Genomic DNA, 56,542 nt, shown 5'->3' with positions numbered 1-56,542 from the left:
GGAATGGCGGCAGCGTTCAGGCCGCTGACTGGAACGGCAGCACGCCGAGATAGACCGCCAGAAAATGACAGGCGCTGCCGCCGATCACGAAGATGTGCCAGATGGCGTGGTTAAAGGGGATGCGCTTATTTAGATAGAACACCACACCAAGGGTATAAACTACACCACCTGCCACCACCAGATTCAGTGCTGTGGTGGGTAGTGTGTCCGCCAGCGGTCCGGCGACTACCAGTGCCAGCCAGCCCATGACTAGATAGATAATGACGCGCAGCGCCTTGAGGCGGTGGCCCCAGATAAGCTTTAGTCCAATCCCTGCCACCGCCAGTGACCAGATCACAGCAAAGATTGTCCAGCCCGACCCGGCTCGCAGATTGACTAGTAAAAAGGGTGTGTAGGTCCCGGCGATCAAGAGGTAAATGGCGCAGTGGTCCAGCATCTTGAAGGCCTGTTTCAAGCTGGGCCGACGGAAGCTGTGATACAGGGTGGAGCTGAGGTAGAGCAGGATCAGGCTGGCCCCGAAAATACTGAAACTGACCAGCTTCCAGATATCGCCCTCGGGCACGGCCATCAGAACAAGCAGCACGGTACCGGCAAGGCTGAGGGCTGCACCCAGTGCGTGACTGAGGCTGTTGGCCAGGTCTTCAGCGGGAGTGTAGGTGTCGGTAGTCATGGTCTTTGAGCGCGCGGTTGTTATGTGATGCATGGTGACACAGTCGGACTTTGATGCACAGTCGTGATCGGGCTGTGTAATTGCGCTTCAGTAACGGTTCAGTTTCATCGGGTTAGGGTGCAGGTGAGGCTTAACTGAGGACAAGGCCATGAACTACTCAATTTCCACGGCGACAAGTCAACAACGACAATCTGGCTCGCTGATCACCACCATCGCTTTGGTGCTGGCGCTGACCTTTGGATTTAAACCGGCACAGGCCCACGCCGACTCGGACGAAGCAATCGCTGCGCTGTTGATCGGTGCCTCGCTGCTGTTCGCAGCCCATGAGGTCCATGATGATTACGACGACTATGATGAATACTACGAGTCCTACCACCGTCATTCGCATCGGGAGTATCGGCACAAGAAGCACAAAAAACATAAGCACCGTCACCGCCATGCCCGCGGCCATGGCCACGATGATTGTGACGATGACTGGTACGACGATGATTGAAGAACGTGTTGTCAGCGTTTTTAGGGGAGCATGTGGGCGTAGTTGCGCCCACATGCTACTTTTAGTAGAAGGTTTTCAGGCAGGTGCCTTGGCGCGGCATTTGTACTCGGCGGTGCGAGAATCGATCTCGATCCAGTCGCCTGTATTGCAGAAATCCGGGACGCGAATTTCAGTGCCATTAATCAGGCGAGCCAGTTTCATAACCTTGCCGCTGGTGTCACCTCGGGCCGCATTTTCTGAATAATCGATTTGGCGAACGATGGTTGTTGGCAAATCAACCGAGATGACCCTGCCTTCAAAAAATACGGCGTGGCAGACGTCCGACATGCCTTCTACGATAAACGGCAGTACGGATTCAATGTCTTCTTCGCGGAGTTCGTACTGGTTGTATTCCTCGTCCATAAACACGTACACACCGTCAGCCTTGTAGGAAAACGTTGTGTCTTTCTTGTCGAGGGAAATTACATCGACTTTGTCGTCAAACTTGTAAACCGTTTCGGTAGACGAACCGGTCAGCAGGTTCTTGAGTTTGGTTTTCATGATGGCGCTGTTGCGGCCCGATTTGGTGTACTCCGCCTTCTGTACCAGCCAGGGGTTGCCGTCGATCAGGACGACGTTATTGGGTTTGAGTTCCTGAGCAGTTTTCATGATGCCTCCGGCGGCATACAGTCACGAGATATTTCGCGGCGCGAATATTAGCTGTTTTTTCGCAAAGGTCACTAGTTGCTCAGAAAGTTTTTTTTGGCGGGAAAGGGCATCGCACCAAGCGCGAGAACCGGCCTGAATAGCTGGCCAGTGAGCGAGTAAATTGCGCCAGGCCAATGGCAAGTTTTTACCCCGGTTCCAGGTCTGCCAGAAGGCACGGGCTGCGCTGTCTGCCTCAGGGCTAAAGGCTTGATTGTAAAGGGTTAAAAACGCATCCAGTTTTTCAAGGTGTACGCCGTCATCCTGCGGATAGATATGCCACAGCTTCGGCATCCCCGCCCATTGGGCCCGAACAAAGGAGTCCTCGCCGCGTACGATATTCAGATCACAGCACCAGAGTAATTGATCGTAATCATCTGGGCGGACAAAAGGCAGGATGTGAAGGTGGCACTGCCCGCGTTGGAAATGATCCCCGGCACGAGGTGTGGGTTCGCCGAGCCAATAAGCAATATCCTTTACTACCGGTCCTTCAAGAACCAGAAGGTGAACCCTTGTCGAGTGCTGGCTTAACTCCTCAAGCCAGCTTCCCAGTGCCGGGTTTTCATAACTGAACAGCGAGATCAGAAAGTCATTGGGTCTGATATTGATCCCAAATTGTTTGAGCAAGGCACTCCGGTTCTTATCGCTCTGCTGAAAACGGTCGCGTCGGGAAAGCAGGTCTTGCTCTCGCAATAGGCCGCCGGTTTTGTCGGTAAAGCCGGGGAAGAAAAAGAACTTTTTCAAATTACTGCCGCTGGTTTCTTCGACGGGGGACGGTAACAGGTGGCAACCCTCTACCCAGCTTTCGGCGCTCAGGTATTCCAGGTTCAGCCAGAGTGCCCTGCGGGTGATTGAGGTAAGTTGTGACAGGTAGTTTGCAGGCAGCGTGCAGCCAAAGGCTTCGATCACAACGTCGGTGCCCGATGTTTCAATTCCCGATTCTGTCCAGTGCTGAATCACAATACCGTCTAGGGATTGGCGTTCGACATTTGTGTCCAACTCGGACAGCAACCGCCCCAATACCGCGAGATCATCGATAAACAGCGTAACCTGTTGCCCCTGTTCGCGGACCAACTGTCTGGCTAGTCGCCAGCAGATGCCGGCGTCACCAAAGTTATCGACTACCCGACAGAAGATATCCCAGCGAAGGGAGGGGGAAGTGAGTGAATCAGCCACTGGCGTGACCCGAGCGGAGGAAAAGGGCGGCTATTCTAGCAGGTAAGTTTCCGTCTGCTGAACGGTTTTTACTGCAGCCTCTGATTCCAGCGGCCGCCGTGCTGAGCCTCGCAGTTTTCTTCCGTATCAAAGGATAGCTGGCGACGAATATCCTTAAGGGGAATGTCGATTCTGGCCAGCTCTTCGGCGATGATCCGGGCAAGCGCATCGGTGTCGGCGGCCTTCAGTTCGGCATTGCTCTGGTACACGCACAGTACCGACAGGGATTGTGGGAAACGGTCGTAGTAGACCGTATGCGTCAACCACTGAAAGCCATCGCCGCGTTCCAGAGCACGCTCACAGGCCTCAGTCAGCGCCTCCCGAATGGCCTTGTCCTTTTTCTTGTCGCTCTTTCTGATAACTAAGACCCTTCTGTTTTGTTCAGAGGCAATATTTAGACGCCGGAGTTCGCAAGAACCGGGTCGCCCACATTTTTGGAGTGGTATACAGTAGCTGGAGTTTCTGTATAGACGGGTCGCTATGGTTGCTCTTCGTTCGGTAAAAGTAAACTCCAACCAGATGAATTATCAGCGGGTAGAGAAAGCCATTGAATACCTTCTGATTCACCATCGAGAGCAGCCTTCACTCGATAGGCTCGCTGCTATTGTCAATCTGAGTCCATCGCACTTTCAGCGCTTGTTTACCGACTGGGCCGGTGTCAGCCCGAAAAAATTTATCCAGTACCTGAGTTTGTCACATGCCAAAGCGATACTGGCGCAGCAAGGGGCTTCTGTTATGGAAGCCGCGCACATTGCGGGGCTTTCCGGTAGCGGCCGGCTGCACGATCTATTTGTGTCGATCGAGGGTATGACGCCGGGGGAGTTTGCTCGCGGCGGGGAGCAACTGACGATTGACTACAGCTATGAAGCCAGTCCCTTTGGCTCGCTGCTGGCAGCTGCCACCCCAAGGGGTATCTGCCACTTAATGTTCTTTGACGATAAGGATCAGGCGCTTGAAGAACTGCTAGCCCGTTTCCCGAATGCTCGCTTCCAACAGTTTCGCAGTGCCCATATAAAAAACGCCATAAGCTTTTTTCAGCAGGGTTTGGCGAATCCTTCAGAGATTAAACTCCACCTCAAAGGTACGCCTTTCCAGTTGAAGGTGTGGGAAAGTTTGCTTCGCATCCCCGAAGGGCAGCTCGCCACTTACGGCGCCCTGGCCAGCCAGATCGGTCAGCCCTCGGCATCGCGGGCGGTAGGAACGGCGATAGGCAGCAATCCGGTTGCAGTGATAATCCCTTGCCATCGCGTGATTCAGGCTAGCGGTCATTTTGGTGGGTATCGCTGGGGAGCGCCGCGCAAATCGGCCTTGATCGGCTGGGAAGCAGCGCGGCAAGATCGAGAGGGCTGATCAGGTGATTTTGCGAAGCCGGAATTTGCGGCCTTTCATTTTGCCCTGAGCAATTTGGTTATAGGCCTGATTTGCCCGCTTGCGCGTAACCGCAAGATAGCTGCGGTTGTCGAAGATCTGAATCTTGCCCACGGCGCTGCCTTCAATACCGCCGTCACCGGTCAGGGCGCCGAGAATATCGCCGGGTCGCAGCTTCTGTTTCTTACCCCCGTCGATCTGCAGAGTCACCATGGGCGGTTGCGGTGGCTCCCGCTTTAATACAGATGACGACGGCAGCGGGCGGGCCTCGGCAATTGGATCAACATCTATTTGCAGGGCCGCGACCTTGTGGGCCTCGCGCGCGCTGAACAGCGTTAGCGCGAGCCCCTGACTACCTGCACGGCCGGTGCGACCCACACGGTGGGTGTGTACTTCCGGGTCATGAGCTACCTGATAATTGACCACGACTTCCACGTCATCAATATCCAAACCCCGTGCAGCCACATCCGTAGCCACTAGCACGGTCGCACTCTTGTTGGCAAAACGTGCCAGCATTTCATCCCGTTCGCGCTGTTCCAGATCGCCGTGCAAGGCCAGTACACTAAAGCCCCAGTTCTTAAGCTGTTCCGCCACCGTGCGGACTTCCTGTTTGGTGTTGCAAAACACCACCGCCGACTGGGGTTGGTATTCCAGCAATAATAGTCGAAGTGCGGCACGGCGTTCGTCATTGCTTTCAATCTGATAGAAGTTTTCGGGAATGCTCTGTGCATCGTGGCCGGTGTCGACGGTAATCATCGTCGGCTCGGTCAGAACTCGGCTGGCCATGGCCTGAATCGCATCGGGGTAGGTGGCGCTGAATAATAGATTCTGACGCTTTTTCGGTAGCTGGGCGATGATCTTGTCGAGGGTTTCCTCAAAGCCCATATCGAGCATGCGGTCTGCTTCGTCTAATACAAAACAATTGATGTCGCGGGTTTTCAGGGAGCCCTTGCGCAGATGTTCTTCCACCCGGCCCGGTGTGCCCACAATAATATGGGCGCCGTGTTCCAGCGATCCCAGCTGCGGGCCGAAAGCCGTGCCACCGCAGAGTGTGAGCACCTTGATATTGTGGATGCCGCGCGCCAGTCGGCGAATTTCCACCGCCACCTGATCTGCCAGCTCCCGCGTCGGACACAGTACCAGCGACTGCACTCGAAAGCGTTTCACCTCCAGCCGGTTCAGCAGGCCCAAACCGAAGGCTGCAGTTTTTCCAGAACCTGTTTTGGCGCGGGCGATCACGTCCTTGCCCGCTAGGACAGGCGGCAGGCTTTGAGCCTGAATAGGTGTCATCGAGGTATAGCCAAGAGTGCTCAGATTTTCGAGCAGGTCGGCGTGCAGGGGTAGATTGCTGAAGCTGGAGGCTGACACGGGCTGGTCCTTGGTCGCGGGGGCGGCATTCTAGCAGTTTAGCCCAGCCCGTGCTGATTCGAGTTGGTTTTAGTGATCGAGGGCTTGTAATGCCGCTCGCAGAGGCTGAGTGACCGCGGAGCGTGCCGTCAGTTCGATGACATCGCACTGCTGGAAGCCACTAAAGCGTTTCAAGGTGGCCGCGAGTGCGTCCAGCAAGGCATCATCCGTATTCTGCTCAAAGTGTAGCGCTTTTATCTCCAATGTGCGGCTTTTGCGATGGGCCTTGCAATCCATGCGCCCGACGAAGGTATTCCGGTATAACAGCGGCAGGCAGAAATAGCCGTACTGTCGTTTAGCCTCCGGCACGTAGCACTCAATCTGATAGTCAAAATCAAACAGTGCCTTCAGGCGGTCGCGCTGTATAACCGCGTTATCAAACGGAGAAAGTATTTGTAGCTCGGAGCGAGTACGCGCCGACTTGTGGTCAAGCGCATCATGTGCAGCAAAGAAAATTTCTCCCGACGGGGGTCTCAGCTCGTCAAGGCTCCCCTCCGTCAGGCGTGCTGCTACCAGTGATTTCATTGCTGTTCGCAAGGCTGTATCCCGGCGCAGGTAGGTTAGGCCTTTCAGTGTGACGAGGCCGTGGCAGGCCAGTTGCTGATTCAGTAGGTGTTCTGCGAAGGCTTCCGGTGTCGGGTTTCGAGTATCGATACCTTCAGGCAGCACTCTCTCGGACAGGTCGTAGACTTTCTCAAAACCCTCGCGGCTGGCGACCATTAGATCGCCCTGCATATAAAGTTGTTCCAGCGCTTTTTTCGCGGGTTTCCAATCCCACCAGCCCGCACGTTTGCCGCTTGCCTGTTCCAGATCGCGAGAGCGTAAAGGGCCGTCGCTGCGAATCCGGGCGAGGACTTCGCGCATCAGTTTTTTGTCGGGTGTTTTAAACCAGTGAACCTGCCCGCTTTTGATGGCGTGTTTATAAGGCAGGGAAAAGCGAAAATCCCGAATCGGCAGAAAAGCCGCTGCGTGGGACCAATACTCAAAAATATGCTGTTCACGAAGCAGCTTGTTAAGCATCTCTGGCTGATAGCCCGGAACGCGTGAATACAAGACATGGTGATGAGCGCGCTCAACCACAGAGATGGTATCAATCTGAATATAGCCGAGGTGTTCAACGGCCTTGCGCGCCCCCTGCAGGCCGCGTCCAAAGGGCTGACTCTGGGTTAACCCCTGACGATTCAGCGCCAGCCTTTGCAGGCGCTGCAGGTCTGTTTTGCTTTTTATGTCGATCATGGCGTGAGTTTACGACCTAATCGACCGGTGCGACATCAGAAGCTGTAGCGAATATCCAGGCCCATCATGCGCGGCTCGCCCCAGCTTTCATTAAAGGTACCGGAAGAATCGGCTACCGCTACAACGCCGATACGATAGCGCTCATCCGCCAGATTTTTCAGCCATAGCGATACCGTGGTGTCGCCCTCAGGATTTTGCCAGGTAAAGCGCGCGTCGAGCAGGGTATAGGCCGGCTGACCTGCGCTTTCGGTCGAGCGTTCGAAAGCGCGATAGGAACCGGGGTCGAAACCGTAAAAAATATCGCTCTTGTAGCTGGCATCCAGGCGGGCGGTGATGGCCCCCCAGTCGGGCGCCCACTGGTACTGTATCCCGAGGGCACCGGATCGCTCGGGAGACACCGGGAAGGTTTCGTCGGTGCGATCCACAACTTTTTCCTGTCCGGTCAGGGCTGCTGCCAGATCCAGCTCGTTAAATTCCAGAAACTCGTAGTCGTTGGCGCTGAAGCTGGCATTGATCTGCAAGGCTGGGCTTGGCAGCCAGAGCATTTCCAGTTCAAACCCGGTAATGCGAGACTGACCGGCGTTGCCAAATACCACGGCGACGTTTTGTGCAGAGTCTGATCCCACCGCGATGAGTTGTTGGTCTTCGTAGTCCATCATGTAGATGGCGCCGTTCAAACGGAGACTTCGCTCAAACGCATCAACCTTAAAGCCAATCTCGTGATTGGTAACAACTTCAGGTTCGATGCGCTGCAAGCCATCAATCCCTCTGGGTTCAAAGAAACCCGATTTAAAACCACGACTCCAGGTTGCGTAGAGCAGGGCACTACTGAAAAAGGAGTCTTGCAGCCAGTCATCCGACAGGTGGTATGACAGCGATACCATAGGCGTGCTCTGTCGAAAGGTTTCTTCGCGCTCGTCTGAGCGAGCGCTGTTGGGGTCGATGGGATAATCGAGCAAAGCATCACCATCGGCGTCAGGGAAAAGCGCCGCAGCAATGCTGACAGGGTCATCCAGCCAGCGCAGTGGGCCCAGGTAGGGGTAAAAGCCGCCCGCTCCTGCTCCGAAGGCGCCCGCACTCCGAGGGGCGCCAAACGCGTTGCTGGCCAGCAATCGACTCTCGATAGCGGCCATGTCGGCTTCAAGGGTATCCAGTTCCGAGTGCCGTTTTTCGTTGGTGAAGCGATAGCCCAGGGTGAGTTCGAGCTGGGCAGTCACGTCGTACGAGACCTGTGCGAACAGCGCCGTGGTCTCGTTCTCCAGTGCGAAATCCGAGATCACGAGTGGTGAGCCGATAAAGCCGACCAGCGGTACCGTTCCGGTGGGCGGTGGTCGAGAGGGTGTCCTACCGGCGGCCAGATCACCCAGTGTGGTGCTGTCGAGACCACGAAACACATTGGACACCGTAAAGTTCTCGCTATTGGTTTCACGCATGCCAAACAGACCTACCGTGTAGCGCAAACTCTGGTCAGCATTGGAGCCATTGAGCTGAAATTCCAGGCTGTAGGAGCGGCGGTCGCTGTCTTCGGTGTTGATGTAGCTGCTCCACAAGGCCGGGCCGCCATCGGGATCACTGGCTTGAATGGGACCTTCCTTTTCGCTGCGAAGCCCAACGATGGTTTTTAATTGCAGGCTCTCGCTAAGCTCCCAAGTGGCCGTGGTGCCGAACAGGTAAGTATCCAGATCCTTTTCCAAACGCGGGTTGGGGCCTTGATTGGCCGTTAAATCCCCCAGTCGGTCGCGGGAGTTGGCGTTACAGTTTTCTTCAAAGGCCCGAAGGTTGGATGGATCAGTGTCCCCTGGATGAGCGACCCACAAGCCCTCGTAATAGAGCGAGTCTTTGGTGGGGATGCTGCAGTTGATGCCGGCAAGGTTTTCCCGGATTTTCCCAACGAAAGTCTGGGTGTCGAGGCTAAATGTGGCCGAGGGCTCCCAGCGGGTCTGAAACAGAAAGGCCTGTCGGTCGTTGCTCGGATTGCCGCGTCCGTTCTGGCCGATATTCTCAAAGTAACCATCGTCTTTGGTCACGTGTACGGCGGTTCGGGTAAAAAAGGTGTCTGAAATTGGCAGATTGAAACCTGCCTTGAAGCGGCGGTGGTTGTAGCTGCCGATGCCGGCTTCCACATAGGCCTCGTAACTGTCATCGGGTTTTCTCAAGCTGACGACCATGGCGCCGCCGGTCGTGTTCTTGCCAAAAAGCGTGCCTTGCGGTCCGCGCAGAACCTGAATGCTGGCAATGTCCACGGTGTCGAGTAACTGGCCATCAGAGCGTGGCAAAAACAGATCGTCGAGATAAACACCGACTGTCGGATCGACCCGGGCAAAACCGGTGCGCTCACCGATGCCGCGAATATAAATCTGGTTGGCCTGCCCCTTGCGGATTTCAAGGCTCGGCACCGATTTGGTTAGTTCGGCGGTGTTGGCGATACCGCGTTCACGCAGGTCTTCACCGCTAATAGCGCTCACCGCAATGGGAATGTCCTGCATGCTCTCGCTGCGCTTGCGCGCCGTGACCAGCACCTCCTCCAGTATGCCGCTTGCGGCCAGTAATTCTGTTGCCGGCAGGCTGAGTGCCGCCATCAGGCTCAGATTGCGAAACGCTTTCTCCATGGGGATGCACCTCTGATGCGTCAGCTTTTATCGTTATGGTTTCATCCTAGAGGGCCTTGTCACCAGGTGGGTGACAAATGCGTAACTTGTGGCACATTGGTACTCCTGTTTAGAATCTTACACACGTGTTACCTTTTTTTGGAAGAGGCTGTATGGGGAAAGAGCAATCACTGCGCATCGCGATCATTGGTGCGGGTCCCGCAGGTATTGCGGCAGGTAAGGAGTTACTCGATAAGGGCTTCTCCGAGTTCACGGTGTTTGATGCTTTGGATGCACCCGGTGGAACCTGGCGCTTGCACAACTATCCGGGTCTGGCCTGCGATGTGTGGGCTCATTCGTATACCTTTTCCTATGCGCCTAACCCGGATTGGTCAGAAACTTTTGTCGGTCACGCTGAAATTCAGGCCTACCTGGCGCGCTGTGCCAGAGAGTTTGGGGTGGAGCCTCACTTGCAGCTGAATACGCGTATTGTGAGCGCCCACTTTCAAGAGGAGGGCGTGTGGGAGCTGACCACGGAGAAGGGTGAGCGTCATCGGTTCGACGCCATAATAAATGCCATGGGGAACCAGCATACCCCCTTGTATCCCAATGTTCCGGGAAGGGATCTATTCAAAGGGGATAGCTGGCACGGCACCCGCTGGAATCACGACGTGGATTTGACGGGTAAACACGTGGTGGTCGTCGGTTCGGCAGCGAGCGCTATTCAAATCGTACCAAACGTGGCGAAAGTCGCTGGGCATCTGACGGTACTGCAGCGTTCTGCCAACTGGATTATGCCGCGCAATAACAAGCCTTACTCGGCCTTTCAGCGTTCCCTGTTTCGTCGATTCCCCGTTCTGCTGACGCTGCTGCGCAAATGGCAGGGTTTGCTGATGGGGCAGGTGGAGTATGCCGTCACCAACGGCCATGCCCGGCAAGGGCAATTCGAGGAGATGGTGAAGAAGTTTATCCGTCGCTCGGTAGACGATCCTGCACTTCAGGAAGCCTTGATTCCTGATACGCCCTATGGCTGTAAACGCGGTCTGGTATCCGACGATTTCTATCCCACTTTGAATCGCGGCAACGTTGACCTGATTGCGGAAGGTTTGAAAGAAGTCACCGCGACCGGAATCGTTACCAGTAGCGGCAAGGTCGTCGATGCCGATGTGATTATCTACTGCACCGGTTATCGGATTCAGGACTTTGATCGTATTGATGTGCGTGGTGTCGATGGCAAAGTCATGGGCGAGGTGATGGCCGCCGATCCTCGCTCTCACAAAGGCATTGCGGTGCCGGACTTCCCCAATTACTTTTTTGCCGTTGGCCCCAACGGGGTTGTGTTGAATGTGTCGTATTTTCTGTCGGTAGAAAAGAATGTTGAAACCATTGTGCGTCTGCTGGGCGAACTGCAACGCAGCGGTCGCAAGGTGGCTGCGGTGAAGCGCGATGTCTTTGAGCGCTACAACGAGTGGATGGCTGATCGCTTTGCCCGGTTTTCCTGGGGCGCGAGCACTTGCAACAGTTACTATCGTGATGCGTCGGGCCATGCTCCCTTTCTGTTTCCCGGAAACTATGCGGAATACCGAAAGATACAGGAGCAAAGTACTCTGGATGACTACCAGTTAAGCTAAAGAACCTAAAATCTACTGCGCGGGGTGTGAGTATGGAAAACAAAACAACCGGTGGTTGTTTATGTGGGCAGTTTCGCTTTGAAACCAGCTCTGAACTGATTGCGCCGCATTTCTGCCACTGTGGGGATTGCCGCAAACTTTACGGCGCGGTCGGTGCCGGGTTTGTGGTGCTGGAAGATCAAACCTCGATGACAGGTGATCTCTCAATCTATGAAACCAACGGTGATTCCGGCAATCGCAAACAGCATCTATTCTGCGGGGTATGTGGCACGCCTGTGGGTGAGCGCGTGGATGCTTACCCCGGAACACTGGTGTTCACGCCCGGCACCCTCGACAACCCCGAAGCCTTTGTGCCCGAGGCTCACTTCTGGGTCAGCAAAAAAGCACCCTGGACGCGTCTGGACGATAGCCTGAGTCAGCTCGATACCCAGCCCGAAGGCTAGAACCCTAGCCCCTCGCCAAAGGGCTGGCTTCGCCAGAAGATATATGCGAATATTAACATATGTGTTAAATCGTATGTGTTGCCGTGACGCCCCTAACTTTTTTTAAATGTCTCTCCGATGATACTCGCCTCAAATCCCTGCTACTGATCAGCGCGGTGGAAGAGGTCTGCGTTTGCGATCTGATGGAGGCGCTGGAGCTGGACCAGCCCAAGATATCCCGCCATCTGGCCGAGCTGCGCAAGTGCGGCATCGTACAGGATGAGCGCCGGGGTAAATGGGTGTACTACCGCATTCATCCCACACTTCCTGAATGGGCACGCGAGGTTCTGACCAGCGCCGCCGAACACAACACCGCCTATTTCAAAACCGCGCTGAAGCGGATCAAACCCCTGTTGCGCGCGCGCTGCTGTTGAGGATCTGTTTTGAAAATCCTGTTTATCTGCACTCACAACCGCTGCCGCAGCATTCTGTCGGAAGCCATCACCAACCAGAATGCTCGGGGTTTGCTTGAGGCAAAAAGTGCCGGCAGTCAGCCGGCGGGCGAAGTGCATCCGCTGTCGCTGCGCTACCTGCAGCAGCGCGGCTACGCCACCGAGGGTTTGCAGAGTCAATCCTGGGACGATTTCGAGGCGTACGCGCCGGATCTGGTGATTACCGTATGCGATTCGGCGGCAGGCGAATCCTGCCCGGTCTACTTCGGCAAAAGCCTGAAAGTGCATTGGGGGCTGGAAGATCCGTCCAAGGTTGACGGTAGTGAGACTGAAAAAGAGCAAGCCTTTATGGCCTGTATTGATGAGATTGAGCGTCGCGTGTCGAAGCTCGCAACACTGGCGGTTGAGCAGCACGATCGGGAATCACTGCGAAACGCCTTGGCAGCACTGGGAGCGCAGTAATGTCCGATATCACTTTGCCCAACATTGAGCCGAAACAACTCAGAACACCTGGTGTTGCTGAGTTTGCCCGCGAGTATTCCAGCCACAAGCCACGCATTCTGTTGCTCTACGGATCACTGCGCGAGCGCTCGTTCAGCCGGATGGTGGTCGAGGAGTGTGCGCGACTGCTGGAAACCTTTGGCGCCGAAACGCGGATTTTTAATCCTGCCGGTTTGCCGCAGCCGGATTCGGGCGAAGAGGATCACCCGAAGGTTCAGGAACTGCGTGAGCTGATGATGTGGTCTGAAGGGCAGGTCTGGTGTTCGCCCGAGCGCCACGGTGCCATGACCGGCATTCTGAAGAGTCAGATTGACTGGGTGCCGCTCAATCTGGGTGGCGTGCGTCCGACGCAGGGTAAAACCCTAGCGGTGATGGAAGTCTCCGGAGGCTCGCAGTCATTCAATGCGGTCAATCAGATGCGTATTCTCGGTCGCTGGATGCGGATGGTGACGATTCCCAATCAGTCATCTGTGGCGAAGGCATTTCTCGAGTTTGATGACAACAACCGGATGAAGCCATCGGCTTACTACAACCGGATTGTCGATGTAATGGAAGAGCTGATGAAGTTCACTTTGCTGCTACGCGATAACAAAGACTATTTTGTTGATCGCTATTCCGAGCGGGTCGAAAGTGCTGAGCAGGTCAGTCAGCGGGTAAATCAGCGGTCGCTTTAAGTTTCGAACAGTCTCGTCATTGCGAACAACGCGAAGCAATCTCGTACAGAATCTGCCTTATTCTGGAGATTGCTTCGTCGTTTCACTCCTCGCAATGACAGATATTTTTTAAAGGTTGTTTTTCATGGGTGTTTTCGAGCGATATCTCTCCATATGGGTCGGGCTGGCGATCCTGGCCGGCATGTTTGCGGGCAGTCTTTTCCCCGGCGTTTTTGAGGTCGTTGCGGGATTGGAGTACGCCCACGTAAATCTGGTGGTGGCGGTTCTGATCTGGCTGATGATCTACCCGATGATGGTGCAGGTAGATTTTTCATCCATCAAAGATGTGGGTAAAAAACCGCGCGGATTGATTCTGACACTGGTGATCAACTGGCTGATCAAGCCCTTTTCAATGGCCTTGCTGGGTTGGCTGTTTTTCAAAGGCCTGTTTGCCGACGGGGTTGATCCTCAGACCGCCAATGAATATATCGCCGGCATGATATTGCTCGGGGTCGCCCCTTGTACCGCCATGGTATTTGTATGGAGTCAGCTGACTAAAGGTGATGCCAATTACACCTTGGTGCAGGTGTCGATTAACGACGTGATCATGATTTTTGCCTTTGCACCGATCGCGGCTTTTCTGCTGGGCGTGTCCGACATCACCGTACCGTGGGATACGCTGTTATTGTCCGTTGTGCTATATGTGGTCGTACCGCTGATCGCTGGAGCGTTTACACGAAAGATGCTTGATCGGTCCGATGATCACTCTCGCCTGAATGCCTTTCTCGCTGCTATGAAACCCTGGTCAGTCATCGGTTTGCTGGCGACGGTTACGCTGCTGTTTGGCTTTCAGTCGGAAACCATTCTCGCCAAGCCGCAGGCTATCGTGCTGATCGCAATCCCTTTGCTGATTCAGACCTACGGCATTTTTATCATCGCCTACTGGATGGCCAAGCGTCTTCGATTGGCCCACAACATTGCCGCCCCGGCCTGCCTGATTGGTACGTCGAACTTTTTTGAGCTGGCTGTGGCGGTTGCTATTTCTCTGTTTGGTTTGCATTCCGGTGCTGCGCTGGCAACCGTGGTCGGTGTATTGGTTGAGGTGCCCGTGATGCTGTCGCTGGTGGCCTTTGCCAACCGGACTCGCCACTGGTTCGACTCAGTTGCTGATTAGTCGGTAGACTCTCTGCAAGGTGTTTGAGCTGGAGATAAACCGTGCGACTTCGCTACCCACTGGTTTCTGCTGAACACGATCAGTTGTTGCTCGAAAACAGCGATGGCTGGCGTGTGGAGATGTACATTCTGCAGAACAACGACGACAGCTATAGTCTGGTAGCCCTGTCGGGTAAATCGGGCGGGGTGGCAGAGCGAACCAAGCTACAGGGGCCCTATTTGTCGCGAGCGCTGGCCCACGCAGCGCTTTCCGCTATTGAGAACGTGCTGCTAAGCCGAAACTTTACAAAAGAAAACGCGGCCCATCCCCAGTGGCGGCTGACCGCCCAGCGCGAAATCAAATCGCTCAGAACGACTCGGCAGCAAAATACACCCGACTGCCGTTTCGACCCCAGAGATGTGTACTAAACAGCGATCGTTTAGCGGGCAGTCAGGTGGACTGCCGGTGCTTTTTAATCAGCTCGTACGCCGCCTGAATTTCCTGTGACTGTTGCTTGCCCATTTCAATCATATCTTCGGGCAGGCCCTGTCCCATCAATTTGTCCGGGTGATACTGGCTCATCAGCTTGCGGTAGGCGCGCTTTAGCTCCTGATCGGTGCAGTTCTCGCTGACACCAGGAGCTTTGTACGCATCCTCTAGCCCTGTCTGACTGGCATAGCCCGGCGCAAAGTGAGTTTGATTCAGGGTGCGATCCAGAATGTGCTGAAATTGCGCCTCGCTAAAGCCAAGTTGGCGGGCGATGGAGCTGACCAGCGCTTGTTCCTGCGTGTCAAAGTCGCCATCGGCCAAGCCAATGACAATCAGAAAAACGATCAGCACTTCCGGCAAATTGGCTGTGTGACCGCAGGTGTTGCGAAATTCCTGAATAATGCCGCTGATATCGTAATCGGGGGCAGCGCCCTGTTTGAACCATTGAATCGCCTGCTTGCGCTGCTCAGAAGACATTTTGAGCTGCTGCATAAAGGCTTCGGTGTGGTCGATCTCAGCCTGGGAGATATGGCCATCGGCCTTGGCGAGTTTCCCTTTCAGGGTGAAGATCGTTTGCAGAAAGACCTGCTGTCGTTGGCCGCGAGTGAAGGGGTTTGCGCCGCCTAAACCGAGCTCACGTACACGGTCGTAGGCACTGCCAATAAAGAAGCCAAGAAACGCGCCGACAAACCCTAAAACGCCGAAGCCGATCAGCGCGCCGATAAATTTAAACATCTGTCCTCTCAGGAGTAATCTAACAATGGAGGACAGTTTACCTCTTTCAGCGTTTTCTTGCGGTGGCGATCAAGCCTCTCTATCAAGCTTCCAGGTGCAGGCAGAGCTATGGCTGTAGTTGCGCGCGTCCGGAGAGACCCGCACGGCGTAAGCTCTGGCCTCATTGCGCTCGGCCCGACGAAAAATGCCGACGGTGAGGCAGATCCCGCCCAAAACCAGCAGGTGGGCGCCCCACACGTAGTGAAAATAGAAAATCGACAGGAATGACAGCGAGAAGACCATACTCCACATCCAGGCCAGCGCCTGCATGATGTAGTGCTGCGAGGCTAAGTCGAGGTGGCGCAAGGGGTTTTTGCTGGAGTCCATAACAACTTCATAGCTTTCAACGAGAAACTTTTTTTTCATTACGTGCTGTCCGTGTTGTGACGTGTCTTGGCTATTACGGGGGTGTTGAAGTGGTGGATCATGAAAGTAAGTCGATAGCGGTTGGGTGAATAGTGATCAGAGGCCTGTTTGGAGTTGATTAGCCACGGCGCTTTCCCTACCCTTCCGACTTTAAGAAATGCACCTCAGAGAGAGCTATGTCCTACGAACTTACTGGCAAAATCAAATTGATTCAGGAAACCCAGACCTTTAACAGCGGTTTCACCAAGCGTGAAATGGTGGTTACAGTGGAAGAGGGTAACTACCCTCAGGACATCAATCTGGAATTTCTGAAAGACAAGATCAGCCTGCTGGATTCATTGTCAGTAGGGCAGACGGTTACGGTGAGTTTTGATATTCGCGGCCGGGAGTACAACGGGCGCTATTTCAATAATCTTGTGGGCTGGCGCATTCAGCCGGAAGGTGGTGTGGTGGCAGACGATGCCTCGTATCAATCGGCACCGCCTGCGGGTCAATTCGATTCACCCTTCGATTCGATGGATGACGATATTCCCTTTTAACAAGGGATTACTGTGGTAGCAGCAACTGGCCAGTGCGGATCCTTTGCGGATGATTGCCCACGGGCACGCTTGCTACCTGCTCACCAGTCTCAAAGTCTATGACGACCACCCGATCCTGCTCGCTGCTGGACACATAACAGTGGCGACCATCTTCACTCTCTGTTGACCAGTAGGGCTTTGACCCCAGAGGCTCCTCAGAGAGGGTGACGACTTTATATTCGAAGCTTTTGCGGTCGACGATCGCAGCATAACCCGACATAGTGGCTGCCACGCAAAGTTTGGTGCCTGCATGATTCAGCGCTAGACCGTGGTGGGCTGAGTTAAGTTGATATTTACGTAGCGGCAGCGCGGCAATTTGCGGCGGCACCGGCAGGTCGATATGACGAGTAATGCGGTGTTCCTTCAGGTCGTATTCAAAAAAGCCATGAAAAAAGGAAATTTGCAGATAGGCGTAGCTCTCGTCGGGCATTACAGCCATGGGGCGGACAGCAGAATCGACCCAATCCATACCATATTCCTCTAGCTTTTCACGCATATCCACCGTCTTGAGAACCTCATAGGTGTTCGCGTCGGCGATGACGAAGCGACGCTCGCCTTTCAGCCAATCCAGCCAGTCTGAGGTAGTGGGTATAAACACGCGGCCGATGGAGGCGTGGTAAATGCGTTGGCCATCTTTCGAGTAGTTGCTTTCGTGAGGCTGATCGCCCGGATAAAAGTTGTCCACGATCTCGCCGGTGGCCGTATCAATAGCGTGAACAACGCCGCCAGTGGAGGCGGAAATCAGAAAGATTTTGCCATCGGGGGAAAGCGCGGCGTGATCAGAGCGGACGCCCTTGACCTTGGTGCGCCAGGCGATCTTTCCGGTCAACACATCCAGCGCAATGGCATCAGCTAGGCTGGGGCGCGAAACGTACAGATAACGTCCGTCTTTGGAGGGGAAGAGGTCGTCTACCAGCTGATCGTTGCCTTCACCAATCATATGACGGATAAAGCGGGCGGCGATGCGTCGATAGAAGCTGTCATTAATTTCGGCAAACCGCTCCTCGATATCGGGGACCAGATTAAAGCGTGCGAGTACCTCGAAGGTTTCTGGGTCAAATACCTCTGCAGTGCCGTCCCAATTGCTACCCACCACAACAGCGTCGTGGAGCTGAGTGGTTGCAGGATCTACCGGCGTATTAGGTGCGAGCTTGGGCCCGACAGGCGCTAGCGGGCGAGAGAGCAGAAAGAGGGTAATGCCAATGGCTATCATCAGGGACAATAAAAGCATTTTTAGCAGGCGCATGATGGGTTCTCTAGGGCCGTTTACGTAGAATTTATTAATAATAACAAAAGCCTATCGAGCGGAGTGTCAACTTGGCGACAGTTGCGGCGTTAAAACGCCCGAATTATTTTGGCGGGTATATTTTCTGCAAAGTCACGGATTAGTGACGAGCGCGTGTCTACAAATGCCGTATTTTTGATAAAGGCAGCTAATATCTTGATAAAAGCGCGGACTAGGACTAGACCTTTAAATTGAGGTTTTCTTTTTATCCTGCGCGCTTCAGACTCGAGAATTTGCCATGAACCCGAAAGCAGCGGTATCTAATACTGCGGAAAAACCTGCCCATTTGCCCGCCTATCTTGCCGCAATTGTTGAATCTTCTTTCGATGCTATCATCGCTAAGTCTTTGGATGGGAACATAATTTACTGGAATACCGGGGCTGAGGCGCTGTTTGGCTATAGCGCTTCGGAAATCGTTGGCAAGAATATTGCCGAGCTCTTTGATGACAATGGGATAAACGAGCACGACACCATTGTCGAACGAATAAGAAGTGGCGAGCGTTTTATTGCCGGCATTGAATCAAAGCGGCGGTGTAAGAACGGACAAACGATCGATGTTTCGTTAACCATATCGCCGATCGAAGAAAACAATCAGCTAATTGGTGTGTCCACCATCGCGCGAGATATTGGCGGTCGCGCGCGGTATTCCCAATATGCCCGTTCTCTGATTGAGGCATCGCTCGATCCCCTGGTAACAATCAATGCCGAAGGTAAGATAACCGACGTCAATAAGGCCACCATTCAGGCTACCGGCATTGGCCGGGAAGAGCTTGTTGGTACTGATTTTTCTGATTATTTTACTGAGCCGGAGAAAGCTCGAGAGGGTTACCAGCAGGTTTTTGAAGAAGGTCAGGTAACTGACTATCCGCTGACGATAAAGCATAAAAACGGCTCGCTAACTGATGTTCTCTACAATGCTTCGGTTTATCTCGACTCGTCCGGGAAAGTGCAGGGTGTCTTTGCGGCTGCCCGTGACGTAACGGATCAAAAACGTGCTTCGGATTATGCGAGGTCGCTGATCGAGGCGTCGTTGGACCCACTCGTCACCATCAGCGGCGAAGGTAAAATCACCGACGTCAATGACGCGACTATTCGTGCTACCGGCTTTGATCGGGATGCTTTGATCGGAACGGATTTCTCGGATTATTTTACGGAGCCGGAAAAGGCTCGAGAAGGCTATCAGCGAGTCTTTGAGCAAGGCCAGGTAATCGATTACCCACTCACAATAAAGCATCGCGATGGTCGTTTGATGGATGTGTTGTATAACGCATCGGTCTATCGCGACTATGCGGGAAAGGTGCTCGGTGTTTTTGCCGCCGCGCGCGATGTTACCGCCCAGAAGCAAGCGTCAGAATATGCGCGATCGCTTATTGAGGCCTCCCTAGACCCGCTGGTTACCATCAGCGCTGAAGGTAAAATCACTGACGTTAACGACGCGACGACTCAGGCGACCGGTTGTTCGCGAGATGCGCTTATCGGAACTGACTTCTCTGACTACTTTACTGAGCCTGAGAATGCGCGGGAAGGCTATCAGCAGGTCTTCGAGCGCGGCCATGTAACAGACTATCCCCTAACGATAAAACATAAAAATGGAACTTTAACCGACGTTTTATATAACGCCTCGGTGTATCGCGATGGGGCCGGTAATGTTCTCGGGGTGTTTGCCGCTGCGCGTGATGTAACCGCCCAGAAGCAGGCATCGGAATATGCGCGCTCTCTGATCGAGGCTTCACTCGATCCACTGGTTACGATCAGTGCAGAAGGTAAGATTACCGACGTTAATCAGGCGACTATCGAAGCCACCGGGATTTCCCGGGATGAGCTGATAGGCACGGATTTCTCGACGTATTTCACCGAGCCAGACAAAGCGCGGGAAGGCTATCAGCGGGTATTTGACGAAGGTAAAGTTACGGATTATCCGCTCACCATAAAACACCGCAACGGCACGCTGCTCGACGTTCTCTACAATGCCTCAGTATACCGTGACTCTGCTGGGCATGTGCTAGGGGTGTTTGCGGCTGCACGTGATGTTACGGCACAAAAGCAAGCGTCGGAATACGCACGATCTCTGATCGAGGCATCACTTGACCCTCTGGTTACCATTAGCGCTACCGGTAAGATAACCGACGTCAATGACGCGACCATTGCCGCAACCGGCCTCGATCGAGATTCGCTCATCGGAACGGACTTTTCTGATTATTTCACCGAGCCTGAAAAGGCGCGGGAAGGCTATCAGCGCGTATTCGAGCAAGGCCAGGTCATTGACTATCCCTTGACCATCAAGCATAGCAACGGTCGGCTTACAGACGTTCTCTATAATGCTTCGGTCTACCGTGATTCTTCCGGTAATGTGCTGGGTGTTTTTGCTGCGGCCCGTGACGTAACGGCACAGAAGCAGGCGTCTGAATACGCCCGGTCATTAATTGAGGCATCGCTTGACCCTCTGGTAACGATTAGCGGCGAAGGTAAGATTACCGACGTTAACGATGCCACGATTCGAGCGACGGGCTATGACCGTGAAACGTTGATTGGAACGGATTTCTCCGATTATTTCACAGAGCCTGAAAAAGCACGCGAAGGTTACCAACGCGTGTTTGAACAAGGCCAAGTCATCGACTATCCGCTCACCATTAAACACCGTGACGGTCGTTTGATGGACGTTCTCTACAATGCATCGGTTTATCGTGATTCCGCGGGGAAAGTGCTGGGTGTCTTCGCGGCTGCGCGCGATGTTACCGCGCAGAAACAGGCGTCAGAATATGCCCGGTCACTGATTGAGGCATCGCTTGACCCTCTGGTAACGATCAGTGCAGAGGGTAAGATAACCGACGTTAACCAGGCAACAATCGAAGCGACGGGTGTGCCTCGTACGGAGCTGATAGGAACCGACTTCTCGATATATTTCACCGAGCCGGACAAAGCCCGCGAAGGTTATCAGCGAGTGTTTGATCAGGGCAAGGTTACCGACTACCCGCTGACAATTCGTCACGCAACCGGAAAACTCATAGAGGTTCTGTATAACGCGTCGGTTTATCGTGATACATCGGGTAATGTGGCCGGTGTATTTGCTGCGGCGCGGGATATTTCTGCGCAGCGTGTCGCGGAACGCGAAGCGGCTGAGAAAGAACAAAAATTATTTCGCTTGGTCGAGCTGGAGCGTTTTCAAAAACTCACGGTTGGGCGTGAGTTAAAGATGATTGAGCAAAAGCAAGAAATAGCGGCGCTTAAGGCTCGGTTAGTCGCATTGGGCGCAGACCCCGATGTCGATTCTTATGATGGAGATGAAAGCTTTGCGTGAAGCTGCACTCATGCCGCAGGCTGAATCTGATGCCTTGTCGGATGAGGCTCTGCAGCTCGCAATGATGAACATCCTTGAGGATGTTGCGAACGACAAGTCGTGGATGGATGACTCGCAAAAAGCGGTTCTGAATATCCTCGAGGATACGGACACTGACCGAAATTTCATGAAAGAGACTCAGCGCGCGATGCTCAATATTCTTGAGGACACGCAGGCTGAGCAAGAAAAGCTGGATCTCCTTCAGCGGGCATTGGTCAATATACTGGAAGATCTGGCGGTAGAAAATGAACGGAAGGAAGATGTAAACCGCCAGCTAAAAGATGCCAAGGACAATTTAGAAAGCAAAGTTAATGAACGCACCCAGGAGCTGAGTGAATCCAATCAGGAATTAGAGTCTTTCTCTTACTCCGTGTCGCACGACCTAAGGGCGCCTCTCCGCGCGATTATTGGCTTTGCCGGTTTGCTTGAAGAAGAGGTCGGTGACCAGCTGGGTGATGAGGCCAGTCGTTTTATCGATATTATCGTCCGTAATGCGACCAAGATGGCGAACCTTATCGACGACATGCTTGAGTTCTCTCGCTTGGGCCGTAAAAGTCTCGAAACCGAAAGGATAGACATGAACTATCTTTTCGAAGTGTCATTTAGGGAACAAATGCAGGATTTCAGCCAAGAAGTGACGTTTCAAATTGTCGATGAACTGCCTCACTGTTATGGCGATAAAGCGATGTTGATACAAATGGTAAATAACCTGCTGCAGAATTCCATTAAGTATTCGTCTAAATCGAACAGCCCGGAAGTTGAAGTGGGAAGCTTAAGCCAAGATGGGCGTGTCGTTTATTACGTAAAAGATAACGGCATTGGATTTGATAATGCTCACAGGGACAAGTTGTTCGGCGTGTTTCAGCGGCTGCATAACGATTCCGAATACCCAGGAACAGGCGTCGGCTTGGCGATTGTCAATCGCATTGTGAAATGTCATGGCGGAGAGATCTGGGCGGACGGAAAAATTGGCAAGGGTGCAACATTCTATTTTACGCTTGGAGTGGCTAAATGAACGCGGCGGATGATCCGGTGGTAGAAGTCCTTTTGGTCGAAGATTTAGATGAGGACGCAGAGCTTACGATACGCGCACTGAAAAGGTGTAAGAGCATTACTTCTATTTTGCGCTTGCCCGATGGGGAGAAGGCGCTAGATTACTTGCTTGGGCGAGGTGAATACGCTGCTCGCAACACGATGAATTATCCGAGAATGATTTTGTTAGATCTGAAACTCCCAAAAGTTGATGGCATCGATATCTTGAAAGCGATCTCGACAAAAGTAGAGTTCAGACATATCCCGGTTGTTGTGATGACGTCATCGCGGGAGACAAAAGATATCGCCAGAGCCTACGAGTTTGGCGCAAATAGTTATGTCGTAAAGCCGGTGGATTTCTCGGTTTTTTCAGATGTCGCATCGAAACTCGGAGAGTATTGGATGTCAATTAATGAAGGTAGTCCGAAAATAGCCGTGCAATCCCCATTGTCTCGCAGTGTAGGTGGCTAGTCTTATGGCATTAATCGAGCCACTCAATATTGTTCTCGTCGAGGACAGCTACGAAGACGCCGTTCTGATTTCCCATATGATTAAAAAGCTCAACTCTGAGCATACAGTGGAGCATATCGGTAAGGTAGATGATGCGATAGAGTGTCTAAAAAAGCCTTTTGATTTGTGTCTGCTTGACTACACACTGGGCGCGTATACTGGGATTGATGTTTTGAGAGCGTTGAGTGGCGCCCCATTGCAAGGGCCTATTGCGTTGCTAACGGGGAATAGGAACCCCAGATTGCGTCGTGACGCGATTGCGAATGGCGCGTGCAGTACACTGTCCAAAGACTACCTGACGCTCGACGAGCTTGCTGCCTGTATCGTAGAAAGTCGAGACAGTTTTTCCTGCCCATCTAGGAAATTAGCTCAGTCTAACCCTCGCTAGAAGGTCAATTCTGTAGGGTCTATTAATGGGCCGAAGCTCTAACAGGATGGGGCGGTGCACGGTGGTCTTCTTTGTCCGAATACATTTCCGCGTCCGCTTGTTTAAGCAGGTCTTCTATCGATTTTCCCTGATCGGGATAGCGTGATACGCCTATTGACGCTTCAACGATCAGTTTTTTACCGTCGCCAATATCGATAGGTTCTGCGATGGTGTTTCTCAATCGCGTCACCTCTGCTTCAACCTGTTCTTTGCTGCTGTCTGGAATATATATAGCAAATTCGTCGCCACCGATACGGGCGAGTACCTCGTTAGCGCGTATCCGGTTGGCAATACGCTTGGAGATAATACATAGAACCAAATCACCCGCCTGGTGGCCGTGAGTGTCGTTAATCGACTTGAAATTATCGATGTCGATATACACAATCGATAAGTTATCCACTCGGCCGCAAACGTTAAAATCATCCAGTGCTCTATCGCATAGCTCTGAAAAATAACGTCGGTTGAAAGCGTCCGTCAGGCTGTCATGGCTGGCAATTCGTCGGAGCTCTTTATCTTTTGAAAACTTCGTCATCGCATAGCGTATGCTTCGATCGAGCAGTGCAGGCGTCAATTCTTGCTTAGGGAGATAGTCGCATACACCGGCCTCCAGTGCTGATTCGTCGAGCCATTGACTCGAGCTGCCGGTCACCATGATGACGGGGCCCGGTAGCAGTGTCCCCTCGACGGTGCGGAGTAGATCAAGGCCGGTCGCACCGCCAAGGTTTTGGTCTAGAAGGCAAATATCGAAAGGGGTGGTTAGTCTTAGCGCTGCATCGCAATAATTGTTCACGATTTCAATCTCATAGCGGACATTTGGGTTTTTCTCAAGCATCCGGGAGATTAACGTAGCATCTTCGTAGCTATCATCAATGATTAGCACATTGCGGCTTGTCTGATCCATGTACACCCTGCCTTTCGTAAATACTTACCAAGTCTATTGCTTTCTTAGCCCGTGATGGTCAAGTTTCAGGGGCCGTTGCCATATTGGCGTATCGCCGGGTGTTTTATCCATAAGTGAAAGCCGAAGCCACATAGTAGGTATCTCGTAAGGGTGATTGTGGTTTTTGAAAGCTCTGTGTCCAAGCCTATGAAACCAGCGCATTGTCTTCGGTAATCACCTAGAGCCGGTTTATCTCGATTGTGTTAAAACATATGAGTCCTTTAATGACTCTTTACGACTATGTCTTATTTCCTTACATTAATGGCGTTTATCGCGCTACTTTCGGTGGCGCTTTCAGCAGTCAATCTTGGCTTTCAACCGCGACGACAAGTGAACGGGGCCTATTTATTTCTGGGCTTAACCACCACTCTGTCGCTGATTGCGACGATTGCGTGGTATAAATCGCCCGGAATTGAAGGGGCCGCTGTAGCGGCCAAGTGGATAACCTTGACGTCAATGGCCCAGGTGTGCGCTTTTGTGTATTTATCCTGGGTGCTGTACCCGCAAACAGATCAGCCTAAAACCATGCGGCCGGTGTCCAAAATGCTAGCTGCTGTTGCGTTTTTTATGTGCGTGGGTGTCCTCGTGTTGCCCTCATATTATTTCGAAAGCCGTATAGCCTTCCAGCACGAAACGCAGCTGTTATTTGAAACGGTCAACATTTACCAGGGCACTGCTTCCAAAACGGGTGTGATTGTTTCTTCAGTTTTCTTCATTCTTTATGCCTGCTGTGGTTGGCGGATAGTGCATTATGGCGGTTCTTGCCCTTTGCCGATGACGCTGGCGTTCAGCATTTGTCTGGGCTTGCAGCTGGTTTACATCGGATTTCGCATGCTATTTGATTTGGGTTGGCTTGATGAACCTCTGCCGGTCAGTGTGGAGAAATCCGCTCTTGGTTTGGTGTTGCTATGCTGTGCGTTTTTAAGCTTTCGTCAAAACTTACAAGAGCGGGCGGTGCGTATGGTCGGCACGCAACAGTCTCCGGTTATAGATTTAAATCTGCCCATTGAATGGGAGCAGGATCTTGGGCGAAATCAAGTTGTCGCTCAACTGTCTGGGGGAAGGGTATATGCTCTGGTTTTGGTGCATGTCAAAGATTACGGCGCCTTTTTCAGTACTTATGGGAAAGACCTGGCTGAGAAAATAGTGACTAAGACGTGTGAGAGTGTCATTAGTTTGTTCTCGCTGCCTGCCAAGCACATCCGTCTCGATTCCTCTTCAGTCTGTATAGCTCTGGAAGTTGATGATTTAGAGGACCTTTCTGTGTTGAAGAATAGCTGGAATGAAGGTCAGATTAATAAGTCGATAGCCCAGTCGTTATACATTAAAAGTCAGAGAGTCGACTACTCGGTAAATATAGGTGTGATTGGCCCGGTAGAAGGAAGGCCGATAGAGGAAGGCCTCTACCTAGCGGAGACTGCTTTGTTGGAGTCGATAGCTCAAGGTAGAAACAGACTGGTTTTTTATGATGCGGCCTTGGCAAATAAAATTGCTTACGAAAAAATGCTGGAAAAGCGTTTGCCTTCGGCCTTGCTCAATAATGAGTTTCGTCTTTACTACCAGCCTAAGGTCAATAGACATGGGCGATGTGTGGGTGCTGAAGCGCTACTACGGTGGCAGCAAGAAGAAGGGCGCATTATCCCGCCGGATGTGTTTATCCCCATTGCCGAGCGTTGTGGGTTTATGCCTGAATTGGGTATTTGGGTAGTAAACGAAGCCATAGCCTTCATTAAGACATTAGATCGTGAGGATTGTAATTTTCCAGCGCGTATCGCGTTAAATGTCTGTGGTCTGCAATTGATGGACGGTGACTTTGTAGAGTATGTAGAGAAGGCGTTGATCGAGGCCAGAATACCAGCGTCAAAACTTGAATTCGAACTTACAGAATCAGCACTTGTAACGGAAGCTGGACGGGCATCTTCACAGTTGCAATATGCTCGTGATCTCGGTGTATCCATTGCTGTTGATGACTTTGGCACCGGGTATTCATCACTGTCCTATTTGCAGTCATTCCCGCTTGATTCCCTGAAGGTTGATAAAAGTTTCGTCGACAAAATGGATACTGAGCGAGGAGAAAAACTGGTTGCTGGTATCGTTGATATTGCGCGGGCCCTGGGGATGTCTGTGGTGGTGGAGGGCGTTGAAACGCGCGAGCAGCTCAATAAGCTGGTTGATATGAACTGCCACCAATTTCAAGGCTATTTATTCAGTAGGCCACTAACTGAACAAGACTTTATCACCTGGCTTAGCAGAAACAGGCCTTTGTCTTTGGTCGGTTAGAGGGGCTAACGCATAGGTCTGATAGAGCTTATGAATTTCCGAGTTAGTGTTGATTAATATTAACTCGGTGAATTTCGAGTAGTTTCAGCGATAATGCTCAATTCGCTAATAATACATTGAGTCCCTCTCGGTGCAGAAGTAGACTGCTGTCGCGAAAAAGAGAGGGCAAGCCATGCAGCAGACGACACGTCAACCAAAGATAGTAGTCATTGGGGGAGGTGCCGGCGGCCTGCCACTGGTTACCCGTCTCGGTCGTCGCCTCGGTAAACGCAGTAAAGCCAGTATTACCTTGGTCGATGGCAGTGGTAGCCATATCTGGAAGCCGCGCTTTCACGAAGTCGCCACCGGCGCCATCGATGCCGACCTGGACGCAGTAAACTACCTCGCCCACGCCCGTCAGAATTATTATCGCTTCGCTCGCGGCTGGTTAAGCGGTGTTGATCGCGAGGCCAAGCAGGTCATTCTTGCCCCCGTGCACGATGATCAAGGTGAAGAAATTCTGCCCGAGCGTCGGCTCGAGTACGACTATCTGGTGCTGGCTATCGGCAGCCTTGGGAATGACTTTAATACCGCCGGTGTTCGTGATCACTGTCTGTTTCTGGACAGCCGAAAACAGGCGGATCTCTTCCATGAACGCTTTCTTAACCACTGCGACCGCGCGAATTTCACCGATACGCCGGTTTCCGTCGCCATCGTCGGCGGCGGCGCGACGGGTGTTGAACTCGCCGCAGAAATACACCACGCCATTGCGGTCCTCAAGCTCTACGGTCACGAGCAGCTGGACCGCAGCAAACTGCATGTGCACCTGATCGAGGCGGCGCCGCGCTTATTGCCGGCACTTCAGGAAAAGCTGGCAAAGTCTGCTGAGGACGAGTTGAAAAAGCTTGGTGTACAGGTTCATACCGATACCCTGGTTGAGCGCGCCGAAGAAGAGGCTTTTATTACCAAGGATGGCCAGCGGATTGAGGCGCAGTTGCTGGTCTGGGCGGCGGGTATCAAGGCGCCAGAGATACTGGGCACGCTGGCTTTGAAGACCAATCGTATTAATCAGCTGACCGTCACTGACACCTTGCTCACAGAGGATAATGCAATCTTTGCGATTGGCGACTGCTGTGCCTGCGATATGGGTGAGGGCAAAAATGTACCACCGCGCGCCCAGTCGGCTCAGCAAATGGCTTTACACACTGCCGCGAATATAGAGCGCCTATTGCGCGGTGAGAGTCCAATACCTTTTGAATATAAAGATCACGGTTCGCTGGTATCGCTGTCCAAGTATTCGGCGCTCGGTAACCTGATGGGCAATCTGCGCGGCGGCTCGATCTTTGTCGAGGGTTGGCTTGCCCGTTTTATGTATATCGGTCTCTACCGTTTTCATCAGGCGGCGTTGTACGGCTGGATGCGAACGCTTATGCTCTTGCTGGCCGGTCGTTTCAATCGCCTGTTGCGACCCCGTTTGAAACTCCACTGAAATAATCTGTCAGAACAACATCAGGAGCAGCCCGGGCATGCAAATTTTCGAACCGCTGTCGCTACCAAACGGCACGACAGTCCCCAATCGCATCGCCAAAGCCGCGATGGAAGAGAATATGGCTGACGCCGAGATGGGGCCATCGCAACCTCTGATGCAGCTGTATCAGGCCTGGGCAGATGGCGGCGCCGGACTGCTTATCAGCGGTAATGTGATGATTGATCCGCGGGCCATGACCGGCCCCGGCGGCGTGGTGTTGGAAGACGAGCGTCAGCTCGACAAGTTTAAGCGCTGGGCCGAGATAGGCCGCTCTAAAGGGGCGCAATTCTGGATGCAGATCAATCATCCGGGACGGCAGATGCAGAACAATCTGGGGCAGGAAACCTGGGCGCCGTCGGCGGTGCCGATCGACTTGGGCAATCTTTCCAAGCGTTTTGATGCCCCCAAAGCCATGTCGGAAGAAAAGATTCAGGATGTTATTCAGCGGTTTATTCGCACGGCGCAGCTGGCTGAAAAGTCGGGTTTTACGGGTGTGCAGATTCATGCGGCGCACGGTTATTTGCTCAGCCAGTTTCTGTCGCCACTGACCAATCGCCGAGAGGATCAGTGGGGAGGCTCTCTGGAAAACCGGGCCCGTTTACTGCTCGAAGTAGTGAAAGGTGTTCGCGCCGTCGTGTCGGCGGAGTTCTCGGTGTCGGTCAAAATCAATTCGGCGGATTTCCAGCGAGGCGGGTTCAGCCCCGACGAAGCTCGTCAGGTTGTGCAGCTGCTGAATGCGCTGTCTGTGGATATGGTCGAGATATCAGGCGGCAGTTACGAAGCACCGGCCATGCACGGCCGCACCCGTGATGACAGTACGATTGCGCGGGAGGCTTACTTTCTGGAATTTGCCAAAGAGATTCAGGCGACGGCTAACATGCCTATCATGGTGACCGGCGGTATCCGCCGCGCCCCCATTGCAGAGCAGGCTATCGAGAGCGGCATCGATATGGTGGGTATCGCCACGGCGCTGGCGATTAATCCTCGCCTTCCCAACGATTGGCGCAAGGGCGAAGACAGTGCACCGATGATCGAGGTCGCAGATTGGAAAAACAAAACCCTAGCCTCGCTTGCTTATATGGCAACTGTGAAATACCAGCTCACCAAGCTCAGCAAAAACAATCAGCCCAATCCTAGCGTATCTCCGCTGTGGGCACTATTGAGTGGGCAGGTGAAAATCGCGCTGCAGAGCCGGCGCTACCGTCGATTGATGGCGGGCTAGGCTTTATCGCAAGGCATTAGTTGTCAATCTCGTAATTTGCCTCGCATCGGCTTTTCTGTATCGTGAAGGGCTTCTGAGTCAGATTGCAGATATCGCTATGAATTCCAATAACAAAGCGCATCCGTTCAAAGTCAAACTGGGTTTTTCGAGCGCCGCTGATGTGGTGCGGGACGGAAGGCAAGGTCTGCGAATACCTACCCGCTATGGTGTTGATGGTAGCGGCGGTGCGACCGAAACCCATTGGTGTGATGCCACGGATCTCGCCGAAGATCGCTCAAAAATCCCCGGCCTTTCGGCCGGCTTTGATCAAATTGACCTTTCGGGGCGAGAAAATCTTCAGGACGTATTGGCTAAAGTGCGAGAGGCTGGAGAGCTCAGCGATGAGCACGCGCGCCTTGTTCGCTCAGAGATTCAGGGCAAGCGTTTCAGGCTCAGCGATGGTCGGCGCCTGAGAGTGCTTTTTGTTGCGCCCGAAGGTTTTATCATGCGCCGTTCAGGCCCCAATGGTTTGGATGTGTCGTCCGGGCAAGCGATGACCGAGCGCAATGGTCACAAGGCTGCGGATCAGGTGCACGGTGATCAAAACGTGTATGGCACCCCGCTGAAGCAGATGCTCAAAGGTGCGGCGCCCTGGTTATTCCGGCACAACACGTTGGGTCGCCGCAATCGGCTCTCTCCTGTGTGTTTGTTGAATCTCTGGCTGCCACTACAGCAATGTACCCAACCCCTAACCCTCGCCGATCGCCGCACCGTTGATGTTGCAACCCAGCAACTGCATTACGCCCTGCCCACTGGTGATTTTCTCGACCGAAATGAAGATCAGGCTTTAAATGATATCTGGTTGTTTCTGCACGATAGGCAACAACATTGGTACTGCGATTCTGCAATGAACAGCGAGCGAGCCTATGTGTTCGAGACGCTGGGTGCGCCCCACGGTGCCGCGACGCTGCCGGGGGAAGATATTGCCGAGTCTTGCTATCTGGCACTTGAGAAACTAGAGCTGCAGATTAAAGCCGGTGAAGACGTAGAGCCTATTACCCCTTTGCCTGACTTGCCCCCGGAAACTCCCTCGAGCCTGCGCAGCGTGCTCGAAGAGGCCGACCTGCTGTTTAGCAAAGCAGGCGGGCAAGCCTCCGACCTGATCGTTGAGCACGCTCGCGCGCTCCGCCAGCGTCTTACTCGACAATCTCTGGAGATGAGGTTGGTCGCTTTGGTTTATTGATCGCCTTGGCTTGTATCACGTACCGATGCGCCAGTTCGGAATGCTGTTGCGCGGTACGTGGGGCAGCACCTGTTCTTCAAATAATTTCAGCATTTTCCAGCCACGCTCGGGCGCTGCCCCGCCAAATAAGGGCGTTAGATAAAGTGAACTGTGATCGCCGAGCTCGTTAACCAATGCGATCGTTTGTTCTGGCGTCAGCACCTGATAGGCCCCGCTGCTGCGAACCGTCTCTGCGGTCATGCCGCCAGCATAGGGCCCCATGGGTTTACCATAGGCTTCGGCGGTCCACTCTGCATAGGAGTTCAGTACGTGCAGAATGTGGGGCGCGAGCCATTCCCAGTCGGCGTCCGGGTCTTCTGAAACCCACAATAGTGTCGGGCCCTGCTTCGGATACGCACCCGGGTCGGTTTTGCTCAGTTTCAGGCACTCATCGCGGTAGGGCTGCCAAACCTTCTCGTTAAACAGCGGCACAATAAAACCGTCGGCGTGTTCGGCGGCTGCGCGGGCAACCTTGGGAGCGGTGCCGCCGAGTAGTACCGGGATGGGTTTATTCGGTGTGGGTGAAATCCGACAGGGGCGCCCCTGATACTCAAAGGCCTCGCCGGTCCAGGCCTGCTTCAGTGTGTGTAGGGTTTGCATCGTATCGTTGAAGCGGTTTTTCAGCTCGCGGCCGTACATGGCAAATTCGGAGGGGCGATAGCCAAAGCCCAGCCCCAGTTCGACGCGCCCTTGGCTTAGTATCTGCAGTACCGAAAGATCTTCAGCGAGGCGGACCGGATCATAGCAGGCAGCGAGCAAAACGGCGGTGCGCAAGCGAATCTGTTGGGTGCGCGCGGCAAATGCAGCGGCGAGTGTTAGTGGAGACGGGTTATAGCCATCGCTGGAGCCATGGTGTTCGCCCAGCCCGATCACGTCAAAACCGGCTTCGTCCGCCCACTGCGCCATGTCGAGCGCAGCGGAATACAGCGTTTCGGCGGGCGCCCCAATCTCCGGCGCCCGCATATCAAAAATCACTACCAGTTCCACAGGATCGCCTCGCTATAAGGATACGTTATTGGTCGCCCATGATTTTCTTGGCGGCGGCCGTCATGACGGAAACCGCCCGGTTCCTGCCCATCAAGCCCAATAGCCTGCTGCCTACCCGAAGTTTGCGGGAAATAATGCGTGTCGGCTGTTTGCCGATATAGCGCAGTGCTTCTTCGGCGACCTGCTCGGGTGGCGTGGCCCCCTTGGGACTTTCGTCCAGTGATTTTAGTTTTCCGCGCATGACCATCTGCGCTCTCAGGGTTGGTGTGTCGGTATCGGCGAGCATGACGCAGATCAGGTCTACGCCCTTGGGTTTGAGCTCGCCCCACAACGCCTCGGAGAACAGTAGATCAAAGGCTTTACTGCCGGCATAGGTGGCCAGCCCGGGCGCGCCGGCAACGGCCGCACCGGAACTCATGGTCACGATGCCGCCGCGGCCACGCTCTGCCATTTGCCGGCCAAAATGATGGCATACCCGCATCAGCAGGGTGCAATTTCGAAACAGGAGCGCTTCGTCATTGTTGAGTTCGCGCTCCAGAAAGGGGCCATAAGCCGCATCGCCGCCGGCACAATTGACCAGAAAGCCGATTTCCAGATCGCCTATCTTGCCGAGCAATACCTCCATGGCGTTGTGATCGAAAAGATCCATGGCGATCGTACGAGTCTGGACTCCGAAGCGAGTTTGGATGCCTTGCGCGACCTCATCCAAAACCGATTGGCGTCGTGATACCAAAGCAACGTTGAGCTGCCTGGCGGCCAATGCCTCGACAAAGGCCGAGCCGACCCCCTCGGAGGCGCCGAGCACGAGCGCCCACGGGCCGTAAGTTTGGACAAAATTATCGGGCATTTTCTGGCTTCATTACTTTATAGTTAGTGTGAGGGGCAGAAGGGATAGTCGCAGTCTAACGACTTTTGGCGCACAAACCACAGGGGCGGGTGAGACAGATTAAACCACGCCCGACTTTTGAATCACCGTGGATATGCATGGATTTCCGCAGATTTGAGGCGATAACGTGATCGGCGATATTTTTCTGGAATGGGCAGATGCCTACGGTGACTACGTGTTGTTCATTGTCCCTGTTGTCGCCTTTCTGGAGGCCAGTGTCGGCATCGGGTTGTTTGTCTCCGGAGCCATTCTGTTGAGCCTCTGCACCATGCTTTACTCTCAGGGCATCGCAAGTCTCTACCAAATGCTACCGCTGGCCTTTATTGGCGCCACCACGGCTGATCATATGGGCTTTTTCTTAGGGCGCCGGATTGGCCCGACTTTTCACGAAACCCGCTTCGCGAAACGCTATGCCGAGCGATTGGAAAAAACGGAAAACCTGCTGCAAAAGCATGGTGAAGTGTCCATTGTTTTTGGGCGTCTGATTCCGGCGGTGCGCAGTATTGTGCCCATAATGACCGGTGTAAGTGGCCTGCCCGTAGCACGCTACGTACGCTATGACCTGATTGCCTGTACTGTCTGGATTACGGGGCTTGGCTTGCTTGTCGTTGGAATTGGTGGCCTGTTGGATTAGCGCTTTACCATCGGATCTTTCACGCTCAAATCCCGAATCGATCTCCTGCGTTTGGATGAGTTCGTCGATAACAGATTCGTTTAGTCTGAGGTAATGAAAACCCCATTCAGTTGGATAACAATAAGGAATCTATTGTGAAACTGATCCGTATCAGCTTGTCGGCGCTGTGTGCGAGTCTGCCAGCACTTGCGGTATTGACGGTGCCGTTAATGAGTGCTCCGGCAGTGGCCCAGCTGGAGGAGGTTGTGGTGACGGCTCGCCGGCGCGCGGAGAGCCTTCAGGATACGCCGATCTCGGTTTCGGCGGTGAGTGCCTCCCAGCTGGAGGATGCGGGCATCACCGCGCTGTCAGATATCAAGAATATTGTTCCCAATATGCAGGTTGCTCCAACCGCCACTAAAAGCCAGGCGATTTTTGTCCGTGGTATTGGTCAGCGAGCCTCTACCCCGGAACTCGATCCCGGTGTCGGGCAGTACCTGAACGGCATTTTTATCGCCCGACAGGACTCTCAGCTGCTGGATGCCGTGGACGTTGCCAGTATCCAGATACTCCGTGGGCCACAGGGTACGCTGTTCGGGAAAAACAATACCGGCGGCGCGATGCTGATTACCACCCAGTTGCCTGAGTCGGACCGCTGGCTGGGTTCGACCACCGTGACGGTGGGAAGCCACGGCCGCAAGGACTTCAAAGGCAGCGTCAATATCCCGCTGATTGAAGACCGAGTGGGCTGGCGCCTCAGCACCTCGGTGCGACGGCTGGATGGCTATTTCGAAAATATTGTCGATGGCAGCATGTTTGCCGACGAAGACCGACGGGCGGTGTCGTCGCGGCTGGTATGGGATGTCAGTGAGAATGTTTCGCTGGATCTGTTTTCTTTCTGGAGCGCACAAGACGAAAAAGGGCAGGGCAATAACTGCGAAGTGATCAATGCCGATGCGGCGGCGGCCACCTTTTTTATTCCGGAAGAGCCCGACGTTTATGCCGAGCGGTGTCGTGATCAGGAGAATTTGCCCGACGATCGCAAGGTGGCAATCAATACAGACCGCAATGCGAGCCTGTATCGCCAGAAGGCACAATTGCACGCGATCAACCTGCAATGGAACTTGCCGGTCTTTGTGATGGAGTCGATTACGGCTTACAGCAAGCAATACGCGCTCGGCAAGCAGGAAGATATCGACGGTACCGACATTACCCTGGTTCATAACGGTGAGCGGCTGGCGCAGCGGGCACTGGATGCCTCAGGTATTTTCCCGGAAGACGAAGAGCGTTATCAGCTGAGTCAGGAAGTAAAATTTAATGGCAGGCTATTTGACGACAGATTGGATCTGACCTTTGGGGCATTTTATTCCTTTGAACAGATTGATGCCTTCCCCTATCCGCAGATTATCGGCAAGAACGGCTTGCTGGGTATTCCGCCAACCTTTCTGAGCAGTCTCGCGCCCGGCGCCGCCCCTCCGGGAATTGATCTGGTAGCGGCAGCCGCGAATAATTCTGTACTCCCACTGCTATCAGCTTCGGCCAACCTGAGCTACATCGAGAATGAAACCCGCGCGGTCTTTATTCAGGGTAGCTACGACCTCAACGAACAGCTCCAGCTGACGCTGGGTATGCGCTATACCGAAGACGATAAACAGCGAGAAATTGTTTTATACAATGCAGATTTTGAAGCCTTTGGTCGGCGGGAAGGCCTGGTGCATGCGCAGGGGGGGATCTACAACCCGGTACCGCGCCAGACCTTTGACAATATTGACTATGAGTTGCCGATTCCTTTTCTTGATCCCGTCAGTACCGAAGAGAAATTGTCTTTTGAGCAATTCTCGCCGGCGTTTACTGCAACCTATATGGCGAGTGATGCGGTACTGGATGCGCTAGCGATGGATAGCTTTATGGTGTATCTGACACTCAGTGAGGGCTATAAATCGGGTGGTCTTGGTTTGCGTGGTCGTCGCTTGAATACCTTTGAACCTGAGATTGTTGAGAACTCGGAAATCGGTTTCAAGTTTGATGCTCTGGATTCACGCTGGCGTTTGAATGGCGCGATTTACCGCATGGATTACGATCAGATTCAGGTGCAGCAGGCCGAGACCGGCCCCGGTGGACCGACCGACGTTATTCTGTTTCTGGATAACGCCGGCTCGGCCATTGTTCAGGGGGCTGAGCTGGAAACCACACTGGCACTGGATAAGCTCCTGATTAATGCGAGCCTGGGTTATACGGATGCTTACTATAATGAGTACACGGTATTTCTGGCCGACGGCAGCCAGTTTGACCGCAGCAATGAGCCATTTGCCGTAGTACCCAAGCATACTCGTGCGCTGTCGATTCAATACCGTTTGGAAACACCGCTCGGTTTGGTGATTCCGCGTTTGAGTTACAGCTATCGCTCAGAAATTTTTGTCGGTCTCGATGCCAAAGCGGATTTGTACGAGGGCGCGACGTTGGGTGGTCAAGAACTGTATAACGCGCGCGTGACCTGGCTTCCCTCGGATCGTTGGCGTGTTGCGGCCTACGTCAACAATATCAAAGATTCCGTGTATTTCGGTGGCGGGGTCGCGCTGGGGGATAACCTTGGTACCACCACCAAGGCCCAGCTACCGCCCCGGCATTTTGGTGTTGAGGTCGCCTATCAGTGGGAGTGATTCAGTCACTGGAATTATCTCTAGGCGAAGCGATTGATCAAGCTCCGATTGCGGCGGCTCAGTTGGCGCAGGCAGCTGCGCAGGCGCAGCGTGTTCCAGTCGTGCCGCAGAAACCCCACATTCAACGTTACTGGGTTCCGTCTGCTGGAACGTACAGTTACCACACGCATATTGCTGTCAGCGGCCAGTCTCGAGAGCGATTCAAATGGGCGATTGAGCTGTTTTACAACGCCGCGGAGCTAGAGCGTCAGCCGTGGTACGAGCAGTTCCTCGGTGGCCTTAGCGAGCCCTGTGAGGCAGCGTCTGCCTCAACCATTGAAAAGCATCAGTTCTGCCTGGGGCGCTTCGATCTTGGCTTGGGAGCGCCCAGAGCCTACCGCCAGTTGGTGTCGCTTAGCAGGCCGGACGGCGATACGGCGGTTGTGGTTGCTCGCTCTATCAATAAAGGGCCCGGACTCCCGGAAAACACCAAGCTGGCCTACACGGTTGACCCCAATGGCGAAGTCTTGCATTGGGATGGTGAGCACCTGCACTGGCACCACATCTGCTGTACTCCTGGCCCTGCATTGCTGCCGCAGCCGGTTGATCGCTATCTGATGAACCTGCTGCGTGTTTTGAGACTCGACGGAGCAGAGCGCAAAACCTATCGGGATGAGGCCGCACAGTTTCGGACTTGGCTGCAGGGCGGTGACGATCTCCCGCGTTAGCACTCTGGGTTGAGCCTTTTCTTCTTCAGCCAGCGCTCTCGATCAAACCGCGTTTTGGAGGGAAGCTTTGGCGCCGCTTTGGGTGGTGCCAACAGCATGGCCTGTTCGCGTTGGCCGGCGCCTTTTACCAGATGCTGAATCAGCGGCGCCTCGGGCAGGTTGTGCCAGTACTTTTTAGGCATTTCGTTTTGCATGGCCTGAATCTTTAACCGCGCCGGGTTGAAGATATTGGCAAAGTAGCAGCGCCAGTAATTTTCATAGTCGTCGTGATCGGGTAACTGGGAGCGGTCGGTGCCGGCGCCCACAAAGAGCTTCCGTTCTATCCAGTGCAGGCTCTGGTAGGGCGAGGCAATCGTCCAATCCATGTTGTGAAATCGGCGGCAGAAAAAGTCGGCATTGAGGCGAAGGATATAGTGGTCTGGTTCAAACCAGGCGGTGTATATGGTTGGTGCCCTGTCGCTATTGATGTCTTTCAGATCGAGTGCCCGAAAACGCACAAAGGCCTGCATTTTATGTCGATCACGCCCGACTTCCTTGGCTAGTCGGTTAGCGGTAATAACCAACGGGTCGGCGGCGTCTTGCAGCAGTTTTCTTTCTCCCGTGAATAATCGCCAAAGCAAACGATAGAGCACATCAAAGCGTTGTGGGTCCCTATGGGCAGCTGCAAAGCGAGCAAGCCCGATAAACTGCCGCGAGATGCGAATGCTTGAGGGGCGATGACTCGCGTCGGTGATATCGTCGGGGCAAAGTGCATCATCATCGCCAAATAAGTTACCGGTTGCAGCGCCGTTCCAACGAATGTCATCCGGTGGTATTTGCTTGCTGAGCAGGTGGCGGGCAAGCGGTTGCCAGTCTTGAAAATCGGCGTGTTCTTCCAGTTCAATCGTTGGCATGGTTATACATCTTGCTGAATGCAGAAGGCAGAATTAAAACAGCAATAGCTGGGCATGGTTCTTCTCTGCAAACTGAGAACGCAAGATCAGGCTGTCCGGTTCGTTGCCGGGACGGTAATCGGCAGTAATGATGAAGGGCTTCATCTTGGCCAGCGACAAACGCATGCGTTTGAGGTCTGCAAGCCGCAACCGCCGAAAACGACGACTGTCGAGAATGCGCTTTACACCACCGGGCCCAAGCCCCGGTACTCGCAGCAGTTGCTCGCGGGTGGCGCGGTTGATGTCCACCGGAAAGTCGGCGCGGTTGCGCAGGGCCCAGGCCAGCTTTGGGTCGATATCCAGATCCAGCATGGGCTGCTGGTCTGGGCTAACCAGCTCGTTCACGTTAAAGCGATAAAAACGCAGCAACCAGTCAGCTTGATACAAACGATGCTCGCGCAAGAGCGGCGGTGGCTGCAGGGGCAGGTTGGCGCTGGCATCGGGTATGGGACTGAACGCGGAGTAGTACACGCGGCGCATGCCGTAGCTGCGATACAGGCGGTGGCTGTTATGCAGAATGGTGGCATCGTTGCTGTCGTCAGCACCTACGATCATCTGCGTGCTCTGGCCTGCGGGTGCGAACTGCAGGCGATTTGTGGCGCGACGCTTGGGAATCACGCTGGTATCAGATCGAGTCTTGTTGACCTTCTGACGACTCTCTTTAGACTCATCGATATGCTCTTTAAGGAAATGCATCGACTGCCGAATAGCGACGTGATTTTTTTCCGGTGCCAGTTGTGCCAAACCTTGCTGGGTCGGCATTTCGACATTGATGCTCAGGCGGTCCGCATAGAGTCCGGCTAGCGCCTGCAGGCGAGGGTCAGCATCGGGGATCGTTTTCAGGTGGATATAGCCGGCGAAGTTGTGATCCTCACGCAGACTGCGAGCGACTTCTACCAATTGCTCCATGGTGTAGTCGGGGTCGCGAATTACCCCGGAGCTGAGAAACAGGCCCTCAATATAGTTGCGCTTGTAAAAGCCCAACGTCAGATCAACTACTTCGCTGGCTGTGAAGCGGGCCCGGGGCACATTGCTGGAATGGCGATTGATGCAGTATAGACAGTCGTAAACGCAGAGATTGGTCAGCAGAATCTTCAATAGTGAAATGCAGCGGCCATCGGGTGCGTAACTGTGGCAAATGCCCATGCCGCTTGAGGTAGAGCCAATCCCCTTGTCAGAGCCCTTCGCGTCGCGCTGAATACTGCCGCTGGACGCGCAGGACGCATCGTACTTCGCTGCATCGGCGAGAATGGCCAGTTTTTGCATCAGCTCCACGCCGAACACCTCCACAACACAGGGCGCATCACATATTGTGATAATTACTGTATATAAATACAGTTATATTTGCAATGTGCCGTAAAGTGGGGGCTTGGCTGGATCTAAGGTCGGTTTACCCGTCATTGCGAGGAGTATAACGACGAAGCAATTTCACTCTACCGGGTGCGCCAAGCCGCGATTCCAATCAGCGTAAAAGCCACAACAGCAAGGGGCACCCCCAGTTGGCCGGCCAGCGCGGTAATGTTATTACCGAGATCGTTGTTGAACTCGTAGCCCAACGCGCCAGTTACGCCCCGCCCGAGGCCAAACACCGTATTGCAGTAGGCCATGGCAATCAGACAGTAGGTAGCGATCAAGCCGCGCTTGGGGCTGAGGCTGAGTTTGCCGATAAAGCCGGCGACAATGAACAGCATCATACCGTTGATGAGCGATTCCATATGGGCCAGTATCCAATCCTGCTTTTGCCCGTCAATTTGGCCCATGGCGGCTGCGGCGATCATAAAGCCACTTAAAAATGCGATGAATATATTGATCGTCCCGTGAAACACCAGTTTGCCGATGAGGGGGCGCTCGTTGTGCATTGTTATAACCTCCCGTATTTGGAGTGAATTGAGTTCAGGATGGGCTCGTCGCTTCAGGGTCAAACTGCAGGTGCATACGCTTTATACTGTTCACAAAGTAGTCGCGAACATATTCCACCGGCTGAGCGAGGCGAGGGTTTTTCAGTCTGGGCAGCAGTTCCTCAAACATCACCTGCATCTCCAGACGTGCCATATGGGCGCCGATGCAGAAATGTTCACCCTTGCCGAAGGCGCGATGCTGGCTGGTCAGTTCCGGGTTTCGTGCAAAGCGTTCAACATCAAACTGCTCGGGATTGTCGAAAATAGCCGGATCGTGGTTGATCGCTTGCCAATTCAATACCATCTTGTCGCCAGCTTTCAGTTTCTGCCCCTGAATTTCCGTATCTTTCATAACCGTGCGTCGCATCTGCACAAACGCCGGGTTGTACCTCAAAATTTCTTCTACCGCTGAAGGTATTAGTTCGGGGTTGTCCAGCAGTTTTTGATGTTGTTCAGGGTGCTCGATCAACAGGCGCATACCGTGGGCGATCACTGAGCGTGTGCTCTCGTTGCCCGCAGCAATTAACATCAGAAAGAACAACTGGAATTCTTCCGGTGTTAATTTTTCGTCGTTCACGGTGCCGTCGAGTAGTGCACCAACGATATCGGTAAGCGGTTCAGTTTTGTGTTTTTCGGCGAGTGCGGCTGCGTAAGCATAGACTTCAATTGCAGCAGCCTGCGAGGCGGCGAAGCCATCTTCGCCACTCATATCTTCGTCTTCACTGAAGATCATGGTGTTGGTCCAGTCAAAGAATTGCTGCTTGTCTTCCATCGGAATGCCGCACAGCGAAAGGATGGCAACAAGCGGCAGTTCTGCCGCAACATCAGTAACAAATTCGCATTCGCCCTTGTGGGCAATGCGGTCAATGGTCTCGCGGGCAACCTCGCGGAATCGCTGCTCGTAACCGGATACCGCTTTGGGGGTAAATGCGTTGCGCACAATGCGCCGGTATTTCACATGGTGAGGCGGGTCCATATTCACGAGCATCAGGCGAGACAGAGCAACCTCTTCCTCGGGGACCTCCTTCGGAAGGATGGTTTTCGCTTCGCTGGAAAAGAGCAGCGGTTCCTTACATACATAGTCGGCGATTTCTCGCTTGGTCACCGCCCAATAGGGCACCCCAGTAATAGGGTCTTCAATCTTGGCCAGACCGTTAGAGCGTTCTCGAATGTCTGCAAATATGGCATGGTGCTGACTGTCCACATAGATATCGGGATCGAGAATATTTTTATAAGGGCAAGTGGCCATCTAAGCGCTCCTGTATAAGTCGTTAGCGTGATTGGCGAGGGTACTAATGCTGCAACCTTAGTTTGTTAACAATACCTAAAATAAGTTAGTACTGTGCTGGAGGTTGCAGCGGGAATGCGATGGCTTCTTATTTGAAGGGTACTCGCAACTGTGCCCACCAGCTGGCGGGAATCTGGTCATTCTCTATGCCTAATTGTTCTGGGCTGTCTCGCTGTTCTTCGCGGTAGCGCGTGCCAAACACCACATCCCAGAACAGAAAATTACTGCCGTAGTTATGGTTCGCTTCTTCGATTCTCACCGAGTGATGCCAGCGATGCATTTCGCCTACGCTAAATATCCAGCTTAAGGGACCGAGTTTGAAGTTAATGTTGGCATGCTGGAACAAGCCCAGTACCGAGTTGGCCAAACCCACCAGCGCCAGTACCTCACCGCCTGCGCCGAGTAAGGCCAGCGGAACGGCATTTAATATGCCGCGAAAGATCACCTCGCCAAAATGGGCGCGGGTGGCATTCATCCAATAGAGGCGTTTGGGGTTGTGATGTATCGCGTGAAAGCGCCATAGAAACGGCACTTCGTGCATCCAGCGATGGGCCCAGTAATCAAAAAACTCCACCGCAAGGCAGGCCAGAACAAACTGCAAAAGCAACGGCCATTCGGTCGGCCAAAGGGGGGTATTCATAGCGTCAGACAGTAAGCCGCCTCCCAGCACGATGCCGGCTACCACTAGCGGCTGTACCAGTGCGTTAATACCAAAGTAACTGGGCAGGTACAGTAAGTCGGCAAGCAGATCGCCCTGAGAGTGGTTCCACTCTTTGCGAAAGGGCAGCAGGCGCTCCAAGACGACCACCAACGCCAGACTAACAAAGGTGCCTATGCCGGCAACCACGCTTGGTTCATGCCCGGCCTCAATCGCCCACACACCGCCGCCTAGCACAGCGGTGACAATAATCGGAAATATAAGCCAGGAAATAAGTTCGCTTACTTTCATAGAGCCTCGCGTTGCCTCGGCGATCTACTATTGCTGTTTATATTTATGGCGGACGTTTTGTGGCCAAGTATCATTACGCGAGCGAGATACTTTTACTGTTTACCATAGTAAGTGAGAATCTCCTCGGCGAAAGCTCCTTCACTGGTGTTCCGGTTGGTAATGCGCTGCAAAACACCTTTGTGCGTGGCATGTTCGCTGCTAGGTAATTCCAGTGCGGTCAGTAGTTTCGTCACTTCAGCGCCATTCTTTTCAGTCGCTAATTGGGAGCATATCGGTTCCGCGTTTTCGATAATAAATGTCTTGAGTTCTTGTCGGCTCATGGCCTTCAACTCTGTTGCGGCTTGGTCTTGTGGCGTTATCCGTACCACCTGCACCATGGTGTTCACGTAATCACGAGAGGAATGGTGGTTGCCGTATTGGGTGCTGGAGGCACAGCCACCAAGAAATGAAAGGGTAAGTACAATGGTTGCTATTCTTATCATAAGTATGGGCTCGTTTTCAGAATATGCGCCAAATCATACTACAAACTATCGCAGGAAGGCCCTGATGCACATGGCGAGTTTTGAACGAATAGTGCCTAATCCGGTCCCGCTGTCAGTCAAATAATACAGAGGCGTCGCCGGCAAAGACAGACCAGCTCGCATCGCGCCGTACTATGCGCCAGCCTTCGGGGAGGCGTTGCCACTGATCGGTGTATTCTCCGTGGGTGTCAAAGATTGCGTTGCGTTTGTCACCAATGCCCTGATGCCTAGCCTGTACGTAGGCACGGGTTAATGCGGTATCGCCATCGATCTCTACGTGAATGCTTCCCAGTAGATGCTGCATGGCGCTGCAGCGGTCGTGGAACTTTTTAAACTGCTTCACGAGCGCATCCAGTCCCTGCTTTTCACCGCCGTCGCCATAGTCAAAGCACACCTCAGCAGCAAATACGTCTCCGACCTTATCCCACTGCTTGTTATCCACCACGCGGGGAAACAGTGCGAGGGTATTCATAATGGTGTGGTAATCATCGGCGTGATTTGTCATTGAGGGTTATCCGCTTGGAGAGGTTGGCTTGGCCCTTAAAGCCCTTCGAATCAATATGCGTCAGATTAATTGGCAACCGGCTTAGCCAGAAACCGGACCATGCCAGAGCCATTGTCGAGCAGCACTTGCAGCTGAGCATCGGTCAGCCCCTGCGCTGCGTCAAAATCGTAGACTTTGTATATTTTAGGTAAGTAACTTACGCGCTTGAATATACGATCAAAGCTTTGCCGGTACGCATCACTGCCCGGTTCTAGCCAGTGTGCCTCTCCCTCCAGCCAGCGGCGTTTGTACTTTAGCTGCAGAGGCCAGGGCTCCCGATAATTGCGCCACCATTGGCGATTGTGTGTTTCGCTGAGCCCGATCAGAAATTCGTTATCAAATTTGGTGTAGGCAACCGGTGTTTCAAAAGCCTTGCCAGATTTGCGGCCCTTAAAACGTATCAACGCAACATTGGAACTCATGAGCCAATGCAGCGGTGAGCGCAACAGGGGTTTAACCAGAAAATTCATTCTGATGGCGGTATCGGAGTATTTATTCGCCATTACTATTTCTCTGCCTTTCTATCATGTGAGTACCTTGCGGATTGTTAGCTCGCGCTTATCTCAGCACGCTAGTATTGAATAATAGGCACCTCGTGTACCCAGTGGTCACTGCTCAGTTGTTGCAGCATGCTGTGGGCGCAATCGGCAAAGCTAATGTTCGACATGGCGCTGAATTTGTCATAGCCGATGCGGTATTTCATAGTCTTTGGGCCAGCCTTCATTTGCAGGGGGCGAACTCCAACCCAGCTGATGTCTTTGCGACTGTTCAGCAGTTCCAGCTGCTTTTCCTTGTCAAAGTGCCGGTGTTTCAGAAAGTGCTCTGCGTACCAGCGTACAAACTTTGCACCAAAGCTCACCTGATCTGCGGGCACAATATTGCTGCCGCCGCCGCACCAGACTAACCGGGAAACGGCATTTTCCCGCATGACATCTAGGATATGTTGGGTGGCATCAGTGCACAGATCCTTGGGAGAGGTTTTTTCGTCGACGCCAATGGCAAAGAGCACGGCATCCGTGCCCTGGGAGATGGCGCTGAGAACATCGCTGTGGGTCAGCGCATCGCCTTCGATCACCGTAATCTTCGAACGATACTCCTCCGGGAGTTTTGCCGGCGTCCTCACCAGCACCGTTACCTCATGACCGCTCTCGAGACATTGTTTCAGGCACTCCTTTCCCACATTGCCAGTTGCACCGAACAGTGTAACTTTCATCTTCTTATGCTTTTTTGTGAGGGCGGTCTAGCCGCTCGTGTTGAGTATCTTACACCAGGCGGCCGGCTCCAATTTCTACGGTAGCAGATCAATACGATAAGGCGTGAGCGGGGCGTGACAGGATCGTGCTATTGGGTGAGCCCTTATCGAGATGGGTGAACCACGGTGCCCGGAAGGCACCGGTCTTGACCTCTGTGGTGTGGCGTCAAGACTTGGTCAATGCGTCTCGAATCTCGCGCAGTAGCACGATCTCTTCCGAGATCTTTGGCGGCGCCGATGATGATGCCAACCGCCATATCGATCATATTGCCTTTCATCAGGAATTTTTGAATTCGTCCAACATGGGGTGATCTCCAGAATGTTGCACTTTCGCGGTTAGAGCGGTCAGTATAGTAGACCTTCAAGCGCGTGGTTTTGGAGGTGAATGCCAGGCACCCGTGCTAGTTGGTGTGCAGTGTCCGCCTGCGCTTGAGCATTGCCATTCGCTTTCTGTTAACCAATCAGGTACAACCTCTTCAAAACGATAAGAACCCTTGCTTGGGACCATACCGACCGGAGACAGTGCAATGGAACAAACCCCCCTGATCGAGACCGGCCTGCCGATCTCCCTCTTTATTATCATGGTGGGGATGGGACTTACGCTCACCACGGCGGACTTTGTTCGCGAAGCCAAGGCGCCCCGTGGCGTGATACTCGGCAGTCTGGCCCAGTTAATTCTGATGCCCTCGCTGGGCTTTGCGGTGGCCTGGGGTTTGGGCTTGTCGGCGGCGATCGCAGTGGGCATCGTGATTGTGGCGGCCAGTCCCGGCGGCGCTACCTCCAACGTCATCACCTTTCTGGCGCGCGGTAATGTGGCCCTGTCCATCACCCTTACGGCCATTGCCAGTCTGGCGACCATCGTTATGCTGCCCCTGTATGTGAATATGGCCTTGGGCTGGCAAATGGGCACCAATGCCGACGTGAAGCTCCCGGTTCTCGAAACCATCTCCATGCTGATGACGATTGTGTTGATTCCCGTTGGCGTCGGTATGTTGATTCGGGCCAAGGCTGAGCAGCTGGCGGCAAAGCTGGAGAAAGTGGTGAACCTGTTCGGGGCACTGGTGCTGCTGGTTTTGATTGTGCTGGTCAGCTACTCGCTGCGCGACCAGATACTGACTCTGATAGCCCAATCCGGGTTTGCCTGCCTCGTCCTCAATGCCCTCGGCATCGCCACCGGCTGGCTGGCCGCCCGCGCGGCAAACCTCCCGCTCCCCGATGCCATCGCCATCAGCGTGGAAATCGGCATCAAAAACGCCACCATCGGCATTCTGGTCGCGATGACCCTCCTGCAGTCAGCGGAAATGGCGATGCCCTCCGTGGTGTATGGCTTGCTGATGTATGTGTTTGGTATCGGGATGATTTATCTGGGGCGGCGCTATATACCGGCGAGCCCGGCGGTCGCGAGCTGAGTGCATCTTATGTCTTTGCATCCCCGGCCGGATTCCCCAGCAGTATCGCGGAGGTGGCTATTTGCATCGCCCGCGAGTAGCTTAGGTTGTCTGCCCGGGGGATAACGATGAAAAAGCTGGAAAACGAAAAGGAATATGTGCGCAAGGCCATAGATATCGGTACTCGCTACGCCGAAAACCGTGGGGCGGCATTGTTCGAGCCCACCGATTCAACGAATGAAAAACTGGAATTCATCTACCGGTTGCTGGTGCGGGACAAGCTTATCCAGCCCATGCCGGAGCTTCAGGTGTCACAGCAATCCATACGGCACCGCCTGGCTTTATGGGCTGCTTCGCTGGAAAAGAAAAAAAGCTGACCTATTTCGCTCCGTCATTTTGCGATGGCAAACAGAGCCGGCAGTTCCTTGCCCTATTGAGAGATCCCTATGGAAACTGGAAAACTACTGCACGGCAGCGCCCGCCTTATCTTTGACAGTGTCGATGGTGTCGCCAATATCGTCGAAGGCATGTACCGTAATATTGCCGCTACACCGCTGCCATTTGGCCGCGCGCCTGTGGGGCCGGCGCCGGGCATCGCGGGGTTGGTTCACGCCGTCGTGCGAGGTATCAATGGCGGCGTGCGTGGCGCTAGCGAGCTGGCGCTGGCGCCGCTGACGCAGTACCTCGACCGTTACTATCCACCGGGCCCGCACCGTGCGGCGGTAGTCGCCGCACTCAACGGTGTGTGCGGTGATCATTTGGCGCGCACCCAAAATCCGCTGGCCATTCCCATGAGCCTGCGCCTGTTGCTGGATCCGATTGACGGTAGTGAGAGCAGCGAGTCTGACACTGCACCTTCGATGATCAATAACCTTTTCGACAGCCGGCGCGAGTCCGTTGAAATCTATCCTCGCAACGCGGTGCAAGGCGACCCGCGTTTTAAAGCATCCCGTCGTTTGCTGATACTGGCCCATGGCCTGTGCATGAATGAACTGGAGTGGACAGCCCAGCAGCGCAATCACGGCTTGGCCATTGCAGAAAGCGGGGGCTGTACGCCTGTCTTCTTGCGCTATAACAGCGGCCGTCATATTTCGGAAAATGGCAAAGCGTTTGCTCACCAGATCAGCGGCCTTGTCGCCGCCTGGCCGGAGCCGGTTGAGTCTATAACGATCATCGGTTTTAGTATGGGTGGGCTAATCACCCGCAGTGCCCTGCACATGGCCAACGACGAAAACCTCCCCTGGCTGAATAAGGTCGACAAGGTGGCCTATGTCGGCACGCCTCACCACGGCTCGTCACTGGAGCGCGGGGGCTATTGGCTGCAACGTTCCGCGACCTTCAGCCCCTACACCGAGCCGCTGTCGGCGCTGGGCCGAATCCGCAGTGATGGCATCACCGATTTGCGTCATGGCAACGTTCTGGATGCCGATTGGCAGAATCACGATGAGCACGAAGACAACGCGGACTACCGTCAGCTGGCACCGTTGCCCGACGCTATCGAGCACTACGCCATCGCCGCAACCTTATCGAAGCAGCCGGCCGCGAGTATGGAAAAATTGCGCAGTGACGGTTTGGTTCATCCCTGCAGTGGCCTGGGAAAGCATCGCCTTGCAGAGAAGCAGCTGAATTTTGCCGAAGCCAATACGCATATTCTTTACGATGTGGGGCATCTGGCGATGCTGGGCGATGAGCGAGTTACCGCGCAATTGCAGCATTGGCTTGTCGGTTAAGAGGGATCAACTAGAGACGCAGTAACCAGCGTCGAAGGCGTGATTCCATGGCTTTTATTTGGGCGCGGATCAATCGACTCTAACCCCATTGATTTCATGAGGCGCTGGAGTAAATATGCCTGATACAAACGATTCCGATTTAGTAAAACGCCGATTAGCTCTGCAGGATGCGCTGGCCGAGGGTGAGCGAGCGATATTGCAAGGCGATGTACTCACCCAAGATGCCGCAAAGAAGCGTATGCAGAAATGGTTGGAATTTGAGAGGAAGGAACCTTAATAATGACTATGCATAACCCCTCGCATCCCGGTCAGATTCTTCGCCACCGTTTGATTGAAGATGAGGCCGGGCAGAAGCTTGGCAGTATTGCTCTGATCAGCTGGGTTGTCACCGCAATACCTTAAACCGTGTAATCAACGGCAGCGCTTCGCTTACACCTGAGATGGCGCTGGCGCTGGAATTGATTGGTGCTGGCAAAGCCGAGTTCTGGTTGGGCATGCAGGCCAGCTACGACCTGTTTCAGCTGCGTCAGGTGCGCGTCTAGTTTGTAGCCAGCCAAGGTTACCACCGCTCTATACTTTGAAATTCCGCCAATCGCATGCTTTGCATAGTCAGCGCTTCATACACATCATTTATTGAATGCGTTGAGTGATTTAGGCCGGGTAGTGAGAGATTCGCTTCGGTATAAAAACGCTCACTGTTTTCCCCTTCCCAAGCTTCGCCCCACCACTCGAGTATCCGGTTTTTTGAATCTCGAAAGCGCGTTTCTGTTGGTATTCTGTCTCGCTTGCTGGCGTTGATAGTGGTTTTGGTGGGGAGTAAATTCCACAGGTCGTTATTTGGCCAGCGAGCGAATGGAAGGCAGTGATCAACATCGTACTTCCCTGTCAGCTTTGAACCGCTCCATACGCAGCGAACACTTGCGGTTCTATTTAGCTCCTGAATTTTGGCCCGTACGAGTTGTGTGGTTCGAACCGCGTCTTGCCACTCCAGGTGCTTTATCAATTCATGCTTCATGAGGGCGGTATTGTTTTTATAGTCCCTCATCACATTGACCCACTCATTAATCAATGCCGGCTCAATCCAGCAAGAATATCTCGCCATCATGTCCCAGATACTTTCAGGTATCGAAATCCTGCCGTAACGTGCCAGAGTTTCAAGGTTTAAATGAAGATTGTCGGGCTTATGTGTCGAACGTGGAATTTCAACTTCGAAGATGACCCTGTCTGAGCCGGGAAACGTTATATATCTGGCTGGCATCTTCTGGATGGTGCGAGAGATATCTTTCAGTGTGGTGTTTAGCGCCGCCGCATCATCGCCGTGAAAAGTGTTGCCCACAGCGAAATCCAAACTGGAGAAGTGCGATATGCGCTCCCAACCTCTGTCAGTGACAAAGCCCAACCCTTTGTTCGGATTGCTGCTCTGCTGAATATTGGCATCTAGTAGCAGTTTGTATTGCCGTGCCCAGTAGAGTGATACAAGGCCAAGTGGCAGCGTCACTCGGCCTTCGTGGCGTTCGAGTACGGCGCCGGGGTTGCCGTCTGCGATCCGCATCAATGAGCGCAGTAGTGCCAGCTTGTAGGTTGAGGATTTGGAGTCATTGATCAAGATGCTCCGTAACAGCGGAAAGGCGCCAGTGCCATCGTCGGGTAATCGCAGGACGACAGTCTGCCACTGAACGTCTGAACGGTTAAGCTCATCGCTCGCGTCGATCACGCGTTCTATAGCCAAACCCTGCTGTCTTGCCAGTCGCTCCAGCTCCTCAGCGGAAACATCGAACATGGGGCGTTCGCTATCGGGCTGGCCGTGTCGAAGTGAAATTACCAGCTTGCCGCCAGCTTTTAGTAAGTTGGCCAGTTTCCGGAAAGCGCGCGGCCGATCTTTCGGTGGAATATGCATCCACACAGCGCTTACGAGGATTAGATCGTATTTGAGTTGAAGCCCGATCACAGAGGTCATGTCGGGAAGATGATCGTTCAGCCATTTTACAGAGCCGGTCCCCGTAAGGCTTTTGCCTAGTTCTCCGAGCTCCGTGGAAGGTTCTACTGCAATAACATCAAGGCCTTTGTCGGCAAAGTAATTGGCGTCTCGTCCACTGCCTGCGCCGACATCCAATACGACTCCTTTACTTGGTGCGTAGTCAGTAAGCCACGCGCCATGAACCTGTTCCGTAGTTAAGCTTTGATATTGATTGTATAGAGAGGTGGCGTTGCGGTTGTAGAAGTCGATTGTTTTGGACGCGCCTTTCCTCTCCATGATCGTTGTCCTATAGATCGTTGACTACGTATTTCAAAATCTCAACCACCTGATCCGTTGTAGTCGCCCAGGCCATTGCGGCGGCGTCTACTTCCTTGAGGGGGTGGATGATCTCTTCGGCGTGCAGGGTGATATAGGGTTTGCCGAGGGCGGCGCAGTACCCAGCGTCGAAGGCGGCATTCCATTGTTTGTATTTGTCACCGAAGCGGATAATCGCGACGTCGCTTTTTTCGATCAAGGTCTTGGTGCGGATGGCGTTGACCTTGGCGGACTTGTGGTCGCGCCAGAAGCCGTTTTCCTCAGGGCCGAGTACATCGCCAGCGGCGTCGCTGGATTCGTGGTCGGTATTGGCGGAGGTGAAGGCGATATCCAGTTTCTGCTCGCGGCAGCTTTCAATGATTTGATTGCGCCAGTCGGTGTGGATTTCGCCGGAGAGGTAGACGTTTAGTGTCACGGGGTAGTTGGCTCCATTGTCTCGGTGCATCTTTGGAGGATTTAAGTATTGATTTTCTTAGCTTGTATGCGAGTTATGACCTAAACAAAAAGGCCTCGCGCTACTGGCGAGGCCTTCTCATCTTTAGTGACACAATCTCACCACTAATGACATTGACTGACTGGCAGTCGATGTCATTAGTGATGAGAGCGCATCCCTTGGTTTTGTTGGAAAATTTGGTGCTTGTTTCATTAGAGATGAGAACGATATCTCATTAGTGGTGAGAATGGCAAACAATTCATTTTAAAAACAATAGGTTAGGACTCTTCTCTATTTTCGCCACATTCACAAAATACCACGATTTCGACGCGCAGAAATGTGCGTGAAGTAATCGGGTTTGTATCGCTAGATACTAAGATATTAACGCGAAAAGTACCTTTTTGTGGATACTTTTTCAAGCTCCGTTATAAGCCTATATAGAATAGATGTAGGCCCGGTTGCTCTAGATCATTCCAAGCCAAGATCCTGGAGGGCAAACGGGTTGATGAGTTGGCGTTGCCAAAGGGTGTTGCAATCGGTGGGCGAAAGCTTTGATGACTGTGCTATTGCCTCCCACTGAGAACGAATGATATCCAATTGAGTTGACACAATATTGAGAGCTTCGGATTCAGACAGTAAAAAGTCATTTGCCACGGCCAGGGTGTTCGCCACCTTGCTAAGGCGCTGCCCTCGACCGAGGATCATACCCTGAGAGGCTTCTCCGCCGGTGCGTACCTGCGGGCAAATATCGTAGGCTGGAGTGAGGCGAATCTCTTTATGGTCGACAAAAACGGCATGATTTCGCGCATGATCATCAGTGTTGCCACAGAGAATGTTGAAAACCATTCGAGAAAAAAGCTCTTTTAACTCCGCCTTAGGATCATCGCTGTTGGCGCGAAGCCACTGCGCAAAATCCGCATAACTGGCATAGGGCGCCTCCATCTCATCCAAGCCCAGCACCGTCAGCGCGGACACCATGCCACGCCTCAACCATGATCCGTTTTTGCCGAGCTCTCGATCAAAGCGCTCAATCAGCAGCACGTCACGTCCAAGGCTTTGCTCCAGGTGAACCGGGGCAACCCTCAATCCGCAAGCCGCCGCAAGTGACATGGCAAAGTGCTCGTACTTCACCATAGGATAGAGGTCTGTGGAAGATGAGAATTTGGCGATGTACTTGCGGTCATCTCCATCAATGAGTGCCTTGGGCCTTGCACCGCCGATCGCGGTTCCGTGTTGCAGGGCCTCAGCTAGACCTTGGGTCAAAGGTTGCCGTCGATCAAGCAAATCGGATGCAGCGTGAAGCTCATCCAATGTGGCTGTTTTCTCCCGCGGGAGGTATTCGGTCGAAGAAAGCTGAAAGTCTAGTCGACCAATACGATCAGAACCCGACTCCGCTAGGTAAACCAGCTCGGAGATGTCACCAGCATCCATATCGCGGGCTCTATCTCCGTAGATTCGAGATAGGATTACGCGACGTCCCCAAGAGTCAGGGGCGCCATCGCGCAGACAGCCGGCCATCAGCTTGGGAGCTGATGGCTCCTTTACCCCGGGAGACAGTGGCAGTTCATCGATGAAGATGGGCTCAGCTTCTTTACGAGCGAGGTAGCTTTTACCGTACTGAAAGGTAAGGACATTGCCGGCCGGCGCAATGACACCAGCCACTACCGGCTCGGACTGACCGGTCAGCCAGATCCAGACATACAGCGCTTCTATCTTAGAACTCATCACTTACCTTTGGCTTGCTGGTTCTGATGCGCTGCGGGAGTAGCGGCGCCTTCTCGCGGGATGAGGCAAGTCGGGCTCGGCGATCATCACCAAACAGCGGGATGCCCAGCAAGCTCGCCAATTCGAAAACCATCCCCACTTCGGCTTTTGGACTGCCCCTCTCAATTCGCTGTACAGATGATCGGGAGATACCTGCACGCTCAGCCAGAGTGGTTTCTGACCACTTACGCGCCTTACGCGCGGCGGCAATCTCCAAACCCATAAGTTCAAGAGCCTCCTGGGTGGCGGGTAGATAGGTGCGTACATGTGTCTTGGTGGGCATGTTTATCGGCACGAGCTTCTTGATGTGTAGTCAGTACACCATGGCAGTAGATAAAAATCAACCAAAAATGATTCATGTGGGAATCGTTATGTAGTTAATGATTCACATGTGACTCATTATTAGCCTCGGTGAGATTTTCCAATATAGGCACTCAATAAAATCGCTGTTATCGCAGATGCATTTTTTTGGATCGCGGAGACGAAAGAGACAGGAACTGAAAATGGCGACCCCGCATCGAAGTGCGGGGCCTCAGTCGCTTGAGGGGGCAGGTCGTTATTGTCTAGTCATGGACTAACCGTTCCCGGCAACGGGGCGCGGCTACCCGGCTATTATCAGGGAGGATCATAGCCCTGAATTTAACAGCGAGGCACTTGATTAATGGAGGGTATGACAACGGTGTAGAGCTTCGCTTGATTCAGCCCGGTAAGCCCGCGCAGAATATGTACGCCGAAAGATTCAAGAGCAAATTCTGGGGCGAGAGCTAGCAGGAACACTTGTTTATAGATTTTTGCCCTATTCAAGACGCTTCATAGATAACCGCGTTCTTGGAGATAACGAAAACTGACCTCGCTCATCAAGCGGGTATTACACGCCGTTGGAATTCACAGCGGCATATGGAACAGGGTGATAAGTCAAAATCAATCGATCAATATGCGATCGCATTAATTGGCTTTACTAAGCCGCTGTTGGCTTAGATTCTGGGGTAGTTCATGAGTGCACAGTTCGATTTTATAACCGAAGATGAAAGAAGAGCTGGTTACGTAGAGTTGACTTGCCTGTTCCCCGAGTTGGCGTATTCCGAGATCGATATGGCCTTGCATGCGATCGAGTATGTCGAAACCCGTAATAATGAATTGATCACGGCCCCTCCTCGGCAGACCATAACGCAATCTGGAGAACGCTACTTAGTCTATAGTGAGGCTTTTATTTTTGGTAGGAATTTGATTGTCAAGCCTGGAAAGTTAGCTGAGTTGCGTGAAGTATTGCTGAATGATGAGAGGTCTATTGCGGCATTAAATAAGGGGTGGGCAAATGCCGAAACGCGAAGAATTAAACAAGAGGAAGATCGTAGAGCTGAGGAGGCGAGTCAGCAGTTTAATCGACGTTCCGAGGCTGATTTGATTGATAGCGGTTATAAACTCGTTTCTGAGGCCCTGATGAAGATCCCTAAATATTTTCCCAAAATTATGAGTTCTGGTGACGTAAGGGAAGACGAAATCGTTATGCTGAGAGCGATGGGGTGGTTGGATAAATATTTGTGGGGCAGGTCGCGAACGCATTGTCTAACCGAAGACGGAGAATCCCTGTTTGTCGAGTATGCGCCTGTAGGATATCGTCCTTGTTATCTAATAAAGCCTGGCAAGCTCGAAGAGGTCATCAATTTAGCTTCAGAGTCAAAACAGTTTTTGAATGAATTCTCCAGTCATGTGGTTAGTAGGAAATACAGGAAGCGAAACTCTGAAAGCGAAGCTGTAGAGGTATTGCCATGGGCAATTTCGTCTGTCGCGTTAGAAAAAGAAGACGAGAGCAAGCCGCCCACTGATCCGGATTATAATTCTGGTCTAAGTACATTGGTTGGGGTAGGTTCCTATATCGGTTTTGGTCTACTTCTCGCATATCTTTCTGAGGCAAATAAAGATCTTGCTCTAACGCTATTCGCTTTAGCGATACTCGGCCCAATAGCCTACCTTGCGTTTAGGTGGATTTTTAACGAGGTTGGAAAAGACTAAAGTCATTGGTTTCTAGGGTGGCCAGTTGTGGGGCGGGACAAATGACGCGTGCGCTACATTAGTTATCACTAAAGACGCTGTTACTACGCCAACATTTTATTGGATAGCAGAGACCATAATACCCGACTAGAAAATGGCAGCCCCGCATCAAGGTGCGGGGCCTCAGCCGCTTGCGCGGGCAGGTCGTTGTTACCTAGTCATGGACTAACCGTTTCCGGCAACGGGGTGCGGCAATGAAGCCCCTGTAACCACCCTAGGGCGATACATTAGCCCATATTGCGAAGTACCGAAAGTGCGCGCAATGCGTTTCGCCATGGCCCTTGCCGCATGGTAATGAAAATTCAGCTATAAAGATCAGGTGATATAAGATTAGTTGGGCAGGTAATCGAGTGATAAGTGCGCATAAAACGACCATTACGAGGGCTGAGCTATTCGATCTTGTTTGGGAGAAGCCAATGACAAACGTAGGCCAGGATCTAGGAATATCTGATGTCGCAGTGCGTAAAATATGCGTAAAACACAAGATTCCTCGCCCGCCGCAGGGACATTGGGCGTCCTCGAGACCTAGGAGTAAACCTAAATCGCTTCCAGCTGTCCCGCAGTATATGGAAAAAATATCGATACGTGCGCGTGAGAAATTCGATGATCGCGCAGTGTCCTCTGTTAGCGAGACTTGTCTTCCTGAGAAAGTAGAGTATGTCATTGCAAAGGGAGTGCCGACGCGGCTTGCCCATGGTTTGGGTGCAACATATACCGAGTTGCGGAAGGGAGAGCCTGACCAATATGGCTATTGTCGTCCCCGGTATAAAAGAGCAAAGCACGAGGTAATCGCTACCAAGGCCTCATTGAAACGAGCTCTATGCCTCATGGAGTACATATTTCGAGTGTGTGAGGCTGCAGGTTTTTCTGTTGGGAGTAATGAGGAGTGTTCCAACAATAGATGGAGTATGAGCTCCTGGGTTTGTCGTAATGATGTGTCGATATCTGTCCGCATCAAATCATCTGTGAGACAGATTGCTAGGGATGATCATGACGGCATTTGGGACTTTCATAAGTATACGTATGTAGACACGGGTAGGCTTTCAGTCACGATTGGCTCAGGAGTAAATATTCGAGAAACAGAATCACTTCCGCTTGAAGATAAGATGCGAGAGATATACCGCAAGCTTGTGGAAGCGCATGAAATGCAAATCGTGCGGACTCGGCAGCGAAAAATAGAGGCTGAGAAATACGAGACGCGACGTAGGAAAGAACAGATAGAAACCGTAGTAAGGGATCTCGAGAAGCATCAAGTCGACAATCTCGAAGCGTTCAAATTGCAGTTGATGAAAGTTGAGGAAAATCGTCGTTTCTATTCCGCGGTGGAATCACATAGTGGACTTGAGAATATAGAGGGATTTTCCGACTGGATTGAATGGTCTAGAAAGGTGCTGCCGACAGAAGTAGAGCGGCGCGCGGTTCCTGCCCTACAGAGGCATCAAGCGCTAGCTGAAATTATTGCCGAACTGAAGCAATTGGATCCTAGTGATGCCGAGCGTTGTAACGATTTTTTGTATCATCTCTCGCTGAGAATACGTCAGTCGAGTTAAAGTCTGTAGGATAGTTGTAACGATTCAATTGATTTCAATTCTCCGGAAAGATGAGCTTTCTTCAGCGTTTCTTCGGACATTCTGCTAATTTTAGTAGAGACTTGGTCAACTTCTTCCGCCCAAACTTTGACCTAAGGGTGGAGTTTGTGGAGAGAGCGGCCAATGCCAAAAATCAATGCAAAAGGACAGGTAACCATACCAGCAAGCCAAAGAGGGGCTGTCGGTCTAATGCCTAGCGACGAGCTCGAGACTTTCGTTATCGATGACCAAATTACTATCGTTAAAAAGGTTTCCTAGACTGCAAAGGGAATGTTAAAGCATGTCAAAGAGAAATCTCGGATTTCTGTTGAACAGTCAATAAGCTCTATCCTATTGTGATATCTATTGTTGGCAATCTGTACTTAGCAGTACAGCGACTGTCAGCTGACCTTGGCTAAGTACATTGGCTAGGCAGTCAGTAATTTCAACTCGCTGTTTTTCTGCGTTTTTCCATTCCTGTCACCAGGAGCCGTCTTTGACTTCAGGCTTTTTCGGTGAGACATCGATGATTTTCGGAATTTCAACAGATTTATTGTCACCGAGTTGTCCTTTGCCACTTTTGAACATTTTAGTTGCCAAGCTGTCCAGTTGAGACAAGATTTTAGATCCTTTGACTGATTTCTTACTGTCGTTGTAGTACTCAAACCACGGAAGACCTGCTCGGCTATAATCTTTGGCTGTTGGCGGTGGTATCGGAATTGGCTGGCTTGTTATCTTTCCCCACTGCTTCGAGTTTATGATATGGATAAAGCATCGGCTTGTATTTTCCGTATCCCATGCTTCAGCTCCATACTCATCGTCATAGATTTGTTGATGCATTAGCCCTCCGGGCGCGAGCCCCATAGTGTCTGCGTCCTCCTCGACACCGGCTCTGCAGTAAAGTATTCGCTCTTCAAATACTTCAGCTTGTTTTTTTCTTTGCATTTCATCGTAGAACGACTTTTTCATAGGAAAAGCTATTATCTGTAGCCCCCCAAACTCACTAGAACCGGTGATTTGTTCTTCTACGGAGTATCCTTCGCCGAGTGGCATGGCTACGAATTGTCGAATCAATCCTTCGTCGACGCAAAATCCATCGATCCATGGCTGGCGAGGTATTACCACATAGTCTTGTTTATCGCTATCAAGAGTTTCAGACCAAGAATCTCCCGTAATCGCATTGATTTTTCCTGCTGCGATTTTGATGGCGAATGGGTATCCCTCTGAACGGGGTGGAAAGTACATCCACATAGCTTCGGATTGATGCATTGGCAGCATGATGCCGCCTCTTTTGATCATTGTGTCTGATACTTTCTCGGCATGGTCTTCGACATGCTCGAGATGGAAGCCTCCCAATCCAGGGGGAAGTGGATATGAGTTATTGTCGTCAGGTATCCGTAGGGTACGCTGGAAGCCGATTTGACACACTGCATCGCTGTGAACTTCTGGGAAACGAAATATAAGCGTATTTTTTTTAAGCTCTATCATTTTGATCACCTTCTGTTGATTTGCACTTAAAACTGACCCGGGAATTGCATTTAAAATTGACCCACCCGATTACGCCAGATTATGGCGCAGCTTTTCCTTTTTTGCCTG

The 56,542-nt window shown here is 52.9% G+C and carries 59 protein-coding genes (1 of these 59 cut by a window edge); 31 read left to right on the top strand and 28 right to left on the bottom strand.

The annotated features are described in order from the left end of the window. Positions 1-28, top strand: partial view of a tetratricopeptide repeat protein gene (locus FHR99_RS12415; protein ID WP_183411626.1) — the end only. The gene continues 2,072 nt to the left of window position 1, outside the view; 28 of the gene's 2,100 nt are visible here — the last part of the coding sequence; its start codon lies beyond the left edge, outside the window; the stop codon is at positions 26-28. On the opposite strand, the gene trhA is transcribed toward FHR99_RS12415, so the two are convergent. Further along, a complete protein-coding gene (gene trhA, locus FHR99_RS12410) occupies positions 17-703 on the bottom strand; it encodes a PAQR family membrane homeostasis protein TrhA (RefSeq protein ID WP_183411028.1) in 687 nt (228 codons plus the stop codon). The genes FHR99_RS12415 and trhA overlap by 12 nt on opposite strands. Before the next feature lie 115 nt (positions 704-818). Here trhA and FHR99_RS12405 point away from each other — a divergent pair, with 115 nt between their 5' ends. After that, on the top strand, positions 819-1,163 hold the full coding sequence (locus FHR99_RS12405) for a hypothetical protein (RefSeq protein ID WP_183411027.1): 345 nt from the start codon (positions 819-821) through the stop codon (positions 1,161-1,163). A gap of 75 nt (positions 1,164-1,238) precedes the next feature. Here the strand turns inward: FHR99_RS12405 and FHR99_RS12400 are convergent, their stop codons facing one another. The 3 genes from FHR99_RS12400 to FHR99_RS12390 form a co-directional block, all read right to left on the bottom strand. Further along, a complete protein-coding gene (locus FHR99_RS12400; protein ID WP_183411026.1) occupies positions 1,239-1,811 on the bottom strand; it encodes an elongation factor P in 573 nt (190 codons plus the stop codon). A 21-nt stretch (positions 1,812-1,832) separates the two neighbouring features. Continuing rightward, positions 1,833-3,023, bottom strand: coding sequence for an elongation factor P maturation arginine rhamnosyltransferase EarP (gene earP, locus FHR99_RS12395; RefSeq protein ID WP_183411025.1), 1,191 nt, complete (start codon positions 3,021-3,023; stop codon positions 1,833-1,835). A gap of 68 nt (positions 3,024-3,091) precedes the next feature. Further along, the gene (locus FHR99_RS12390) at positions 3,092-3,325 is read right to left on the bottom strand and encodes a hypothetical protein (RefSeq protein ID WP_246386907.1); all 234 of its coding nucleotides are present in this window, start codon (positions 3,323-3,325) and stop codon (positions 3,092-3,094) included. 217 nt (positions 3,326-3,542) lie between these two features. On the opposite strand from FHR99_RS12390, the gene FHR99_RS12385 reads away from it, so the two are divergent. Then, positions 3,543-4,412 (top strand): methylated-DNA--[protein]-cysteine S-methyltransferase, encoded by an 870-nt coding sequence (locus FHR99_RS12385; RefSeq protein WP_183411024.1) that lies wholly within the window; start codon positions 3,543-3,545, stop codon positions 4,410-4,412. Here FHR99_RS12385 and dbpA read toward each other — a convergent pair whose 3' ends face one another. The 3 genes from dbpA to FHR99_RS12370 form a co-directional block, all read right to left on the bottom strand. Further along, positions 4,413-5,798, bottom strand: coding sequence for an ATP-dependent RNA helicase DbpA (gene dbpA, locus FHR99_RS12380; RefSeq protein ID WP_183411023.1), 1,386 nt, complete (start codon positions 5,796-5,798; stop codon positions 4,413-4,415). 69 nt (positions 5,799-5,867) lie between these two features. Continuing rightward, the gene (locus FHR99_RS12375; RefSeq protein WP_183411022.1) at positions 5,868-7,073 is read right to left on the bottom strand and encodes a winged helix-turn-helix domain-containing protein; all 1,206 of its coding nucleotides are present in this window, start codon (positions 7,071-7,073) and stop codon (positions 5,868-5,870) included. Positions 7,074-7,108: 35 nt separating this feature from the next. Beyond that, positions 7,109-9,682 carry a TonB-dependent receptor gene (locus FHR99_RS12370; protein WP_183411021.1) on the bottom strand — a complete coding sequence of 858 codons (2,574 nt, stop codon included), beginning with the start codon at positions 9,680-9,682 and terminating at the stop codon, positions 7,109-7,111. Positions 9,683-9,834: 152 nt separating this feature from the next. Here FHR99_RS12370 and FHR99_RS12365 point away from each other — a divergent pair, with 152 nt between their 5' ends. The 7 genes from FHR99_RS12365 (at position 9,835) to FHR99_RS12335 (ending at position 14,901) form a co-directional block, all read left to right on the top strand. Next, positions 9,835-11,292, top strand: a complete 1,458-nt coding sequence (locus FHR99_RS12365; RefSeq protein WP_183411020.1) for a flavin-containing monooxygenase — start codon at positions 9,835-9,837, stop codon at positions 11,290-11,292. Positions 11,293-11,324: 32 nt separating this feature from the next. Continuing rightward, positions 11,325-11,735, top strand: coding sequence for a GFA family protein (locus FHR99_RS12360; protein ID WP_183411019.1), 411 nt, complete (start codon positions 11,325-11,327; stop codon positions 11,733-11,735). An 83-nt stretch (positions 11,736-11,818) separates the two neighbouring features. Then, positions 11,819-12,148 carry a metalloregulator ArsR/SmtB family transcription factor gene (locus tag FHR99_RS12355; RefSeq protein WP_183411018.1) on the top strand — a complete coding sequence of 110 codons (330 nt, stop codon included), beginning with the start codon at positions 11,819-11,821 and terminating at the stop codon, positions 12,146-12,148. A gap of 9 nt (positions 12,149-12,157) precedes the next feature. After that, positions 12,158-12,628 (top strand): arsenate reductase ArsC, encoded by a 471-nt coding sequence (locus FHR99_RS12350; RefSeq protein WP_183411017.1) that lies wholly within the window; start codon positions 12,158-12,160, stop codon positions 12,626-12,628. Beyond that, a complete protein-coding gene (gene arsH, locus FHR99_RS12345) occupies positions 12,628-13,341 on the top strand; it encodes an arsenical resistance protein ArsH (protein WP_183411016.1) in 714 nt (237 codons plus the stop codon). The genes FHR99_RS12350 and arsH overlap by 1 nt, the downstream gene beginning before the upstream one ends. A gap of 124 nt (positions 13,342-13,465) precedes the next feature. Next, entirely contained in the window at positions 13,466-14,494 is a 1,029-nt protein-coding gene (arsB, locus tag FHR99_RS12340; RefSeq protein ID WP_183411015.1) for an ACR3 family arsenite efflux transporter, read from the top strand. 41 nt (positions 14,495-14,535) lie between these two features. Continuing rightward, positions 14,536-14,901 carry a PA4575 family protein gene (locus tag FHR99_RS12335; protein WP_183411014.1) on the top strand — a complete coding sequence of 122 codons (366 nt, stop codon included), beginning with the start codon at positions 14,536-14,538 and terminating at the stop codon, positions 14,899-14,901. A gap of 22 nt (positions 14,902-14,923) precedes the next feature. Here the strand turns inward: FHR99_RS12335 and djlA are convergent, their stop codons facing one another. Both djlA and FHR99_RS12325 read right to left on the bottom strand, forming a co-directional pair. After that, positions 14,924-15,697, bottom strand: coding sequence for a co-chaperone DjlA (djlA, locus tag FHR99_RS12330; RefSeq protein ID WP_183411013.1), 774 nt, complete (start codon positions 15,695-15,697; stop codon positions 14,924-14,926). Between the two features lie 69 nt (positions 15,698-15,766). Next, entirely contained in the window at positions 15,767-16,102 is a 336-nt protein-coding gene (locus FHR99_RS12325) for a hypothetical protein (protein ID WP_183411012.1), read from the bottom strand. A gap of 176 nt (positions 16,103-16,278) precedes the next feature. Between FHR99_RS12325 and FHR99_RS12320 the strand changes: the two genes are divergently transcribed. Continuing rightward, positions 16,279-16,641, top strand: a complete 363-nt coding sequence (locus FHR99_RS12320) for a DUF3127 domain-containing protein (protein ID WP_183411011.1) — start codon at positions 16,279-16,281, stop codon at positions 16,639-16,641. Between the two features lie 7 nt (positions 16,642-16,648). On the opposite strand, the gene FHR99_RS12315 is transcribed toward FHR99_RS12320, so the two are convergent. Continuing rightward, on the bottom strand, positions 16,649-17,926 hold the full coding sequence (locus FHR99_RS12315) for a YncE family protein (RefSeq protein ID WP_246386904.1): 1,278 nt from the start codon (positions 17,924-17,926) through the stop codon (positions 16,649-16,651). Between the two features lie 277 nt (positions 17,927-18,203). On the opposite strand from FHR99_RS12315, the gene FHR99_RS12305 reads away from it, so the two are divergent. The 4 genes from FHR99_RS12305 to FHR99_RS12290 are packed head-to-tail and all read left to right on the top strand — an operon-like array spanning position 18,204 to position 23,232. Further along, a complete protein-coding gene (locus FHR99_RS12305) occupies positions 18,204-21,263 on the top strand; it encodes a PAS domain S-box protein (protein WP_221200498.1) in 3,060 nt (1,019 codons plus the stop codon). Then, on the top strand, positions 21,226-22,317 hold the full coding sequence (locus FHR99_RS12300) for a sensor histidine kinase (RefSeq protein ID WP_183411010.1): 1,092 nt from the start codon (positions 21,226-21,228) through the stop codon (positions 22,315-22,317). The genes FHR99_RS12305 and FHR99_RS12300 overlap by 38 nt, the downstream gene beginning before the upstream one ends. After that, positions 22,314-22,805: a response regulator gene (locus tag FHR99_RS12295; RefSeq protein WP_183411009.1), complete on the top strand. Its 492-nt coding sequence runs from the start codon at positions 22,314-22,316 to the stop codon at positions 22,803-22,805. The genes FHR99_RS12300 and FHR99_RS12295 overlap by 4 nt, the downstream gene beginning before the upstream one ends. Before the next feature lie 4 nt (positions 22,806-22,809). Continuing rightward, positions 22,810-23,232, top strand: a complete 423-nt coding sequence (locus FHR99_RS12290) for a response regulator (RefSeq protein ID WP_183411008.1) — start codon at positions 22,810-22,812, stop codon at positions 23,230-23,232. A 22-nt stretch (positions 23,233-23,254) separates the two neighbouring features. Here FHR99_RS12290 and FHR99_RS12285 read toward each other — a convergent pair whose 3' ends face one another. Beyond that, a complete protein-coding gene (locus FHR99_RS12285; protein WP_183411007.1) occupies positions 23,255-24,172 on the bottom strand; it encodes a GGDEF domain-containing response regulator in 918 nt (305 codons plus the stop codon). A gap of 279 nt (positions 24,173-24,451) precedes the next feature. Here FHR99_RS12285 and FHR99_RS12280 point away from each other — a divergent pair, with 279 nt between their 5' ends. The 4 genes from FHR99_RS12280 to FHR99_RS12265 all read left to right on the top strand — a co-directional run bounded on the left by FHR99_RS12280 (position 24,452) and on the right by FHR99_RS12265 (position 30,442). Further along, complete coding sequence (locus FHR99_RS12280; RefSeq protein ID WP_183411006.1) at positions 24,452-26,491, top strand: putative bifunctional diguanylate cyclase/phosphodiesterase; 2,040 nt, start codon at positions 24,452-24,454, stop codon at positions 26,489-26,491. A 172-nt stretch (positions 26,492-26,663) separates the two neighbouring features. Beyond that, entirely contained in the window at positions 26,664-27,959 is a 1,296-nt protein-coding gene (locus FHR99_RS12275; protein ID WP_183411005.1) for an NAD(P)/FAD-dependent oxidoreductase, read from the top strand. Between the two features lie 37 nt (positions 27,960-27,996). Further along, positions 27,997-29,220, top strand: coding sequence for an NADH:flavin oxidoreductase/NADH oxidase family protein (locus FHR99_RS12270; RefSeq protein ID WP_183411004.1), 1,224 nt, complete (start codon positions 27,997-27,999; stop codon positions 29,218-29,220). Between the two features lie 97 nt (positions 29,221-29,317). Then, positions 29,318-30,442, top strand: coding sequence for a hypothetical protein (locus FHR99_RS12265; RefSeq protein WP_183411003.1), 1,125 nt, complete (start codon positions 29,318-29,320; stop codon positions 30,440-30,442). A gap of 15 nt (positions 30,443-30,457) precedes the next feature. Here the strand turns inward: FHR99_RS12265 and FHR99_RS12260 are convergent, their stop codons facing one another. Beyond that, a complete protein-coding gene (locus tag FHR99_RS12260; RefSeq protein ID WP_183411002.1) occupies positions 30,458-31,468 on the bottom strand; it encodes an LLM class flavin-dependent oxidoreductase in 1,011 nt (336 codons plus the stop codon). A gap of 25 nt (positions 31,469-31,493) precedes the next feature. Then, the gene (locus FHR99_RS12255; protein ID WP_183411001.1) at positions 31,494-32,315 is read right to left on the bottom strand and encodes an SDR family NAD(P)-dependent oxidoreductase; all 822 of its coding nucleotides are present in this window, start codon (positions 32,313-32,315) and stop codon (positions 31,494-31,496) included. Positions 32,316-32,481: 166 nt separating this feature from the next. Here FHR99_RS12255 and FHR99_RS12250 point away from each other — a divergent pair, with 166 nt between their 5' ends. The 3 genes from FHR99_RS12250 (at position 32,482) to FHR99_RS12240 (ending at position 36,334) form a co-directional block, all read left to right on the top strand. Next, complete coding sequence (locus FHR99_RS12250; protein WP_343067559.1) at positions 32,482-32,988, top strand: DedA family protein; 507 nt, start codon at positions 32,482-32,484, stop codon at positions 32,986-32,988. Between the two features lie 134 nt (positions 32,989-33,122). Then, positions 33,123-35,627, top strand: a complete 2,505-nt coding sequence (locus FHR99_RS12245; protein ID WP_183411000.1) for a TonB-dependent receptor domain-containing protein — start codon at positions 33,123-33,125, stop codon at positions 35,625-35,627. After that, a complete protein-coding gene (locus FHR99_RS12240) occupies positions 35,624-36,334 on the top strand; it encodes a hypothetical protein (protein ID WP_183410999.1) in 711 nt (236 codons plus the stop codon). The genes FHR99_RS12245 and FHR99_RS12240 overlap by 4 nt, the downstream gene beginning before the upstream one ends. Here FHR99_RS12240 and FHR99_RS12235 read toward each other — a convergent pair. From FHR99_RS12235 to FHR99_RS16650, 10 genes are all read right to left on the bottom strand, one after another. Continuing rightward, a complete protein-coding gene (locus tag FHR99_RS12235; RefSeq protein WP_183410998.1) occupies positions 36,331-37,227 on the bottom strand; it encodes a TIGR03915 family putative DNA repair protein in 897 nt (298 codons plus the stop codon). The two genes, FHR99_RS12240 and FHR99_RS12235, sit on opposite strands and share 4 nt — an antisense overlap. Positions 37,228-37,260: 33 nt before the next feature. Beyond that, positions 37,261-38,541, bottom strand: a complete 1,281-nt coding sequence (locus FHR99_RS12230) for a putative DNA modification/repair radical SAM protein (protein ID WP_183410997.1) — start codon at positions 38,539-38,541, stop codon at positions 37,261-37,263. Positions 38,542-38,699: 158 nt separating this feature from the next. After that, entirely contained in the window at positions 38,700-39,125 is a 426-nt protein-coding gene (locus tag FHR99_RS12225; protein WP_183410996.1) for a styrene oxide isomerase, read from the bottom strand. Between the two features lie 34 nt (positions 39,126-39,159). Further along, a complete protein-coding gene (locus FHR99_RS12220) occupies positions 39,160-40,413 on the bottom strand; it encodes a cytochrome P450 (RefSeq protein WP_183410995.1) in 1,254 nt (417 codons plus the stop codon). A gap of 127 nt (positions 40,414-40,540) precedes the next feature. Further along, a complete protein-coding gene (locus tag FHR99_RS12215; protein ID WP_183410994.1) occupies positions 40,541-41,401 on the bottom strand; it encodes a sterol desaturase family protein in 861 nt (286 codons plus the stop codon). Between the two features lie 92 nt (positions 41,402-41,493). Next, positions 41,494-41,883, bottom strand: coding sequence for a hypothetical protein (locus tag FHR99_RS12210; protein WP_183410993.1), 390 nt, complete (start codon positions 41,881-41,883; stop codon positions 41,494-41,496). A 112-nt stretch (positions 41,884-41,995) separates the two neighbouring features. Then, complete coding sequence (locus tag FHR99_RS12205; protein WP_183410992.1) at positions 41,996-42,427, bottom strand: nuclear transport factor 2 family protein; 432 nt, start codon at positions 42,425-42,427, stop codon at positions 41,996-41,998. Between the two features lie 65 nt (positions 42,428-42,492). After that, entirely contained in the window at positions 42,493-42,969 is a 477-nt protein-coding gene (locus FHR99_RS12200; RefSeq protein WP_183410991.1) for a nitroreductase/quinone reductase family protein, read from the bottom strand. Positions 42,970-43,037: 68 nt separating this feature from the next. After that, complete coding sequence (locus tag FHR99_RS12195; protein ID WP_183410990.1) at positions 43,038-43,679, bottom strand: NAD(P)-dependent oxidoreductase; 642 nt, start codon at positions 43,677-43,679, stop codon at positions 43,038-43,040. A 143-nt stretch (positions 43,680-43,822) separates the two neighbouring features. After that, the gene (locus tag FHR99_RS16650) at positions 43,823-43,984 is read right to left on the bottom strand and encodes a hypothetical protein (protein ID WP_425488636.1); all 162 of its coding nucleotides are present in this window, start codon (positions 43,982-43,984) and stop codon (positions 43,823-43,825) included. 261 nt (positions 43,985-44,245) lie between these two features. On the opposite strand from FHR99_RS16650, the gene FHR99_RS12185 reads away from it, so the two are divergent. The 6 genes from FHR99_RS12185 to FHR99_RS12165 all read left to right on the top strand — a co-directional run bounded on the left by FHR99_RS12185 (position 44,246) and on the right by FHR99_RS12165 (position 47,378). After that, the gene (locus FHR99_RS12185; protein WP_183410988.1) at positions 44,246-45,127 is read left to right on the top strand and encodes a bile acid:sodium symporter family protein; all 882 of its coding nucleotides are present in this window, start codon (positions 44,246-44,248) and stop codon (positions 45,125-45,127) included. A 107-nt stretch (positions 45,128-45,234) separates the two neighbouring features. After that, positions 45,235-45,483, top strand: a complete 249-nt coding sequence (locus tag FHR99_RS12180) for a DUF5062 family protein (protein ID WP_183410987.1) — start codon at positions 45,235-45,237, stop codon at positions 45,481-45,483. 69 nt (positions 45,484-45,552) lie between these two features. Continuing rightward, complete coding sequence (locus FHR99_RS12175; RefSeq protein ID WP_183410986.1) at positions 45,553-46,836, top strand: esterase/lipase family protein; 1,284 nt, start codon at positions 45,553-45,555, stop codon at positions 46,834-46,836. Between the two features lie 115 nt (positions 46,837-46,951). Then, positions 46,952-47,113 carry a hypothetical protein gene (locus tag FHR99_RS12170; RefSeq protein WP_183410985.1) on the top strand — a complete coding sequence of 54 codons (162 nt, stop codon included), beginning with the start codon at positions 46,952-46,954 and terminating at the stop codon, positions 47,111-47,113. 2 nt (positions 47,114-47,115) lie between these two features. Continuing rightward, positions 47,116-47,238, top strand: coding sequence for a hypothetical protein (locus tag FHR99_RS16505; RefSeq protein ID WP_281388666.1), 123 nt, complete (start codon positions 47,116-47,118; stop codon positions 47,236-47,238). Beyond that, positions 47,214-47,378, top strand: coding sequence for a HigA family addiction module antitoxin (locus tag FHR99_RS12165; protein WP_183411621.1), 165 nt, complete (start codon positions 47,214-47,216; stop codon positions 47,376-47,378). The genes FHR99_RS16505 and FHR99_RS12165 overlap by 25 nt, the downstream gene beginning before the upstream one ends. Before the next feature lie 17 nt (positions 47,379-47,395). Here the strand turns inward: FHR99_RS12165 and FHR99_RS12160 are convergent, their stop codons facing one another. From FHR99_RS12160 to FHR99_RS12145, 4 genes are all read right to left on the bottom strand, one after another. After that, a complete protein-coding gene (locus tag FHR99_RS12160) occupies positions 47,396-49,090 on the bottom strand; it encodes a class I SAM-dependent methyltransferase (RefSeq protein WP_183410984.1) in 1,695 nt (564 codons plus the stop codon). Positions 49,091-49,100: 10 nt separating this feature from the next. Beyond that, a complete protein-coding gene (locus FHR99_RS12155; RefSeq protein WP_183410983.1) occupies positions 49,101-49,544 on the bottom strand; it encodes a YtoQ family protein in 444 nt (147 codons plus the stop codon). Positions 49,545-50,030: 486 nt separating this feature from the next. After that, a complete protein-coding gene (locus tag FHR99_RS12150) occupies positions 50,031-51,287 on the bottom strand; it encodes a type II toxin-antitoxin system HipA family toxin (protein WP_183410982.1) in 1,257 nt (418 codons plus the stop codon). After that, a complete protein-coding gene (locus FHR99_RS12145) occupies positions 51,277-51,609 on the bottom strand; it encodes a helix-turn-helix transcriptional regulator (RefSeq protein WP_183410981.1) in 333 nt (110 codons plus the stop codon). The genes FHR99_RS12150 and FHR99_RS12145 overlap by 11 nt, the downstream gene beginning before the upstream one ends. 710 nt (positions 51,610-52,319) lie before the next feature. Here FHR99_RS12145 and FHR99_RS12140 point away from each other — a divergent pair. The 3 genes from FHR99_RS12140 to FHR99_RS16645 all read left to right on the top strand — a co-directional run bounded on the left by FHR99_RS12140 (position 52,320) and on the right by FHR99_RS16645 (position 55,225). Beyond that, complete coding sequence (locus FHR99_RS12140) at positions 52,320-53,339, top strand: hypothetical protein (RefSeq protein WP_183410980.1); 1,020 nt, start codon at positions 52,320-52,322, stop codon at positions 53,337-53,339. Positions 53,340-54,286: 947 nt separating this feature from the next. Further along, positions 54,287-54,928: a hypothetical protein gene (locus FHR99_RS12135; RefSeq protein WP_183410979.1), complete on the top strand. Its 642-nt coding sequence runs from the start codon at positions 54,287-54,289 to the stop codon at positions 54,926-54,928. 162 nt (positions 54,929-55,090) lie between these two features. Continuing rightward, on the top strand, positions 55,091-55,225 hold the full coding sequence (locus FHR99_RS16645; protein ID WP_183410978.1) for an AbrB/MazE/SpoVT family DNA-binding domain-containing protein: 135 nt from the start codon (positions 55,091-55,093) through the stop codon (positions 55,223-55,225). A gap of 201 nt (positions 55,226-55,426) precedes the next feature. Here the strand turns inward: FHR99_RS16645 and FHR99_RS12125 are convergent, their stop codons facing one another. After that, entirely contained in the window at positions 55,427-56,434 is a 1,008-nt protein-coding gene (locus FHR99_RS12125) for a hypothetical protein (protein ID WP_183410977.1), read from the bottom strand. Between the last annotated feature and the right edge of the window lie 108 nt (positions 56,435-56,542).

It is taken from the genome of Litorivivens lipolytica (assembly GCF_014191715.1).
In the GTDB taxonomy this organism is placed as follows: domain Bacteria; phylum Pseudomonadota; class Gammaproteobacteria; order Pseudomonadales; family Spongiibacteraceae; genus Litorivivens; species Litorivivens lipolytica.
The sequence above is the reverse complement of the archived record's forward strand: the minus strand, read 5'-3'. Positions and strand labels throughout refer to the sequence as shown.

Bases quoted from the DNA above. Each gene is read 5' to 3' on its own strand.
- trhA (WP_183411028.1), bottom strand. From the start codon at position 703: ATGCATCACATAACAACCGCGCGCTCAAAGACCATGACTACCGACACC.
- FHR99_RS12405 (WP_183411027.1), top strand. From the start codon at position 819: ATGAACTACTCAATTTCCACGGCGACAAGTCAACAACGACAATCTGGC.
- FHR99_RS12400 (WP_183411026.1), bottom strand. From the start codon at position 1,811: ATGAAAACTGCTCAGGAACTCAAACCCAATAACGTCGTCCTGATCGAC.
- FHR99_RS12385 (WP_183411024.1), top strand. From the start codon at position 3,543: ATGGTTGCTCTTCGTTCGGTAAAAGTAAACTCCAACCAGATGAATTAT.
- FHR99_RS12375 (WP_183411022.1), bottom strand. From the start codon at position 7,073: ATGATCGACATAAAAAGCAAAACAGACCTGCAGCGCCTGCAAAGGCTG.
- FHR99_RS12370 (WP_183411021.1), bottom strand. From the start codon at position 9,682: ATGGAGAAAGCGTTTCGCAATCTGAGCCTGATGGCGGCACTCAGCCTG.
- FHR99_RS12365 (WP_183411020.1), top strand. From the start codon at position 9,835: ATGGGGAAAGAGCAATCACTGCGCATCGCGATCATTGGTGCGGGTCCC.
- FHR99_RS12360 (WP_183411019.1), top strand. From the start codon at position 11,325: ATGGAAAACAAAACAACCGGTGGTTGTTTATGTGGGCAGTTTCGCTTT.
- arsH (WP_183411016.1), top strand. From the start codon at position 12,628: ATGTCCGATATCACTTTGCCCAACATTGAGCCGAAACAACTCAGAACA.
- arsB (WP_183411015.1), top strand. From the start codon at position 13,466: ATGGGTGTTTTCGAGCGATATCTCTCCATATGGGTCGGGCTGGCGATC.
- djlA (WP_183411013.1), bottom strand. From the start codon at position 15,697: ATGTTTAAATTTATCGGCGCGCTGATCGGCTTCGGCGTTTTAGGGTTT.
- FHR99_RS12325 (WP_183411012.1), bottom strand. From the start codon at position 16,102: ATGAAAAAAAAGTTTCTCGTTGAAAGCTATGAAGTTGTTATGGACTCC.
- FHR99_RS12320 (WP_183411011.1), top strand. From the start codon at position 16,279: ATGTCCTACGAACTTACTGGCAAAATCAAATTGATTCAGGAAACCCAG.
- FHR99_RS12315 (WP_246386904.1), bottom strand. From the start codon at position 17,926: ATGCGCCTGCTAAAAATGCTTTTATTGTCCCTGATGATAGCCATTGGC.
- FHR99_RS12305 (WP_221200498.1), top strand. From the start codon at position 18,204: ATGAACCCGAAAGCAGCGGTATCTAATACTGCGGAAAAACCTGCCCAT.
- FHR99_RS12300 (WP_183411010.1), top strand. From the start codon at position 21,226: ATGTCGATTCTTATGATGGAGATGAAAGCTTTGCGTGAAGCTGCACTC.
- FHR99_RS12295 (WP_183411009.1), top strand. From the start codon at position 22,314: ATGAACGCGGCGGATGATCCGGTGGTAGAAGTCCTTTTGGTCGAAGAT.
- FHR99_RS12290 (WP_183411008.1), top strand. From the start codon at position 22,810: ATGGCATTAATCGAGCCACTCAATATTGTTCTCGTCGAGGACAGCTAC.
- FHR99_RS12285 (WP_183411007.1), bottom strand. From the start codon at position 24,172: ATGGATCAGACAAGCCGCAATGTGCTAATCATTGATGATAGCTACGAA.
- FHR99_RS12280 (WP_183411006.1), top strand. From the start codon at position 24,452: ATGTCTTATTTCCTTACATTAATGGCGTTTATCGCGCTACTTTCGGTG.
- FHR99_RS12275 (WP_183411005.1), top strand. From the start codon at position 26,664: ATGCAGCAGACGACACGTCAACCAAAGATAGTAGTCATTGGGGGAGGT.
- FHR99_RS12270 (WP_183411004.1), top strand. From the start codon at position 27,997: ATGCAAATTTTCGAACCGCTGTCGCTACCAAACGGCACGACAGTCCCC.
- FHR99_RS12265 (WP_183411003.1), top strand. From the start codon at position 29,318: ATGAATTCCAATAACAAAGCGCATCCGTTCAAAGTCAAACTGGGTTTT.
- FHR99_RS12255 (WP_183411001.1), bottom strand. From the start codon at position 32,315: ATGCCCGATAATTTTGTCCAAACTTACGGCCCGTGGGCGCTCGTGCTC.
- FHR99_RS12235 (WP_183410998.1), bottom strand. From the start codon at position 37,227: ATGCCAACGATTGAACTGGAAGAACACGCCGATTTTCAAGACTGGCAA.
- FHR99_RS12225 (WP_183410996.1), bottom strand. From the start codon at position 39,125: ATGCACAACGAGCGCCCCCTCATCGGCAAACTGGTGTTTCACGGGACG.
- FHR99_RS12220 (WP_183410995.1), bottom strand. From the start codon at position 40,413: ATGGCCACTTGCCCTTATAAAAATATTCTCGATCCCGATATCTATGTG.
- FHR99_RS12215 (WP_183410994.1), bottom strand. From the start codon at position 41,401: ATGAAAGTAAGCGAACTTATTTCCTGGCTTATATTTCCGATTATTGTC.
- FHR99_RS12210 (WP_183410993.1), bottom strand. From the start codon at position 41,883: ATGATAAGAATAGCAACCATTGTACTTACCCTTTCATTTCTTGGTGGC.
- FHR99_RS12205 (WP_183410992.1), bottom strand. From the start codon at position 42,427: ATGACAAATCACGCCGATGATTACCACACCATTATGAATACCCTCGCA.
- FHR99_RS12200 (WP_183410991.1), bottom strand. From the start codon at position 42,969: ATGGCGAATAAATACTCCGATACCGCCATCAGAATGAATTTTCTGGTT.
- FHR99_RS12195 (WP_183410990.1), bottom strand. From the start codon at position 43,679: ATGAAAGTTACACTGTTCGGTGCAACTGGCAATGTGGGAAAGGAGTGC.
- FHR99_RS16650 (WP_425488636.1), bottom strand. From the start codon at position 43,984: ATGATCGATATGGCGGTTGGCATCATCATCGGCGCCGCCAAAGATCTC.
- FHR99_RS12185 (WP_183410988.1), top strand. From the start codon at position 44,246: ATGGAACAAACCCCCCTGATCGAGACCGGCCTGCCGATCTCCCTCTTT.
- FHR99_RS12180 (WP_183410987.1), top strand. From the start codon at position 45,235: ATGAAAAAGCTGGAAAACGAAAAGGAATATGTGCGCAAGGCCATAGAT.
- FHR99_RS12175 (WP_183410986.1), top strand. From the start codon at position 45,553: ATGGAAACTGGAAAACTACTGCACGGCAGCGCCCGCCTTATCTTTGAC.
- FHR99_RS12170 (WP_183410985.1), top strand. From the start codon at position 46,952: ATGCCTGATACAAACGATTCCGATTTAGTAAAACGCCGATTAGCTCTG.
- FHR99_RS16505 (WP_281388666.1), top strand. From the start codon at position 47,116: ATGACTATGCATAACCCCTCGCATCCCGGTCAGATTCTTCGCCACCGT.
- FHR99_RS12160 (WP_183410984.1), bottom strand. From the start codon at position 49,090: ATGGAGAGGAAAGGCGCGTCCAAAACAATCGACTTCTACAACCGCAAC.
- FHR99_RS12150 (WP_183410982.1), bottom strand. From the start codon at position 51,287: ATGAGTTCTAAGATAGAAGCGCTGTATGTCTGGATCTGGCTGACCGGT.
- FHR99_RS12145 (WP_183410981.1), bottom strand. From the start codon at position 51,609: ATGCCCACCAAGACACATGTACGCACCTATCTACCCGCCACCCAGGAG.
- FHR99_RS12140 (WP_183410980.1), top strand. From the start codon at position 52,320: ATGAGTGCACAGTTCGATTTTATAACCGAAGATGAAAGAAGAGCTGGT.
- FHR99_RS12135 (WP_183410979.1), top strand. From the start codon at position 54,287: ATGAGCTCCTGGGTTTGTCGTAATGATGTGTCGATATCTGTCCGCATC.
- FHR99_RS16645 (WP_183410978.1), top strand. From the start codon at position 55,091: ATGCCAAAAATCAATGCAAAAGGACAGGTAACCATACCAGCAAGCCAA.
- FHR99_RS12125 (WP_183410977.1), bottom strand. From the start codon at position 56,434: ATGATAGAGCTTAAAAAAAATACGCTTATATTTCGTTTCCCAGAAGTT.